This window comes from Aminobacter anthyllidis (assembly GCF_018555685.1).
GTDB classification, from domain to species: Bacteria; Pseudomonadota; Alphaproteobacteria; order Rhizobiales; family Rhizobiaceae; genus Aminobacter; species Aminobacter anthyllidis.
Genome location: NZ_JAFLWW010000005.1, coordinates 558,356 through 614,614, shown reverse-complemented (window position 1 = coordinate 614,614; position 56,259 = coordinate 558,356). Strand labels below are relative to the sequence as shown.

The window sequence follows — 56,259 nt, the reverse complement described above, 5'->3', positions numbered from 1 at the left end:
CGCTTGCCGCCGGCTATTTCATCCTGGCGCCATCCGAGCAGCAGCTCTATGCCAAGGGCGCGCTGTTTGCGTCGAGCTACGTCATCAATCTGTGGCTGTTGCGATGGTCGTTCGACTATTTCGCCACTGATACGGCCAACAACCCGTTCCTGCATTTCTGGTCGCTGTCGGTCGAGGAGCAGTTCTACCTCCTGTGGCCGGCCTTCCTGCTGCTGGTGGCGCGGTTTCGACCGGGCGAGAAAGGCCTGGCGATGATGCTGGGCGTGGCCGCGCTGGCATCGTTCGCCGCCTGCGCTTGGCTCACGGTGGAATCGCAGCCCTGGGCTTTCTATTTCTCGCCGCTGCGCGCCTGGGAATTCGCCATTGGCGGGCTCGTCTCGCTGGCGGTGGCCGAGCGCTGGGCGTCGGGCTTCCGTTTCTCGCCTGCGATGGGCTGGGCCGGCATCGGGCTGATCGCGGCCGCCTACCTGACCGTCTCGGAAACCGATCCCTTTCCCGGCCTCATTGCGCTGATGCCTGTTCTCGGCACGGCGATGCTGCTGCTTTCCGGCGCCCGCCGAAGCGCCGCCGGGCCGGCGGCGCTGTTGTCGCTGCCGCCGTTCCAATGGACCGGCAAGCTGTCTTATTCGCTGTATCTCTGGCATTGGCCGGTCATCGTCTATGCGACGATCCTTTGGCCCGACCTTTCGCTCGTCGGACGGCTGGCGTGCCTGCTGGCGACTGTTGGCCTGTCCTATCTCAGCTATCGTTTCGTCGAGAACCCGGTGCGGCTGAGCGGCTGGCTTTCGGCCGGTTCGCTGCGCTCGCTCGGGCTTGCGGCCTTGCTCACGTCGCTTGGCGTGACCTTGTCCTATGGCGCTTCGCAGCTTGCGGCACGAAGCGTCGATCCTGACCAGAAGCTGATCGCGGAAAGTGCGGCGCGGTTCTCGTCGGCGCGCCAGATCGACACCAATTGCGTCGTCAGCCTGGAGCAAACGAAGCCGCGCAGCTGCAACCTCGGGGCATCGCAACCGCGCAAGACGATCGTGCTGTTCGGCGATTCACACGCCGACCACTGGTCGACGCCGCTGGCGAAGATCGCCGAGGCAAACAACTGGCGCGTGGTGACTTACCTGAAATCGTCCTGTTCGGTCGCGGCGGTGCCAACGTGGAACGTTCGGCTGATGCGGGCCTATGCGGAATGCGACGCGTGGCGGAAAGCCGCGATGAAGGAAATCGCCGACCTGAAGCCCGATGCAGTGATCGTTGCGCAGTTTTCGTACAGCTATGTCGAGAACGACGTGAACGGCGACCCGGATCACCTGGTCACGCGCGATGTCTGGGCCGACGGCCTGAGGGGTTCGCTGGCAGCACTTAGCGAGACAAGCGCCGAGGTCGTGCTGCTCAGGGACGTTCCGGTGCACAAGTTGTATCTCGACCGCTGCGTGGCGCGCTCGTTGTGGCAGGGCAGGAGCAGCACGGTCTGCGATACGCCGCGACAGGAAGCCATCGACGAGCGGGTGTCAAAGACCGAACAAGCCGCGACATCAGGCCTGCGTGGCGTCAGATATGTCGACCTCACCGAGCTGTTCTGCAACCAAACGACATGCCCGGCGATGATCGGCGGCAAGCTGACCTTCCGCGATCGGCACCACATCGCCACACCTTATGCGGCGACGCTGGCAGGCTCGATGCAGCGCGCGATCTTCGGCAACCAGGTGGCGGCGCACTGGCAGTAGAGCCCACCGTCATGGCGTACGAGATCGCTAGATCTGGATGCCTGTCGTGCGGAGGCCACGGGTGATGCTGCCTGACGTCGGCAATAGCGGGATCAGGCAAGCTTGGAGCGCGTGATAGATGTCGGGCTTGCCGTAGAACGGGCCGGCATTGGGCTTGAGGTCGTTGTCGAGCTGGGCGTGCCAGCCGCCATTGGTCCGGTCGATGAAGCGGGTGGCGCAGAAGCTCCAGATGCGCCGGTACCACTGCTCGTAGGCATCGTCGCCGCCGATGGCGTTGAGTACGGATGCGGCCCCGATCGCTTCGCAGCACGGCCACCAGTAACGATCCTTGATGCGGGCCGAACCGTCCCATTCGAGCGTGTAGTAGAAGCCGCCCTTGGCAGGATCCCAGCCATCCGCCGTCGCCTGGCCGAACAGGTTCCTGGCGGCATCCGGCAACCAGGCGAGCTTGCGGCCGCCGAGTTCCCACAGCTGCAGCAGAAGCCGCGCCCATTCGAGCGAGTGGCCGGGGGTGGTGCCATAGGGGCGAAACATCGGATCGCCCGAATAGTCGCGGTCGAGCTTCCAGTCTGATGTGAAATGCTCGGGCAGGCGCCAGCCGGCGGCGGCAGAATGGCGGCGGATGATCAGGTCGGCGATGCGCTCGGCCATTGTCAGGTAGTTGCTGTCGCCGGTCGCCTCGAAGGCGGCCATCAGCGCTTCGGTCAGGTGCATGTTGGAGTTCTGGCCGCGATAACTGTCGAAGGATTTCCAGTCGCGGGTAAACTCTTCCGCCACCGCGCCATGCGCCTCTTCCCAGAACTTTTCGGACAGGACTGTCGAGATGTCGGTCAGCAGCCGGTCGGCGTCGGGGTGACCGGCAACCTTGGCGCTGGAGGCCGCGAGCAGAACGAAGGCGTGGCCATAGGCCTGCTTGGTGTCGTTGGTCGGGCCGTCATAGCCGACGCCCCAGAAATAGCCGCCATTGGCTGCGTCGCGGTGGCCGTTCCAGAGGAAATCCATGCCGTGGTCGACGAGTGCGTCGGCGCCGGGGCGGCCCATCAGATGTGCGATGGCGAAACAATGCACCATGCGCGTGGTGACGTGGATCTGGCGGCCGGCGAACTTGCCCGGCACGGCACCGGGCGCGAGCGGCTGGCCACGATCGTCGAGGTCATGGAAGCCGCCGAGCGGATTGAGGCTCTGGCGCTCGAAGAATGAGAACAGCGCATCCGCCTGCTGCAGCAGCCACAGGCGATGGCTTGACAGAGCGGTCCATTTGGCCGAGCCGGCGGAAATTTCCAGTGAAGCCATGGATAGACGTTCCCCTGCGGCCTTTTGGCTGCCTGACTGATGTTCACGACCTAAAACGTTATGGCGCATGCACTCAACAGGAAAACGCCATGATTTGCGTGCAGCGGTGCATAGACGCTGAATACAGCTAATATGCCACGGTGGTACCACTAGCCACGGCGCTTGCCGCGCATTATGGACAAATGGCGCGCTTGACCGAGTTGGCAGCGAGATTTCGGGGACTAAATGACGAAATTGATGTCGTCCAAGGCGGACGGCCTGCCCACAGGGTCTGCCCAGGCAGCAGATCATGCGGCCGAAAAGGCGCTCGTTCGCCGGCTTGCATCACATTGCAATCGCTTTCGCGATCCAGACGACCGCCGCGCGGCGTTCGAACTGGCGGTGACGCTGGTGCCATTCCTGGCGATGGGAGCAGCACTTGTCTGGCTCGCCGCCTATGCCGGACCGGTGCTCGGCGGCTGGCGCTGGCTCTTGCTGGCTCTTCTGGCGCCGGTATGTGCCGCGTTTCTGGTGCGGCTGTTTGCCATCCAGCACGATTGCGGCCATGGCTCGTTCACCAGTTCGCGCGAAGCCAACCGGATGATCGGCCGGGTGCTGAGCGTTTTCACCTTCACGCCTTATACGCTGTGGCAGAAGGCACATGCCGTACATCACGGCGGCTCGGGCAATCTCGACAAGCGCGGCATCGGCGACATCGATACGCGCACGGTGGCCGAATATGAGGCGATGACCACCAACCAGCGGCTGATGTACCGCATCTATCGCAACCCGATCATCCTTATCGTGATCGGCGTGCCGATCTATTTCCTGATCATGCACCGGCTGCCCTACAACGACGCCATTCCGCGCGTCGAGGCATGGCGCAGCGCCGGCGGCCTCAATGTGGCGCTGGTGCTCGTCTATGGCGGCCTCGTCCTCCTGGCTGGGTGGGCGGTAATGCTGGCTGTTCTGCCTGTGGTCGTTATGGGCGCCTGGGCCGGCGGCTGGCTGTTTTATGTCCAGCATCAGTTCGAAGAGACGCGCTGGGATGCCGGCGACGCCTGGGACCTGCACGTCGCGGCATTTGGCGGCAGCTCATGGTACGCCTTGCCCGCGGTGGCCCAGTGGACCACCGGGTCGATCGGCCTGCATCACATCCACCACCTGTGCAGCCGCGTGCCGTTCTACCGCCTGCAGGCGTGCTTTGACAGCAATGCCGAGCTTCGCGATGCCAGTCAGAGCGTCAAGCTGACTTTCTGGAAGAGCGTCGGCTGCATCAATCTCGCGCTGTGGTGCGAGGATCGCCGCCGTCTGGTGACGTTCGCCGAAGCGCGGGCTTAGCCTGGTCCGCGCTTAGCCGTTCGCCTACTGCATTGGTACCGGCGACGGCATGCCGTCCCGGATGAGCCGCGAGAAATCGGCCGTCAGCGCACGCTCGCCGATGTTGGCGCGGCTGCGCAGCTCCTGGATGGTGAGGCTGGTGTCGAGCGCGCCGCGGTCATAGGCGTATTCAGGCAGATATCCGTTGACGATCAGGCGCCAGTCGAACGGCGCCACGTCGCCCACGGCGCGCATCATCTTGAAGATGACGGTGGTGCAATTGGTGGTGATCGAATTGTAGAAGCGCGGCGTTTCGGCCAGCGTGTTGGCATCGGTGACATAGCCGAGCAGCAGCGCCCGGGCGGCGGTCGGCGAGACGTTTAGGCGATAGAGCTGGACGTCCTCGCCACGGACATTCGAGCGGACGCCGACCACGTCGCGCTCGTCGGCGGCAACGATGACCAGCGGGTTGGCCTTGAACAGGTCGGCGATCGGCGAGAAATGGCCGCCATTGCGCCTGCGCACCTCGACCGACCAGGCAAGCTGGTCACCGCCTTCGAAGCCGAAACTCATGATGACATGGGCCATCTCGGGCCCGGCCCAGTAGGACATGAACAGGTCGAGCGTTTTTAGCTTGCTCAGGTCGTAGCTGCGTGTCGTCCAGCGCTCGGTGAAATCTGTGTTGCTGCGCCACTCGAAGTCGCGGATGTTGGTCAGCGTCAGCATGTCGCCATCGCGCGTGCCGGTGACCTGGCGGGCCACGTCGGGCGCGAATTCGGCATGGCTGGACGGAACAATTGTGTTCCACCATACCAGCACCGCGGCGAAGGCCAAGACAAACAGCGCCAGAGCGTGGAGGCGCCAGGGGCTGAACAAGGCGATGGCGGTGGCGATGCCGAGCAACGCGAACAGGCCCGCGGCCAGGCCTCTGCCGATCTCGGGCGCGGGCAGGCGATACCAAAGCGCAAGTGTCGCCCAGGCGGCTGTGAGGGCTATCGCCAGGACAAGGACGATGGCCGAAACGATCAAGCCCACGCTGCGCAATGCCATCTCCGGTTCAGTTCCGTGCACAGAACCGAGATCGCAGATCGGCTGCCTGCCGGCAAGGGCGGATCGAACGGCGCGACGATCCGGCAGGCTGGAAGGCAGCATCTGCTCGGCGATCGTACGGACCTCCACGCCCTTGATCGTCAGAACGGGTTTCTGCGACGTGCGATGGAACAAGAGGGCGAAAACCGGTCTCTAATCCGACCATTTTCGCGAGATCGAAAGCAGCCTCAGGCAGCCGACTGTGACGAGCCGGCGGCCAAGTCCTGGCTGCACTTCGAGCGCTAGAACGCACGCAGTTTAGTGAGCCGCGCGATAGATCGAGAGAATGTCGTCGCGTGCCAGTTCGCGCGGGTTGTTGTCGAGCAGGCGGCGGATGGCGAAGGCGTCGTCCGCCATCGTTTCGAGATCGTTCTCGGGCACCCCCAGTTTTGACAGTCGCATCTCGATGCCGAGCGAGGCGCAATAGTCGTGTGTCGCGCCGAATACGTCCTGCATGGCATTCGCCTCGGGCAGGCCGAGCGCCGACAAGATGTGGCCGGTCTTTTCCGATGCCGCCGGCAGGTTGAAGGCGAGCACGTGCGGGAAGATCAGTGCGTTGGCTGCACCGTGAGCAATATGCCAGCGCGTGCCGAGCGGATAGGCGAGCGCATGGCCCCCGGCGGTGTTGACCGGGCCGAGGCAGAAGCCGCCATAGAGCGAGGCGAGTGACAGGCCGGCCCGGGCCTCGACATCGCTGCCATCCTTCACCGCTCGGGCGAGGTAACGACCGACCAGCTTCACGCCCTCGAGCGCGTAGAGATCGATCATCGGGTGCGCCTTCCTGTTGGTATAGGCCTCGACGCAATGGGCCATGGCATCGACGCCTGTGGCGGCGGTGACGGCAGGTGGTACGGTCATGGTCAGCGCCGGGTCGACGATTGCGATGTCGGCCAGCATCTCGATGCTTTCGACCGCGAGCTTGGCCTGTGTCTCTGGATTGGTGACCAGAGCGCGGATGCCGGCCTCGCTGCCGGTGCCCGAGGTGGTCGGCACCTGGGCCAACGCCACGCTCCGCCTTGCCGCCTTGCCGGCGCCGACAATGTCCTGCAGGCGCTGGCCGGTGCCGGTCATGACCGAGACCAGCTTGGCGAGATCCATGGCGCTGCCGCCGCCGAAGCCAACGATCAGGTCCGCTTGCGAGCGGGCGGCGAGTTCGAGCACCTTGTCCAGATTGGGCAGGTCGGGCTCAGGCCGGACCTCGCCGAAGACGACCGTTTCTATGCCGAGGCCGAGCGTGTCGATCCGGGCGGCATTGAAGGCATCGGCGACGACAAGGGCTTTGCTTATGTTACGGGCCCTGACCCAGCCGGCAAGCCGCGACACCACGCCGGGACCGAACTCGATGACCGGCGGCCGAACGATCGTGATGGGCGTGTTGAGACCGTTCATCGTCATTGCTCCCGCTGGATAAGGCCGCCGATGCGCATCATCATACCGCCCCTGAAGACAGGCGGACGTATTTGATGGCGCGGCGGAAATAGGTGAAAGCGACGTGGATCACGCCGTCCGGGGTGGCGAGGATCGACGGGTAGGAGAACTCGCGATTCAGCCCGTCCTTGGAATTGTTGGTCAGGCAGAAGCCGTCGCCGGTTTCGAGGTCGATGCGCTCGGGGAAACTCTCGCCGCCATCGGACGAGAAGGCGAGGCTAAGCGGGGCTCGCGGCACGCCCCAGACCGCCTTGCGACCAGCAGGCTCGGCACCGGCCGATGTTGTCTCTGCCTCGTCGCCCTCGATCTCGTCGTAGAGCGACAGGCGCCGGTCGTCGGACATCGAGGCGTTGGCATGATTGTAGACGATGGCGATGCGGCCATCGCCTGTGCGCACAGCCTGCACCGACGAGTTGTTGTTAGGCAGGTCGGTCGGCTCTGGTGCGCTCCAGCTGCGGCCACCGTCGGACGAGCGGCTGCGCAGCACCTGCTCGGAGAAGCGGTTGCGGTAGAGCGCGACCATCTCGTCGCCGCCGAGCGGCACGATGTTCATGTGCACGGCGCCGATGCTGTCGGCCACGTCATGCATGGTCCAGCTGGCACCGGCGTCGGTGGAGATCAGCACGGCAGCGGTGTCAACGTCGCCGCTCCAGCGTGTGCCGGGCAGGCCGATGCAGCGGAACACCGGCAGTAGCCATTCGCCGCGACCGTTGACGATGACCGGCTGGCGCACGAAGGTGCCGGGGGTGTCGCAAAGAACTGACACCTTGCCGAAGGTCTTGCCGCCGTCCTCGGAGATGCGCCGCTTGACTACCGCGCCGTCCTGATTGCCCGAGGTCTGCGACGTGAAAAGCAGCCAGACCTTGCCGTCGGGCGCGTTGAACAGCAGCGGGTTCTGTTCGGATTTCTGCGCGTCGTCCGACATCTTCTCCGGCACGGACCAGACGTCCGAACCGGGCGCCAGGCGCGACATGTAGATCGAGATGTCGCCCATGCCCTCCATGGTGCCACCAAACCAGACACAAGCGATCGTTCCGTCGGGCAGCAGCGTGAGGTTGGCGGCATGGTTCTGCACCGTCGGCGACGCCAGGAAGGCTTCGCTGCGTCCTGATGATACCGGGCGGACGATGCCGTCCATCCGGGCGGCGACTTCCGTATGGGTCATGACGTCGGCGGATGATTGTGCCGCGTTGGTGGTCATCGAACCCTCCTCACGGCAGCTGTTCGAGCTGCGGCCTGAGCGCGGCGATCTCACCTTCGCTCAACCCGACCAGCGGCGGCCGCAGCCGCTGCCATGCCTTCTCGCCGTGCTTCAGGCCGACCATCGCCTTGATGGTCGGGATCTGGGCGTAGCTGTTGGAGAGATTGCGCCAGGCATTGATGCGCGCCTGCGCCGCCTCGACCTTGGCTTCTTCGGCTGGGTTGGCGTGGTTGTCGAACACCGTGCGCAGCGAATTGGCGATGAGATTGGAGGTCGCGGTGATGCAGCCCGCGCCGCCTTCGCGCAGCAGCGGCAGCATCAGGGGATCGGCGCCGGGGAACACGGCAAAACCGGGATAGGCCTTGACCAGCGCCTGCATGTTGGCGAGGTCGCCCTTGGATTCCTTGATGCCGACAACAGTCTTGGGGAAGGCGGCGATCAGCCGGCCGACGAGCTCGACCGACAGCGCAATGCCCGATACCTGCGGGATGTGGTAGAGCACGACCTTGAGCCGGTCGTCGGCGATACCCTCGAGGATGCGCGCATAGGCGTCGAACAGGCCGTCGTCGGATACGCCCTTGTAGTAGAAGGGCGGCAGCATCACCACCTTCTCGATACCGATCGACAGCGCATGGCGGGTCAGCTCGATGGTCTCGGGAATGGCGGCGACACCCGTGCCGGGCATCAGCTTGTCGGCCCCAACGCCTGCCTTGACCACGCTTTCCAGCATCGCCTTGCGTTCGCCGAGCGAGAACGAATTGGCTTCGCCCGTGGTGCCGAGCAGGGCGATGCCATGGCAGCCCTCGTCGAGCAGCCGCCGGCAATGCCTGGCGAGCAGGCCGTGGTCGGGCGAAAGGTCGGCATTGATCGGCGTGGCGGCGGCGGAGAAGACGCCGGAGATGGCGAAACTGGTCATACGATCACCCGAGGCGTTCCGGCGAGCTTGCGCGCATAGGCGATCGCCGCATTCATGTTGACGTGGTTGGCCTTGCCGGTTCCGGCAATGTCGAAGGCGGTGCCGTGGTCGACCGAGGTGCGGTCGATGGGCAGGCCGAGCGAGATGTTGACGCCGGTGTCGAAGGCGACGAGCTTCATCGGGATGTGGCCCTGGTCGTGATACTGCGCGACGACGAGGTCGAAGGCGCCGGAATAGGCGCGGTGGAAGACTGTGTCAGGCGGAACCGGTCCGTAGGCATCGATCCCCTCGGCCTTGGCTGCGGCGACGGCGGGCGCGATGAACTCGTCATCCTCGGTGCCGAACAGGCCGTTTTCGCCGCAATGCGGGTTGAGGCCGGCGACGGCGATGCGCGGGTTTTCGACACCGATGCGGCGCAGGTGGCGAAAGCCGGTGCGGATGGTCTCCAGGATGCGCTCGGGCTTCACCCGGGCAATCGCCTCCTTCAGCGACACGTGGGTCGAGACATGGATGACCAACATGCGCTCGGCGGCGAGCAGCATCCAGGACGAGCGCGAGCCGGTGAGATGCGCCAGCATGCCGGTGTGGCCATCATAGTGGTGCCCGGCGAGGTTGAGCGCTTCCTTGTTGATCGGGGCGGTGACGATGCAGCCGATCTCGCCTGCGGTCGCCGCCTCGGCGGCGCGGGCGATGAAACGGAACGAGGCGTCGCCGGCGCGGGTATCGATCCTGCCGAAGGCGATCGGGCCGCCCTCGATGGCGACATGCTCGACCGCGACAGTCTCGGCTCCATCGTAGACTGCTGCGAATTTCAGCGGCGCCCCGACTATCCTTGCCGCGGCCTCGAGGCTGTCGCGATTGCCGAAGACGCGGATGGTGGCGCGGTCGGCGGCGCTCATCTCGGCCAGCGACTTGCAGATGATCTCGGGGCCGACGCCCGCCGGGTCCCCCATGGTGATGCCAATCGTGCGGCTAGAACTCGCCATTGCTCCCTGTCCGTCTTGTCGCAGGCAGTACCGGTCGCCGGCGCCTGCGTTCTGGAAACCTCCCGAGCGCATGCACCCCTGGGGCGCGACTGCACTTGGCTTCATGGCCGGAAACTGACCACAAGCAGGTAAGTTGTCAAGTTGCTTTTTCTTCTGGCGGATTGCCGAAGTTTTCATGATTTGGCGTATCATATTGATTTAATGAATGATTTATTGACCCATTTCACTAGATGCTAATTTTCACGTCGCGCTATCTGAAAAAATCAATTGACATGTTTACAATGTGGCGGCATTTGTTTGGTCACGGTTGCCGCTTCCGCGTCTGCTGCCATTGCATCCGACCAGAGCATCGCCGTTCATGGATTTCACGGGAGGAATGTCATGTCGAAACGGATTTCCGAGACTGCACCGCCACGCGCCGGGATGACCCGCCGCGACGCGCTCAGGCTCGGCCTGGGCGGTGCTGTCGGCTTCACCTTGCTCGGGCTCGATGCCAAGATCGTCTTTGCGCAGGAAGGCCAGGTGCTGAAGGTCGCCAATCCCGCCTTCAACCAGGACTGGTCGCCGCTGCGTGGCGGCGGCGTGCCCTATCGCTGGAACTCGGCCTGGTGGGCCTCGCCGATGTATTTCGACGGCGAAGGCAAGATCCACCCTTATGTCTTCGCCAGCTGGGAGGGCTCGGCGGACTCCAAGACCTGGACCTTCAAGCTCGACCCCAAGGCGACCTTCTCCGACGGCAGCAAGATCACCTCGGCCGACGTCGCCGGGTCGTGGAACGTGGCGGCGATGCCGGGCACCAAGAGCCAGCGCGCCGACCAGGTTCTCGCCAAGGTCGCGGGCTTTGCCGAGGTGTCCGGCGGCAGCGCCAACACCATCTCAGGCGTCGCCACACCCGACGAGGGCACCGTCGTCGTGACGCTGAACGAAGCCGACCCGATCTACTTCATGCGTGTCGCCAACCACATCGTGCCGATTACCAAGGCCTCGCAGTCGCGCGGCGAGGACGGCAACGAGATCCAGGATTGGTTCACGCCCGACGCGGGCGCGGTCTATTCCGGCCCGTTCAAGCTGACCAGCATCGACATCGACGCCGGCAAGCTGGTGTTCGAACCGAACGAGAATTTCTTCGGCCCGAAGCCCAAGCTCGCCCGCATCGAGATCACCTCGATCGAGGACAATGTGACGGCGACCTCGCTGCTCAAGTCGGGCGAGTTCAACGCCCACACCGAGCTGGTCACCTCGACCATCGTCCAGGATCTCGGCGCTGACTTCGCCGCCGGCCCGATCATCCCGACCGGCCAGCATTTCTGGTTCAATTCCAAGCGCGCGCCGATGGACGATCCCAAGGTTCGCCAAGCGCTGATCATGGCCGTCGACCGCGACGGGCTGATGAAGGCCTCGTTCCCTGATGGCCCGCACAAGAAGACCGACCAGATCCTCAACTCGGTGCCCGGCGCCGACAGTTCCGGCTTCGAGCCCTACCCCTACGATCCGGAAGGCGCCAAGAAGCTGCTCGCCGAGTCGACCTATGGTGGCCCCGAGCGCCTGCCCAAGATCCTGTTCGTCGGCATTTCCTCGCCGGCCAACGAGGCAGCGGCCCAGTTCATCGCCGAGCAGTGGCGCCAGAACCTTGGCATCACCGCAGTCGACATGAAGCCGCAGCAGGACGCCTATGCCGGTCCCGACCAGAATGCGGTGCAGATCTTCCGCGACGATGTCGGTACCCGCGTGCCGGATGCCGCGAGCTATCTCGCCGGCTCGATCGCCTCGACCTCGTCCAACGCCCAGAACAAGCTCGGCGGCTACAAGAACGACAAGGTCGACCAGTTGCTGGCCGAAGCAGCGACCAAGGCAGCGGATGATCCGCAGCGTATCGCCCTTGCCCAGGAAGCCCAGAAGGTCTTCCGTGAGGACTGGACCTTCATCCCCTGGTACGCACAGGCGATGTCGCGCTGGGCCAATGCCAATGTGAAGGGCATCGACAAGAACCTAGACTGGCAGGTTGTCGCCCCTTGGGAAATCACCGTCGGCTGATGCCTTGGTGACGCGCACGGGGGCTCGGCCCCCGTGCTATGCTCCTCGTTAGGACTAACCGTGCGGTGGGAGGCCGCCCGCCATGCTGCGCTATATTGCAACACGGCTGCTGCTGTGGATCCCGTCCGTTTTGCTGGTCATGCTGGCCGTCTATGCCATGGCCTATTTTGGCGCTGGCGACCCGATCAAGCTGATCTTCCTGCGCGCCCCGGGCGACGTCGCCTACAATCCCGAGAAGATCGAGGCGATCCGCGAAGCCGCCGGGCTGAACCGGCCGTTCCTGGCCCAGTTCGCGAGCTACATCTTCAACCTGCTGCAGGGCAATTTCGGCAACTCGCTGACCTCGGGACGTTCTGTCTGGGCGATGGTTTCGGCCGCGGCCCCGGTCTCGTTCAAGCTTGGCCTGTGCGCCGTCGTCCTGACCGCAATCGTTGCCGTTCCGCTCGGCATGATCGCGGCGATGAACCAGAACACCAAGATCGACTATGCGATCCTCGGCTCGGCGCTGTTCCTGTGGGCGATCCCGGCCTATGTCGCAGGCCCGCTTCTGATGGTGCTTTTGATTCTTTTCCTGCCCGGTGGCAGCGTTCCCTATGGCTGGGGCGGAATCTTCGACGCACGCATCATCCTGCCGCTGCTGGTTCTCTCCTTCCAGCCGATCGCGCTGATCGTGCGCCAGACGAGGGCTGCCGTCATTGAGGTTCTGTCGGAGGATTTCGTCCGCACCGCCCGCGCCAAGGGCGTGCCCGAGATGGTGGTGGCCTTCCGCCACATCCTGCGCCCCGTGCTGACCCCTGTCGTCACCCAGCTTGGCCTGATCATGATCACCATCGTCAATGGCGCGATCTTCGTCGAACTGGTGTTCGGCCTGCCCGGCCTCGGCCGCCTCACGGTCTCGGCGCTGACCAATTCCGACTATCCCGTCATCCTCGCCATCACGCTGATCGGCTCGTTCCTGGTGATGCTGTCGAACCTTCTTGTCGACGTGCTCTACCCGCTGCTTGATCCGCGCGCCAACGACACGATGAGGAGCCGCTGACATGACGATCACCCCCGTCAATCTCTCCTCGACCGTGGCCGACGACGAGCCCCCCGTCAGTCTGTGGCGCGATGCCTGGCACCGCCTGCTGCGCAACAAGCTGGCGGTCGCCGGTCTCGCTGTCGTAATCCTGCTCGCCTTCGTTGCCGTTTTCGGGCCGTGGCTGACGCCCTACGACTTCCTGACCCAGGACCTCGAGGCACGCAACCAGGCGCCGTCGCTGGCGCATCTGTTCGGCACCGACGATCTCGGCCGCGATGTGTTCTCCCGCGTCGTCTATGGCACCCGCACCGCCTTCGTGGTGGCGATCGTGGTGACCACGATCGCCGTAGCCATCGGCGTCACCCTCGGGGCCATGGCCGGCTTCTTCGGCGGCTTGTTCGACCGGATCGTCATGTGGTTCACGGACATGACCATGTCGGTGCCCAATCTGCTGCTGGTCGTCGTCATCAACGCTTCGCTGAAGACGCCGATCACCGCGTGGATGGAGGCGCGCTACCAGGCGACGCTCAACCCGTTTTACCGCGAGACCATCTGGGTCGATTTCCTGCTGGTGTTCGGGTCGATGGCGCTGATCAGCTGGCCGCCCTATGCGCGCCTGGTCCGCGCCCAGGTGCTGTCGATCCGCGGCCGGCCCTATGTCACGGCGGCGCGCGCGCTCGGCCTGACCAATCGCCTGATCCTGATGCGCTACATCGTGCCCAACGCCATCGGTCCGCTGATAGTTTCAGTCAGCGCTGGCCTGGGCACCGCGATGGTGCTGGAAAGCGCATTCTCCTTCCTTGGCGTCGGGGTCAATCCGCCAACGCCAAGCTGGGGCAACATGATCTCCGACGGCCTGCGCGTCTGGCAGCACTATCCGCACCTGCTTGCCGCACCCGCAGCCGTGCTCGGCCTCGCCACCGTCGCCTTCTCCTTCCTCGGCGACGGCCTCAACGACGCTCTCAACCCGAGGGGCAGCAAATGACCGCTCCCGAAATCCAGAAGCCGCTGCTCGACGTGCGCGGCCTGACGATCGAGATCGAAACCCGCCGTGGCCCGGCCATTATCGTCGACGGTATCAACCTCACTGTCGGCAAGGGCGAGACCGTCGGGGTCGTCGGCGAGTCCGGCTGTGGCAAGAGCCTGACCATGCTCAGCCTGGTGCGGCTGTTGCCCAACAAGATCAAGGTCAAGGGTGGCACCGCCGAGTTCGCCGGCCGCGACCTTTTGAAGATGTCGAAGTCGGAGCTGCGCCAGGTGCGCGGCGGCAAGATCGGCTTCGTCTTCCAGGATCCGATGACCTCGCTCAACCCGGTCATGCGCATCGGCGACCAGCTCTGCGAGCCATTGATCTATCATCGCAACATGAGCAAGGCCGACGCCGGCAAGCGCGCCATCGAACTGCTGAGACTGGTCGGCATCCCAGGCCCGGAGCAACGTATCACGGCCTATCCGCACGAGCTTTCCGGCGGCATGCGCCAACGCGTGATGATCGCCATGGGCCTTGCCTGCGACCCGGAACTGCTGATCGCCGACGAACCGACGACCGCGCTCGACGTCACCATCCAGGCGCAGATCGTCGACCTGGTGAAGGACCTGCGCAAGAAGCTCAATATGTCGGTGGTGTGGATCACCCACGACCTCGCACTGATCGCTGGATTGGTCGACCGCGTCGCCGTGCTCTATGCCGGAACCGTGGTCGAGGACGCGCCGGTCGGCGAACTCTTCGCCCGGCCGACACATCCCTATACGCGCGGGCTGCTCGCCTCGATCCCGAAGCTGTCCGACGAGCGCGCCAGCCGGCTGTCTTCCATCGGCGGCACGCCGCCCGAACCGGGCCGCCGTCCCAAGGGTTGCCCGTTTGCGCCACGCTGCGCCCTGGCCGAAAGCATTTGCCACGAACGGGTGCCGGTGCTCGAGCCGGTCGCTGGTCACAGCGGCCACCGCGTCGCCTGCTTCGTCGCCCAGCGCCAGTTGAAGGAGGCCGCGTGATGGCTGCCGAACCGCTGATCAAGGTCGAGAACCTCGTCAAGCATTTCGTCGTCCGCCTCGGCGCCTTCGGCGAGCGCGGCGCAACCGTCTATGCGGTGGACGACGTCAACTTCGACATCTTCGCCGGCGAAACTCTGTCGCTGGTCGGCGAATCCGGCTGCGGCAAGTCGACCACCGGCTTCACTTTGCTCAACCTGCAGAAAGCGACCTCCGGCAAGGTCATCTTCCAGGGCGAGAACATCGTCTCGCTCAACGAAAAGCGCATGCGGCCCTACCGCCGCGAGCTGCAGATCGTATTCCAGGATCCCTATTCGACGCTCAACCCGCGCATGACCATCGGCGAGGTGGTGGGCGAGCCGATCCTGTTCCACAAGCTCGCGACCAAGGCCGAACTCCCCGAAAAAGTGACGCGGCTGCTGGCCGACGTCGGCCTTCCCGCGCGCTTTGCCTCGCGCTATCCGCACGAACTGTCGGGTGGCCAGCGCCAGCGCGTCGCCATTGCCCGGGCGCTGGCCTGCCAGCCGAAGTTCATCGTCTGTGACGAGGCGATCTCGGCGCTCGACGTGTCGGTGCAGGCGCAGATCATCAATCTTCTGCTCGACCTGCAGGAAAAGTACGGGCTGACCTACCTGTTCATCGCCCACGACCTTGCTGTCGTGCGTCATATCAGCGATCGCGTCGGGGTCATGTATCTCGGCCGCCTTGCGGAACTCGCGACGCGCGAACAGCTCTTTTCCAACCCGCTGCATCCCTATACGAGGGCGCTGCTTTCGGCCGTGCCGGAGGCTGATCCCGAGCTCGAAAAGACGCGCCAGCGGCAGATCCTTGTCGGCGACGTGCCAAGCCCGCTGGCCCCGCCGGCCGGCTGCCGCTTCCACACGCGCTGCCCCATTGCCATGGACAAGTGCCGGGCCGTCGTGCCCGAATGGCGCGAGGTGGAGACAGGCCACCACGTCGCCTGCCATGCGGTCGAAATGGAAACGGCGGGATGACGCTGATGCTTGCCATCGTCGCCGACGACCTGACCGGAGCGCTTGACACGTCGGCGCCCTTCGTCGCCTCGGGTCTCAAGGTTGCGGTGGCGATGACAGTTGAAGCGACCGGCAAGGCGCTTGCCAGCGCGCCCGATGTCTTTGCGGTCAGCACGGCGTCGCGGGCGCTGCCGGCTGACGTCGCTGCAGCCAAGGTGCGCGATGTTGCCAAGCGGCTGATGCCGCATGCCCCTGGCATAGTCATGAAGAAGATCGACTCCCGACTGAAGGGCAATGTCGGCGTGGAAGCTGACGCACTGGCCGAGGCATCCGGCCGCGACGCGCTGGTCGTGGCACCCGCCGTTCCGGACCAGGGCCGCACGACGCGCGATGGCGCGGTCGTTGGCCGCGGCGTCGATGCGCCCTTGCCGGTGCTGCCTGCATTCGCGGGCTCGACAAGACGCGTCTCCGTGCGCAACGCCGCCAACGACGCAGATCTCGACCAGATTGTCGCCGATACCGACTGGAGCAAGAGCGTCGCCGTCGGGGCGAGGGGGGTGGGCCTGGCCTTCGCCCGCAATCTCCATGCCAACGGCAATTCCAGGCACTTGACCCTGCCGGTAAACGACCAGAACGTGCTGTTTGCCGTCGGCTCGCGCGATCCGATCACAGACCAGCAGATCGCCCGATTGGTCGCCGACAATCCCGATGTCCGGATCGTCGGCGCGCTCAACGGCCGTTTCGCTTTGCCTGTGGACATCACCTTGCCAGCGGTTGTCCGTTGCACCGGCGACATGGTCGAGGAGCCGGCCCGCATCGCAGCGCGTTTCGCGGAGGGAATAGCCGAAGCCGTGCATCTGATGCGCGCCTCGACGCTGGTCATGGGCGGCGGCGACACGGCACTTGCCATACTTGGCGCGCTTGGCGCCGACGTGCTATTTCCGCGGGGCGAGGTGGCGCCGGGCCTGCCCTGGTTCACCATCGCAACACGCCATGACGAGGCGCTGCGTTGTGTCGTAAAATCCGGCGGATTCGGGACGGTCGCGGTTCTCTCCGATCTCTTGCGACCGCCGAGCGGGGAACAGGCTGAACGCACATGACAACTGAATTGCAGCAGGACGGAACAGAGCCGGACGCGGCCGATCCTGGCGAAAAGCCGGGCAACGGCAGCCAAAAGGGCGTGTCCAAGGCACCGAAGCTGGTCGACAAGGTGTTCGACCAGCTTCAGGAACGTATCGTATCGGGCGAGTTCCCCTCGGGCTCCAAGCTGCCGGGCGAACATGATCTGGCGACGCTGCTCGGCGTTTCCCGGCCCGTGGTGCGCGATGCGCTTGGCCGCCTGCGCGACGTCGGCCTCGTCTATTCCCGCCAGGGCTCGGGAACCTATGTCCGCGTCTTCGACACCCAGAAGACCAATCTCGGCTTCTCCCCGGTCAAGACCATCGCCGACATCCAGCGTTGCTACGAGTTCCGCCTGACCATCGAGCCGGAGGCCGCCTATTTCGCCGCTCTTCGCCACGACGCCGCCGCGATGCAGAAGATGCGCGCGGCACTCTCCGAACTGCGTGATGCGACGCGTGACCAGACCCACCGCTCCGACGTCGACTTCCTGTTCCACCGCTCGGTGGCGGAGGCGGCCAACAACCACTACTACACCGCCTGCCTCGACGCGCTGCGCCAGCACATCGCCGTCGGCATGAACCTGCATGGCCTGTCGCTGATGGGCCCGCTGACCAAGCTCGAGCAGGTCTATGACGAGCATCGCGGCATCTGCGATGCGATTGCCGCGGGCGAAGCGGAGCTTGCGCGCGACCGCATGCGCGAACACCTCGAAGGCTCGCGCAACCGCCTGTTCGAAAACAAGGTACTCGACCTCTCGCGCTGATCTCGGGTCGGCAGAACTCCAGCCGCTCTGGCGGCACGACAGGGAAGAACGATGACAACGACGATCGTCACGGTCGGCGGCCGGATGGCCGCCGAGGGCCTTGCCATGCTCGCAAACGCCGGGATCGAGTGCATCTCGACCGAACCCTACCCGACGAAATCCGAGATGTTGGAGCTGATCGAACTGAAGCAGCCAGCAGCACTTGTGGTTCGGCTGGTGGAATTGGTCGACGCTGACATGCTTGCCGCGTCGCGAGGTCGCGGAAAACCGGCACATAACCCCTGCCATTTGGGTTCCACGCCGCCAAATATTGGCCGGTCGCCTGGGGTTTTAGACACCCTGATAGGCGAAGGCTTTGGCCCAGGCATTGCCGTGGCCGCCAGATCGTCGAAGAAATGAACAAAAATTGTCGACAAAGTAGTTGACAATCTGCGCTGGCTTTTGAATATGGAAGGCAGGGCAAATGGCGTTGCGACCTCGGTGGGAGAGGGCAGTGCCGACGGCGGTGGCATGAGCGAACACTTCGCTCCTGCCACAAGCTGGCGCAGCGGAAAATCGCAGGCGTCGGCTCGAAAAAACGACCTCCAAAATGGAGGCGCGACCTCAAGTGGGAGACTGAGGATATGCAGAAACATGTCGTCGCGACGAACGCGACCGTGGCCTTCATTGCCGGCGACCATGCCGGAATGCCTGGCGGACACGCCGCCATCATCAGTGCAATGCCCCGCTTCTCAGCGGAACTGATTCAGCCCCCGCTCATCTGACGAGGCTCCTTATGCTGGTTTTCATTATCGGCCGCATTGCTAACGCCATCATGGTCATGCTCGCGGTCGCCATGCTCGCCTTCCTCATATTCCGTCTTGCCGGCGACCCTGTCGAACTCATGGTCACCGAGCAGACGACGCAGGCCGACCGCGATGCTCTGCGTGAGCGACTGGGCCTCAATGAAAGCGTTGCGACACAGTTCGTGCGCTTCGTGGGCAACGCGGCGCAGGGCGACTTCGGCATCTCCTACCGCAACGGCCAGGACGTGCTCACTCTGATTGGCGAACGTTTCCCTGCGACGCTCGAACTGGTGCTGGTGGCGACACTGATCTCGCTGGTCGTCGGCCTGCCGCTGGGCGTGCTCACCGCCATCAAGCGAGGGCGATGGTACACGGAATCGCTGCAGTTCCTGTCGATCATTGGCGTGTCGCTGCCGAGCTTCGTCGTCGGCATCCTGCTCATCCTGGTGTTTTCGGTCATCCTCGGCTGGTCGCCGTCCTTCGGCCGGGGCGAGGTGGTGCAACTCGGCTGGTGGTCAACGGGCCTGCTGACGCCGTCGGGTCGCGCGGCGCTCATCCTGCCGGCCATTGCGCTGTCGCTCTACCAGATCACGCTGATCATGCGCCTTGTCCGTGCCGAGATGCTCGAAGTGCTGCGCTCCGACTATATCAAGTTTGCGCGCGCCCGGGGCATACCGCGCTGGCGCGTCTACTTCCGCCATGCGCTGCGCAACTGCCTCATGCCTGTCGTGACCATGACGGCAATGAATATCGGCTCGCTGATCGCCTTCGCACTGATCACCGAAACCGTCTTTCAGTGGCCGGGCATGGGCATGCTGTTCATCCAGGCGGTGACCTTCCTCGATATCCCGGTGATGGCGGCCTATCTGTGCATCATCTCCTTTATCTTCGTCGCGCTGAACACGCTGGTCGATATCACCTATGCAGTGATCGATCCGCGCCTGCGTGGCTCGCACTGACAGCGGGAGGCTAGTCGATGACGACCGACGCTACGAAACCAGGCGCCGCCGCGCGCCCAACCCTGCTGCAACGCATCCGCAACAGCGATGTCTGGTGGTCCTTCACCCACAGCAAGTCGGCGATGATCGCCGCCGCGATCCTCGCTTTGCTGGTGCTTGCGGCTGTGTTTGCCCCGCTGATCGCGCCGCAGAACCCTTATGACGCGGCCCAGCTCGACATGTGGAAAGCGGAATTGCCGCCGCTCTGGGAGCAGGGCGGCGAATGGCCCTATCTGCTCGGCACCGATACACAAGGGCGCGACATGCTGTCGGCCATCCTCTACGGCACGCGCATCTCCATTTTCATCGGCCTCGGCTCGGTGGCGCTGTCGTTGCTGATCGGCATGACCGCAGGCCTGTGTGCCGGCTTCTTCGGCGGCTTCGCCGACAATCTCCTGATGCGCTTCGGTGACATAACCTTGTCGATCCCGACCATTCTGATCGCCATCCTTGTGTCGACCGTGGCGCGGCAATTGCTGCCGGACAATCTGCGCGAGATCGGCGCCGCAGCAGTGCTGGTGCTGGCGATCTCGCTATCGGCGTGGGTGCAATATGCCCGCACTGTGCGCGCCCAGACCATCGTCGAGCGCAACAAGGAATATGTGCAGGCGGCAAGGCTGCTCAAGGTGCCACCGCGCCGTATCCTGGCATACCACATCCTGCCCAACACGCTGACGCCGGTGCTGGTCGCCGCCACGCTGAACTTCGGCATGGCGATCCTGACAGAGGCGACCTTGTCGTTCCTGGGCATCGGCATGCCGCCTGACCAGCCTTCACTCGGAACGCTGATCCGCATCGGCAACCAGTTCCTGTTCTCCGGCTCGTGGTGGATCGTGTTGTTCCCGGTGATCCAGCTCTGCCTGCTCGTCGTCGTCGTCAACATCCTCGGCGACTGGCTGCGCGACGTGCTCAATCCGAAACTGAGGTAAGCGTGCATGACTAGTCTGTTGCTCCGCAACGTTCGTCCTTATGGTGGCGCGAACTCCGACTTGTTGATCCGCGACGGCCGGATCGCCGGCATCGGCCGCTTCGAGGCGGACCCTGGCATGCCGGTCGAGGACGGCAAGGGCGCCATCGCCATTCCGGGCCTGATCGACGCGCATACCCATCTCGACAAGACCACCTGGGGCATGCCCTGGCACGAGAACAACCGCCGCGCCGTGCTGCGCGAGCGCATCGACTTCGAGCGCGACAACCGCATCGCGATTGGCATCGACCCACACCGCCAGTCGATGCGGCACACGATCGGCCTTGCGGCGCATGGCGCGACGCATATCCGCAGCCATGTCGACATTGATCCGGTCCACAAATTAGCTCTCGTCGACGGCATCATGGAGACGCGCGAGAAGCTGAAGGGCATCATCGATATCGAGATCGTGGCCTTCCCGCAGTCTGGCCTCATGGTCATGCCGGGCACGCTGGAACTGCTCGACGAAGCGCTCAGCCAGGGTTGCGAGGTTCTCGGCGGCATCGACCCCTGCGGCATCGACCGCGATCCGAAGGGACAACTCGACGCTCTCTTTGCGCTTGCATTGAAGCACCAGAAGCCGATCGACATCCACCTGCACGAGGCGGGTGATCTCGGCGCCTTCACGATGGAGCTGATGTTCGAACGCATCCGCGCCAACGGCATGCAGGGCAAGGTGGCCATCAGCCACGCGTTTGCGCTCGGCATGAACGACTATCTGCGCGTCGGCCAGCTGATCGAACAGATCGCCGAGCTCGACGTGGCGATCCTGACCACCGGCGCACCGTCGGCGACTGTGCCGTCGATCATGCGCCTCAAGCAGGCAGGCGTGCGTGTCGGTGCCGGCTGCGACGGCATCCGCGACACATGGGGGCCATGGGGTCAGCCCGACATGCTCGACCGTGCCAGGGTCGTTGGCATGAAGAACGGCCTGCGCTCCGACATTGAACTGGCGCACGTGCTGCACGTCGTCTCGCAGGGCGGCGCCGATGTCATGCGCATCGAGGGTTACGGCCTCGCCGAAGGCTGCAATGCCGATCTCACACTTTTGACGGGCGAAACACTGGCCCACGCCGTGGTCGATGTCGCGCCGCGTCCGCTGGTCATCAAGGGCGGCCGCGTCACAGCGCGCGACGGCCAGGCCACGGTGGAAATGCCATGACACGACAGGTTCTCGATACACTGGAACTCGGCAAGCGTCCCGATGGGCGCACGCTGATCACGGCTGCCTGGGTACTCGGCCATCGCGATGGCGGGCACAGGCTGATCCCGAATGGCCAGGTCGTCGTCGACGGCGGCGAGGTCGTCTATGTCGGCACCGATTTCACCGGTGAGGTCGCCCGCCGCATCGATTTCGGCAATGCGCTGGTCAGCCCCGGTTTCATCGATCTTGACGCACTGTCGGATCTCGACACCACCATTCTCGGCATCGACCATCATCCCGGTTGGGCCAAGGGCCGTGTGTGGCCGCGTCATTATGTCGAGGCCGGCCCCTACGAGATGTATTCGCAGGAAGAGCTGGCGTTCCAGAAACGCTTCGCCTTCGGCCAGCTGCTGCTGAACGGCATCACGACAGCTGCCCCCATCGCCTCGCTGTTCTATCGCGAGTGGGGCGAAACGGTTGCCGAGTTCGATGCAGCCGCCGATGCTGCCGGCGATCTTGGCGTGCGCGTCTATCTCAGCCCGGCCTATCGCGCCGGCGGCATGGTGCTCGAGGCGCCCGGCCAGATGGGTGCCGTATTCGATGAGGAGCGCGGCCTGGCCGGCCTGCGCGAGGCGGTCGACTATATCGGCCGGCAGGCGGGCCGCCACGGCGATTTGGTGCGCGGCATGCTGGTGCCCGATCGCGTCGAGACCTGCACGGAAGTGCTGCTGCGCCAGACGCAAGCCGCGGCTGCCGATCTCGGCTGCAAGATCCGCCTGCACATGGCGCAGGGCTCGATGGAGGTCGAGACCGTGCGCAAGCTGCATGGCACGACCGCGCCGGTGTGGCTGGCGCGCGCCGGACTGCTCAGCGACAGGCTGATCGCCCCTCACGCCACCAACGCCACCGAGGAAGACCTCGGGCTCTATGCCGAGAACGGAGTCTCGATCGTGCATTGCCCGCTGGTTTCGGCTCGTGGCGGCAGCACGCTCAACTCGTTCTCGAAGTGCAAGGAACGCGGCATCAACATCGCGATGGGCACGGATACGACGCCTGCCGACATGCTGATGAACCTGCTGGTTGGCCTGATCGCCTGCCGCATCAACGACGGTGCGCCTGACCGTGTACGCAGCGCCGACCTGTTCGATGCGGCAACGCTCGGCGGCGCCAAGGCACTCGGCCGCGACGATCTCGGCCGGCTGGCTCCCGGCGCCCGCGCCGACATCGCGGTGTTCGGGCTCGACGATGCGGTCATGGCGCCGTCCATCGACCCGATCACCACGCTGGTGACAGGCGGTTCGGGCAAGGTCACGCAGGCCGTTTTCGTCGACGGGCGCCTGTCGATGCGCTTTGGCGAGGTTGCCGGCATCGACATGAAGGCTGGACGGCAGCGCGCCCAGCGCCAGTTCGACGGCCTCATTGCCAAGTATCCGGAACGCAGCTGGGGTAACCCGCCGGTTTCGGAGATTTTCCCGCCAAGCTACCCGATAGAGGTCAACGACAATGGCTGAAGCCGACAAGGCAGTGCTTGAAGTACGCAACCTCAGGGTCGAGTTTCCCAGTCGCCGAGGGGTGGCGACCGCTCTTTCCGATGTGAGCCTGTCGATCCTTCCCGGCGAGATCCTGGGCGTGGTCGGCGAGTCCGGCGCCGGCAAGTCGATGACCGGACTGGCCATCCAGGGCCTGCTCGAAAGACCGGGCCGCATCGCCGAAGGTGAGGTCTGGCTCGGCGATCGCCGCATCGATCAGCTCAACGACCGCGAGATGGAGTCCATCCGCGGCCGCGAGATCGGCGCGATCTTCCAGGACCCGCTGACCTCGCTCAATCCGCTGTTCACCGTCGGGTCGCAGCTGACCGAGACCATCCGCCAACACCTCGGCATGGGCAGGGCTGAGGCGAGGGAGCGGGCGATCTCGCTGCTCAAGGACGTCGGCATTCCGTCGCCGGAAGACCGCTTCAACCAGTATCCGCACCAGTTCTCGGGCGGCATGCGCCAGCGCGTGGTCATTGCGCTTGCGCTGGCCGCCTCGCCGAAGCTGATCATCGCCGACGAGCCGACCACTGCGCTCGACGTTTCGATCCAGGCGCAGATCACCTCGCTATTGCGCAAGCTGTGCAAGGAGAAGCAGACGGCGGTGATGCTGGTCACCCACGACATGGGCGTCATTGCCGAGACCGCCGACCGCATCGCGGTGATGTATGCCGGCCGCCTTGTCGAGATCGGGCCTGTCGCCGAGGTGCTGCATGCCCCCAAGCACCCTTATACGCGCGGGCTGATGGCTTCGATCCCGGCGCTCGGCGCCCGCGTCGAACGGCTCAACCAGATTGACGGCTCGATGCCCCGGCTCGACGCGGTCCCCGATGGCTGTGCCTTCAACCCGCGCTGCAAGGACGCCGGGCCACGCTGTTCGCGCGAGCGGCCGAGCCTTTTGCCGGTGGGTACGGGAGCTAGTGCGTGCTGGATCAATGCAGGAGGGACCGCATGACCGCGATGACTGCACACAGGACCTCGGCGCTCAGCGTCGACGGGCTCGTCAAGACGTTCGACGTTTCAGCGCCATGGCTCAACCGCGTGGTCGAGCGCAAGCCGCGCCAGTATCTGCAGGCCGTCAATGACATCAGCTTCGAGGTACCGCTCGGCGGCTGCCTCAGCCTTGTCGGCGAAAGTGGTTGCGGCAAGTCGACCGTCGCGCGCCTGGTGACAGGGCTCTACAAGGCGAACAGCGGCGAGATGCGCTTCGCACCGGGCGCGGACGGCAAGCCGCTGTCGGCCCAGATGATCTTCCAGGACCCGTATGCGTCGCTCAATCCGCGCTGGCGGGTGAAGAACATCATCGCCGAGCCGATCCGCGAGCTTAAGCTCAGGAACACGGCGGCGGAGATCGACGAGCGCGTGGCGGAGCTGTTGAAGACAGTGGGCCTGTCGGCCTCGGACGGCGCCAAGTTCCCGCATGAGTTCTCCGGCGGTCAGCGCCAGCGCATCTCGATTGCACGCGCACTGGCAAGCGAGCCGCGCTTCCTTGTCTGCGACGAGCCGACTTCGGCGCTTGACGTTTCGGTCCAGGCCCAGGTGCTCAACCTGATGCGCCGCCTGCAGGACGAATTCGGCCTGACCTACCTGTTCATCAGCCATGACATGAGCGTGGTGCGGCATATGTCCGACCGCATCGCGGTGATGTATCTAGGCCGCATCGTCGAGGAGGGCGAGACCGAGGAGCTGTTCGCCAAGCCGCGCCATCCCTATACGCAGATGCTGCTGCAGACGATCCCGAACATCGAAAAGCCGCACCGGGACCGGGTCGTTGCCGCAGGCGAGGTGCCGAGCCCGCTCAAGCCGCCGTCAGGCTGCACCTTCCATCCACGCTGCCCGATGGCGACGGCGCGTTGTTCGGCCGAACTGCCGGCAGTGCGCACGTTGGCAAGCGGAACGCGCGTCGCCTGCCATCTGGTGGAGGACGAGTGACCATGGCGCCTGCGGTTTACGCCAGCGCGGCCCTCAGGTCATGGGAGATGTCGCGCACTTCCCTCAAATCGAGTTCCGCCTCGACGTGGTCAAGATGATGCGCCATCAGGGCCGCGGCTTTCTTGAAGCTGCCGCTGGCAATTTCCTCGACGATTTCGGCGTGTTCGTCCGGCCCGCAGTTGAAGCGCGCCGTGTTGCGGTAGACGGCGGTGATCAGCGAGGTGCGCGAGATCAGGTCGCGCATCATGCCGAAGAGGAAGTCGGAGCCGGAAATCTCGGCGAGGAGAAGATGGAAGCCGCCGGAAAGCTTGATGATGTCGGTGGTTGCGTCCCTGGCGCTGGCGGTCTGCTCCAGGGCGACATGGTTGCGCAGGCGCGCGACGTCGGCCTTCGAGATCGAATTGCCGATGCGTTCGACGACGCAGGCCTCGACCGAGCGGCGGACGGTAAAGACGTCCCTGGCCTCGTCGACGGATGGCTGGCACACGAAAGCGCCGCGATTGGGTATGATCGTCACCAGGCCTTCACGCTCGAGCGCCGTCAGCGCCTGGCGGATGCGGGCACGGCTGACGTCGAAGATTCCGGCCAGTTGGCCTTCCTTGAGCTGGACGCCTGGACGCAGCCGGCGCTCGGCAATCGAGAGCCATACCTTCTCGACAATCTGCTGTGTCGAAACGCTTGCTTGTTCGGTCATGAAACGATGCCTCCCACAAGGGCCGACATTCGTCAGGCACAATAAAAAGTCAACATTCCAATAAATTACCCGAATTCAGTTTTGCTGACAATCAAGTAGAAAATTGCGTACCAAAACTGTTCGGGATTGAGAGGACGTATGGAGTTCGATTTCACCAAGCTGGAGATGGACAGTCGCTATCGGCTGCTGACCAACTTCATAGGTCCGCGGCCGATCGCGCTCGTAACCACCCGCTCGGCGACGGGGCGCAGCAACGCGGCGCCCATGAGCTTCTTCAACGTCTTCTCGCATGAGCCGCCGATCGTGGTGCTCGGTATCCAGCCGCGCCAGTCGGGCGAGGACAAGGACACCGTGGTCAACATCAGGCGGACGGGCGAGTTCGCGGTCAACATGGTCGACATGGCGCTGTCGCAGCAGATGCTCGTCTGCGGCCTGGGTTTCGAGAGCGATGTCGACGAGCTCGAGATGGCCGGACTTCCCACTGCCCGCGGCGCCCAGATCGATGTCGACTATGTCACCAATGCGCCGTGCTCGTTCGAATGCCGTGTCGAGCGGCTGATCGAGTACCCGCGCCGCCTGCTGGTGCTGGGCGAGGTGGTGCACATGCATGTGCGGCGCGACTGCCTGGACGAGGCCGGGCGCTATGTGAATCCGGAAGTCTATCAGCCGATCGCCCGGCTCCACGCCGACAATTACATCACCTCCGACCGCCAGTTCGTGCTCAAGGCACCGGCGATCGCGGATGTGCTCAAGGCAAACGAACGCGGCGAATAGGACCCATCAACGTGCATATTCGCCTGATCAATCCAAATTCGACCGCCTCGATGACCAGCCAGGCGCTGGAAAGCGCGCTGCGTGTCGCAAGTGCCGGCACGCATGTCAGTGCCGTCAACCCGACGAGGACGCCTGTCAGCATCGAAGGCAGCGCCGACGAGGCACTCGCCGTGCCTGATATGCTGTCGGAAATCCGCAAGGGCGAGGAGCAAGGCGTCGACGCATATGTCATCGCCTGCTTCGACGATCCCGGCCTGCATGCCGCCCGCGAAGTCGCCAAGGGACCGGTGATCGGCATCTGCCAGGCGGCGGTGCAGGTGGCCATGACGATCAGCCGGCGCTTTTCGGTGGTCACCACGCTGCCGCGGTCGGTGCCCATCATCGAAGACATCGTCCAGGCTTATGGTGCCGGGCACCATTGCCGCGGGGTGCACGCCATCGACCTGCCGGTGCTTGGCCTCGAGGAAGATCCCGATACGGCGGAGCGCCTGCTTGTCGAGTCGATCGAGCGTGCCAAGATCTATGACCGCGCCGAGGCGATCATTCTCGGTTGTGCCGGCATGTCGAGCCTGTGCGACAGGCTGACCAAGGCAACCGGCGTGCCGGTCATCGACGGTGTCACGGCTGCCCTCAAGATCGCGGAGGCGCTTGTCGGCGCCGGTTACGTTACCTCGAAGGTCAACGCCTATGATTTCCCGCGCCAGAAGGGGCCCGCGGCCCTTGGCGCCGAAGTCCAGCTGAGGGCAGTGAACGGCTGAAGCCTGAAACAAAAAGGGGCCAATTGGCCCCTTTTCCTTTTGTAGGCGATTGCGCCGGTGGCCTGTTTCGGCAGGCATCCGGGACTGCTCAATCCTGGATGACTGGCGGTGCCGGCGGAATCACCGGCTCTTCGAAAGTGCGGTAGAGCTTGCTCCAGGCCGGGTCGTGCATATGCGCCTGCAAGCCCGCCCGCTCGACCAGGGCCTGCGCTTCCCGTTCGCCGAAATCGAGCGCCTGCTCCATGTCGGTCGTCAGCACCTTGCCGCCCTCCATCAGGATCTTGCCGTCGACGATGACGGTGTCGACGTCGCTGCCGAGGACCTGGTGTGCCAGCCGGTGGATCACCATCCAGTTGGGCGTGAGATGCGGCTGGCGCATGTTGATGATGGCGATGTCGGCCTTCTTGCCGACCTCCAGCGAGCCAATCTCGTGATCCATGCCAAGCGCTTTGGCGGCATCGATGGTGATCATCTCGAAAAGCTTGCCAGGCGGCAGCAGGTAGCGATCGTGGTTGTGCAGAAGATGCTGGGTGTACTGGGCGAGGCGGGCTGTCTGGAACATGTCGAAGTGCCGGCTTGGCGACACGCCATCGGAGGTGATGGCCACCGGCACGCCTCGGGCGATCATGTTGAGGACGGGCGTGGCGCGGCCGGGCGGGGCGTGGGTGACGAATGTGCCCGTCTCGGCAAGGATGTCGACCTCCTCATGCGAGATGCCCCAGCAGTGCTGCAAATGGACATCAGGGCCCAGCAGCGCGTTTTCCTTGTCCTGGAAAGCCATTCGGATCTGGCCGGCGAACGCGTCGGAATGAATGCGCACACCCCATTTGCGCGCAGTCTCACGCACGCGGCGGGCCTGCATGCGGTCGTTGTCGGTGAGCTTGACTGCCCGGTCGGGCGTCGACGCATTGGAAGGATCGAGCGACGGCACGATGGTGAACGGCGTGAGGAACACGTTGATGCGTCCGTCGGCGCTGCCGTTCAGTTCCTGGATGGTTGCCTCAGCACCTTCGATCATCTCTTCGAAAGAGATGTTGCGCCGTTCAGGCTTTCCGCTTTCCCAGCGGGTCACCGGATGCGGCCAAGGCAAACCTGCCGGGCCGACGCAAATGATCTCCCGCAGGCCGATCTCGCCATAGGCCTTGGCATGGTTGCTGGCAAAGACCGGGTCGTCGCTGCGCGGCATCGACGAGATGATGCTGACGCCCGTGGTGACGCCGGCGCGCAGTCGTTCGAGGCCGGACACCAGCCCATCCGCATACCAGTAGTCGCGGGTGGCGTAGTGGTAGTAGGTCGGTGTGACGATCTGCATCCACATCGAGTTGGTGTCTGCTCCGATGCTGCGGATCAGCACGTGCCCGGCGTGGCCGTGGGCATCGATGATGCCCGGAACGATCAGCTTGCCGCGGCAGTCGACAACCTTCTTGTCCTGATGCCTGGGCTCGAGGTCGCTGGCCAGGCCAATGTCGACAATCCTGTCGCCCGATATGGCAATTGCACCGTCCTCGATGATCCGCCTTCCGGCGTCCACTGTGACGATTGTTCCGTGAAGCAGTAGCAGGTCGCTCATGCGGTATTCCTCCATTTCCGCTGGCCGCCGGCCTTCTGGCGACCTCGCCGACTCACCGATGCCGCGCGGCGGCAGGGCAGTCCGACGCATTTTTGCTACCGATTCAGGCAAAATGCGTCAACAATATTGTTGACAATCTTGTCGATCACCATGATGGTAGATCGCAGGAAGCGTGAATCCTGGGAGGAAAAATGTCTCGCTTTAAGAAACTCATTCTCGGTGCGGTGGCTGCCATTGCGATGGCTGCGCCGGCCAGTGCGGAAACCCTGCGTTGGGGCGGCCGCGCCGACATCTACTCGCTTGATCCGGACTCGATCGCGTCGACGTTCAACCTGTCGTTCCTCAATCACATCTATGAGGGGCTGGTCCGCTACGACGCCAATTTCAAGATCGAGCCTGCTCTGGCGACCGAGTGGAAGCTCATCGACAACAAGGTCTGGCGCTTCACCCTGCGCAAGGGCGTGAAGTTCCATAACGGCGCGGACTTCACCGCCGACGACGTGATTGCCTCGCTCAACCGCGTCACCGATCCGGCCTCGCCGCTGCGCGGCAACATCCCGCTCTACGTCAGCAGCAAGAAGGTCGACGACTATACCGTCGATGTCGAAGTGTCGGCGCCAACGTCGCTGTTCCTCAACGACATGACGAACATCTTCATGTTCAGCGCGAAGTGGCTGAAGGACAACAACACTGAAAAGCCGACCGCCGTCGACACCAAGACGGAGGGCTACGCGACCCACAATACTAACGGCACGGGCCCGTTCAAGCTGGAGAGCCGTGTGGCCGACAGCAAGACCGTGCTGCTCGTCAACGACGTATGGTGGGACGAGAAGAAGCACAATCTCGATCGCATCGAATACATGCCGATCGCCTCGGCCGCGACGCGCGTCGCGGCCCTGCTCTCCGGTGAGGTCGATCTGGTCGATTCCGCGCCGATCCAGGATCTTCCCCGCCTCGAGAGCTCGGAAGGCCTCTCGGTCATGAAGAAGCAGGAGTTCCGCACGGTCTTCCTCGGCTTCAACCGCAAGGAGAAGCTGGAAGATGGACGCGCCAACCCGTTCAACGACGTGCGCGTTCGTGAGGCCGTGGAAGCTGCGATCGACCGCGATCTGATCAATGCCAAGGTGATGCGCGGGCTTGCCCGTCCGTCCGGCTCGTTGATCGCGCCTGAGATCGCCGGCTATGCGAAGTCGCTCGACACCTACAGCAAGGCCGATCCGGAACGCGCCAAGAAGCTGCTGGCCGAGGCTGGCCAGGAAGGGCTCAAGTTCTCCTACATGTGCTCCAACGACGAGAGCATCAATGAGGAGGACTTCTGCGCCGGCATCGCAAACATGCTGAAGCGTGCCGGTTTCGATCCGTCGATCGACATCGCGCCGCGCGCCGTCCAGTCGCCCAAGCGTACACAGGGCAAGGCCGACATGTTCAACCTGAGCTGGGCAAACGAGCCGACGCTCGACGCCTATTCCATCCTGGCCCAGGTGCTCTCCACCAAGGACGGCAAGGTTGGCGTGTCGAACTATGGCGGATGGTCCTATCCGGAGCTGGACAAGCTGGTCGCCCAGTCGGTGCAGGAATCCGACAGCGCCAAGCGCCTGCAGCTCGAGGAAGCCGCCCTCAAGATCGCCAAGGACGATACGATCCTGATCCCGCTGCATCAGCAGCCGATTGCCTGGGCAATGCAGGGCACGGTGAAGAGCGTCGATTTCCGCTCCGACAACAAGCCGCGCCACTGGCTGACGCAGATGGCCGGCAAGTAAGCCCGGCCAACAGCACTCCCAAGACCTGGGCGCTTCATCATCTGGTGAAGCGCCCTTTCTTTGACCGTGTCAGGCTGAGGCTGGCGCGGTGATTTCAGAATGGAATGACCAGTTATGACACGTCCTGAAGAGCTGACTCTCGGCCAACGGCCGGCTGGCCGCACCTTGATGACGGCTGACTGGCTGCTTGCCTATTATGGCGACGGGCATTGCCTGGTGCCGCGTGGGGAGCTGGTGATCGAAGCGGGCGAGGTCATCTTTGCCGGGCGCCGTTTTGACGGCGACGTTGCCCGCCGCATCGACTTCGGCAGCGCACTGATAAGCCCCGGACTTGTCGATCTCGACGCGCTCTCCGACATCGACACCTATGTGCTGGTCACCGACAACCAGCCAGGATGGGCCAAGGGCCGGATCTGGCCGCGTTCCTATGTCGAGCGCGGACCATACGAGATGTATTCCCCCGAAGAGCTGGCCTTCCAGAAGAAGTTCGCCTTCGGCCTGTCGCTGCTCAACGGCGTCACCTCGGCGGCGCCCATCGCGTCGCTCTATTATCGCGAGTGGGGCGAGACGGTCGCGGAGTTCGACGCTGCGGCGGATGCGGCCGGCGATCTCGGCCTGCGCGTCTTCCTCAGCCCGGCCTATCGCTCGGGCGGCATGGTGCTGGAAGCGCCGGGCAAGATCGTGCCTGACTTCGACGAGGCGAGGGGCCTTGCCGGTCTCGACGACGCGATTGCCTTCATCGAGCGCCAGCATGGCCGGCACGGCGGGCTGGTCAACGGCATGCTCGCACCCGACCGGGTCGAGAGCTGCACGCTCGCCGTCTTGCAGCGGACCATGGCTGCCGCGCGCGACCTCGATTGCCGGGTGAGGCTGCACATGGCCCAGGGCAAGCTCGAGCTCGACACGATGCACAAGCTGCATGGCGTTTCCGGGCCGCGCTGGATGGCCGATCATGATCTGCTTTGCGAGCGGCTGATTGCCCCGCACGCTACCCATGCTTCGCCGGAGGATTTGCGGCTTTATGCCGACGCCGGCGTGTCCATCGCGCATTCGCCGCTGGTGTCGGCGCGCATGGGCAGCACCCTCAATTCGTTCGCCTCATGCAGGAGGCTCGGCATCAACATCGGCATGGCGACGGACACCTCGCCGCCCGACATGCTGATGAACCTGCTGATGGGCCTCGTCGCTTGCCGCATCAGCGAGAAGGCGTCCGACGCGGTTTTCAGCAAGGACCTCTACGATGCCGCAACGCTCGGCGGCGCCAAGGCGCTGGGCCGCACCGACATCGGGCGCCTGGCCGCAGGCGCCAAGGCCGATGTATCGGTGTTCCGCCTCGACGATCCGCGTATGACGCCGACTGTCGATCCGATTACCACGCTCGTTTTGGGCGGTTCGGGAAAGGTCACGCAGGCGGTGTTCGTCGACGGGCGGCTGTCGATGCTGGATGGCAGGCTCGCCGGCTTCGACATCCGCGCGGCGCGCGAACGAGCGCAGCGACAGTTCGAAGGGCTGATCGCCAGATACCCTGACAGAAGCTGGCAGCATCCGCCGGTGTCCGAGATCTTTGCCCCGAGCTACCCTGTCCTGCCTTGAGGAGCGTGGCGCGGGGAGCGAGCCAGCTCAACTGCGTGTCCGAAAAGCCGGCAGCGGGGCCCAAAGCTGTTCTCGCGGTCTGATGAGATCAGACATTTGCTTTCTCGCAACGCCAAGCCGCGGAAAAGTCGAAGGGTTCCGAGCAGGATGCCGAGACTGTTTGCCAAGTTCGAACTTAAGCCAGGCGGATGTGTCGACAACCTTGAAGAGGGTGACCCGGAAGCTATTTTCTCAACCCGCCGCCTAGGTGGGAGTAGCGGGACTTCAACCATTGTTGACATTCCGTTTCTGCCGAAGCCAGCCGTCAAATTGTGCAGCTTTATTGTCGGCTGTAGGCTATCTGATGCCAACCGTGTTCGACAGGGAGTTCCGACCATTGAGCGTAGCATTTGCCAAGGAGGAAAGTGCTGAGGCAGCATCGGAAACCATCCTGCCGGCTCGCCCTATCTCCGATCGGATCAACCTCGTCACGGAGGCGGGCCTGAAGATGCTGCAAGATGAACTGGTCCGCGCTCAGCAGGCTCTCGAGGCCGCTAACGTGCTGGAAGACGTCAACGAAAGACGACGACAGTCGGCGGTTCCGGTTCGAGACATGCGCTATTATGCCGAGCGCGTCCGTACAGCTCAGCTTACGTCGGTGCCCACGTCTAATGAAGTGATCGCCTTCGGTCACACCGTTACCTTCAAGCGTGACGATGGCCGCACACAGACCTTCCGCATCGTCGGCGAGGACGAGGCCGACCCGTCTCAAGCTTCCGTATCGCACGGTTCGCCGGTTGCCATCGCGCTGATTGGCAAGACCGTTGGCGACGTTGTCCAGTTAGGGCAGCGCGAACTTGAGATCCTGTCCATTTCCTAGTTGCATTGGAGCGCAGCGCACTACCGTATTGCAGGCATGTCCTGCGACCTCATCACGGTCAACCACCACCGTCGCCACACGCGACATCTTGGCCTTGCACGGCGAGCAATCGCCCGGCGTACTCGCATTGGCCGGCATATCCCACTTTGAAGTGGTCCACTGCCATATGCAGATCTTTCACGGGGACGAACCTGCTGGCGCGTTCGTCTTCGTGCAGGTGCCCTCTGTCGCGTCAGAGGTTCGACACCAGCTTCATCGCCTCGCGAAACAGTATGCCTTCCTGGTCGGCAAGTGTTTGACTGATCTCGAAATGGTTCTGGCCTTGGGCGAGGATCAATTCACTTTGCTTGCCTGCTTCCAGCAGGCCGGCGTGCAGCGCCTTTGCTTGCCGGCAATATTCATCGGTTTCGACCTCGCCATAAGCAACAACAAGCGGGCAGCCGATGCGCTTGAGATGGCGCATCGGACTTAACATGTGCACCTCCTCATTGCTCAGCTTCATGTAGGCCCCACGCGCGCTCAGCATCGATCCTTCCAGATCATAGGCCCCGCTGGCACACATGGCGGCCCTCACCTTGCCGGGAGCGATCTGGCTTTCCGTTTCCGCAGTCAGGGCAGACGCGACGAGATGCGCTCCAGACGAATGACCGATAGCCAGCAGCCGCATGGCATCGCAGCCAAGCTCGGCCGCGTGATCCGACAGCCAGCCGATACCACGCTGAACCTGCCGCACCATGTCGGGCAGACTCGCGTCGGGAATGCTGGCGAAATCGAGCACTGCGAAATTCACCCCGCTGGCCACGAAAGCCTCGGCGGCAAAGGCGCTATCCAGGCGGTCGAGCGTTCGCCAGGCGCCGCCATGCACATAGACCACCAGCGGCGCGCCCGACTTGCTGGCGGAAAACAGGTCGATCCGGTCGAACGCGCCGTCACCGTAGGCGAGGCTCCGGCATCCCAGCCGCTCATGCGCGGCCAGGCTCGCCGTACGATACCAGGCAATGATCTCGCCGGCGTTGGCCGCCCAGGCGCTCTGATTGTAGTTCAGGTCGAGCCGTGCCTGATCGTAATCGAGAAAGACGTGGTCGGCGCTCTGCTTGTTCATGGCGGGCTTTCGGACTGCGGCTCTATCGGACGGCTGACGGTTCATTGTTGCCGGTAGACGATGCGCCCGTCGACGGACCTGTGCCACAGCGCCGGCGTCATCGCCGTCGAGCTCGACGCCTGCAATGTCGATCTGGCCATCGGCTGCACCTACAAGTACCTGAACTGCGGTCCCGGCTCGCCCGCCTTCATCTATGCAGCCAAGCGCCACCACGAAACGCTGCGCCAGCCGCTTTCGGGCTGGTGGGGCCATGCCGCGCCGTTTGCTTTCGAAGTTGGCTACCGCCCCGACAGCGGCGCGCGTCGCCTGCTCTGCGGCACCCAGCCGATCCTGTCGCTGCGCGCCCTCAATACCGGCCTTGCCGCCATCGAGGACGTCGCCATGGCCGACATCCGCGCCAAGAGCCTGGCAATGTCGGACCTGTTCATGGATGTGGTCGACGAGACCTGCCGCGCCCACGGCGCCACGCTGGTCACCCCGCGCGACCACGCGATCCGCGGCAGCCAGGTCTCGGTGACCTTCGCCAATGGATATGCGGTCGTGCAGGCACTGATGGCGCGCGGCATCGTTGGCGACTTCCGTGCACCCGACATGATGCGCTTCGGCTTCGCGCCCGCCTATCTCAGCTTCGCCGACGTCTACCGCGCCGCCGCCGCCGCCTTCAACGATGTGATGACCTCCGGCAGCTGGCGCGAGGAGCGCTTCAACAAGCGCCGCGCCGTCACCTGACATATCAGGTGCACCTCACGGGGCGCGCCGTTCGGATACCGGTCAAACCGGATCTTGCCGTCCAGGGGGGCGGCGCAACTTTCCGCATGCCATGGCCAGCACGGCCATGGCCGGGCGGAATATCAAGGGAGGGATATCCAATGAGCAATCTACTCAAGAACGGCCTGGCCGGAGCCATGCTGCTGGCGGCCACCGCCGGCATCAGCGCGCCTGCGCAGGCAGGCGCCACCATCGACGCCATCCGCCAGCGCGGCGAGGTCGTCTGCGGCGTTTCCACCGGCATCGGCGGCTTTTCGATCGCCGACAGCTCCGGCCAGTGGACCGGCCTGACCACCGATTTCTGCCGCGCCGTCTCGTCGGCGGTGCTTGGCGACGCCGCCAAGGAAAAGTTCGTGCCGCTCAGCCCCCAGCAGCGCTTCACCGCCCTGCAGTCGGGCGAGGTCGACATGCTCACCACCGTCGCCACCTGGACGCTGACCCGCGACGCTTCGCTCGGCCTGCTCTATGCCGGGGTCTATTTTTATGACGGCCAGGGCTTCCTGGTGTCTAAGTCGCTTGACCTCAAGGGCGCGCTCGACCTCGACGGCGCCAGCATCTGCACCGCCACTGGCACCACCAGCGAGCTCAACCTCGCCGACTACTTCCGTGCCAAGGGCAAGAAGTTCACCCCTGTCGTCTTCGAATCCCAGAACGAGGCGCGCGCCGCCTTCTTCTCCGGCCGCTGCGAGATCTTCGAACGCAATGTCGGCCCGAAGACGCCGCTGCGCATGGAGCGCAACGCCAACGCCCTGTGGACGCAGGGCGGCCAGATGTACGCCCTGCCCGTGCGATGAGCCGATGACGGGCGCCATCATCGTGCTCATGCGCGGCGGCGCGCTTGGCCTCGAATATGTGCCCACCGACCTGTGGGGTGGCCTGCCGCTGACCGTCTTCCTCGCGCTCGGCGGCATGGTCGGCGCATTCCCGCTCGCTGTCGCGCTGGCGCTTGGCCGGCGGTCGCGCTTGCGCGTCGTCAAGTCGATCTGCGTCGCCTTCATCGAGATGGTGCGCGGCGTCCCGCTGGTCACCGTGCTGTTCATGGCCTCGTTCATGATTCCGCTGTTCCTGCCCGGCAAGGTCCAGGTCGACGCCCTGTTGCGCGCGTTGGCCGCCATCACGCTGTTCAGCGCCGCCTATCTCGCGGAAGCCATTCGCGGCGGCCTTCAGGCCATTCCCGAAGGCCAGGAACAGGCAGCCGAAGCGCTCGGCCTGACCTACTGGCAAACGTCGCTCCTCGTCGTCGTGCCGCAGGCGCTGCGCCATGCCATCCCGGCCATCGCCAATCTGTTCATCGGCCTGTTCAAGGACACTTCGCTTGTCGGCATCGTCGGTCTCACCGACCTGCTGCTTGCCACCAAGCAGGCGCTGGGCGACCCGCAATGGCGCAGCTTCGCGCTTGAGGGCTACATCTTCGTCGCCCTGATCTATGTCGCCTTCTGCTTTTTCATCTCGCGCTACAGTCGCTCGCTCGAACAAAGGCTGCAGCACTACCAAAGCTAGGACTTAGAGCTCAATCGCGAAGTGAGGTCGCGCGGGACATGCGGTCGTGATCCTTCTGAAAGAAATCCGATGCGTGGAAGCAGGAATGGCTCAGCGGGCATGTGACCTTTTTGATCAGGAGGCTACTGGCCATGCCTTAAGGCCGGACGCCTGGAACGGTAAGTGCCGACCAGCCAGCCCGGTCGTTCATGGGTCGAGATCGGCCAGGGCGAGGTCGAGCGAAGGGGCAGGGTGTTGGCGCTGGCCATGGAGGAATGCTTGCGGCGCGGCAGCATGAGCGTCGCCAGGTTGTTTGCTACAGAGCCACCAGCTCGTAGCCGTCTGCCTTTTCCAGAACCGATGAGATATTCCGCTGGTGGAGCTGAGGAGGATCGAACTCCTGACCTCGTCATTGCGAACGACGCGCTCTCCCAGCTGAGCTACAGCCCCGTCCAGCGGATGGGCGCATTTATTGGCGGCGAGCGGCGTCTGTCAAGCGAGCAGTTGACGTAGGGGCGATATCGCCTGCGCCATGGCCCCACTGGTTGTGTCAGGTCGGTGATCGAAGAGGCGATGGAGCGCGGTCCGCAGGCGAAACGGGGCTGCGAGGGCCTCGAGAGAGAGATGAAACCCTGCACTGACGGGTATCCGCAAGAGCGGCCAGAATGGCGGAAGGAGCTGGTTAGGCCACGCGGGGCTTGCCGCTCAGGCGTGCAATGGCTAAATGTCGGCAATTCATTGGAGAACGGCATGCTCGCCCTCATTCAGACGATCGTTCTGGCCCTAGACCTGTACTGGTGGATCATCATCGCCTCGGCGATCTTCTCCTGGCTCTATGCCTTCAACGTGGTCAACCCGCGCAACCAGGTCGTCGGCACCATCGGCAACATGCTGTACAGGCTGACCGAGCCGGCGCTCAAGCCGATCCGCCGATTCATGCCCGATCTCGGCGGCATCGACATCTCGCCGATCGTCCTTTTGCTCATCCTGTTCTTCATCCGCCAGTTCATCGCGACCACTATCGCGCCGATGGTGCTCTGACCGGCTTGTCCGGTTGCTTCCGCCTCCGTGAGGACGGCGTCGATCTGTTCGTCAGGCTGACGCCGAAATCGTCGAAGGATGCGGTCGAAGGCGTCGAACATACGGCCGACGGACGCTGTCATTTTGCAGCGCGGGTGCGCGCCGTGCCTGAAAAGGGCGACGCTAATGCCGCGCTGGAGAAGCTGTTTGCGGACGAGCTCGGCATTCCCAGAAAATCCATAAAGGTGGTCGCCGGCGGCACGTCGCGGCTGAAGACCGTTCGTATCACCGGCAATGCCAGCGAGCTTGCCAGGCTGATGGCGGAGTTTGCCAGGCGCTGAGCCCGCGCTCTGGCTTGCGCGGCTCGGGTGCGACATACTCCGGTTGCATGCGCGCGGGATGCTGCGCGCATTGTCGGCTTGGAGGGAGGCGCGGAATGCGGAAGCATGTCTTGGCACTGGCCCTTGCCATGCCGTTGCACCAGGCCGCGGCGGAAGAAATCTCCAGCGTCTATGTCGAGACCAAGACCGAGACGGACTGCGTGATCTTCGACAAGGCCGGCACTGACGACGGCGACTATGCCAACATGGTCTGCCCGGGATATCGCGGCTACCCGGTGCTGGTGTTTTCAGCCGATCTCAGGGAATCCGTGTTCTACGGTTTTCCACCAGCGGATTTCGTCGATATTCCCTGGCAGAGCTTCGAGACGTTCAACAGAAGTGCCGGCAAGGCCGAATGGCGCATTTCGAGCCATGACGGCAAGGTGATCCCGTTCGCCACCATCCGCCGCTGGTATGTGCAGGCTGACGTCGAGGGCAAGGACAAGGAAATCGAGGTGCTGGTGGTGACAAAGGTCGGGCAGCCCGGCAAGGCCGATGGCTGCGTGGTGGCGCTGGTGATGGCGACAGGCGAGCCCAAGGCCAACGAACTGGCGCGGAAGATCGCCGACGAACAGGTTCGCGACTTCGCCTGCGGCTCGGACGAGAGGGTGGTCGTCGGCGAGCCGATGCCGGTGTTTTACTCGGAAGGCAAGACAAAGAATTAGGGCGCGGCCGGCAATGCCGAACCGCGCCCTGCAATCACTTGGAAACGCTTGAAGCTGGAAGCCTCAGGCCTTCAGGGCCTTGGCGCGGTCGATCGCCTCGACGATCATCTTTTTGGCGTAGGCCGCATCGTGCCAGCCGCCGATCTTGACCCACTTGCCGGGCTCGAGATCCTTGTAGTGACCGAAGAAGTGCTCGATCTGCTGTAGCGTGATCTCGGGCAGGTCGGTGTGGTTGAAGACGTTCTCGTAGCGGCGGGTCAGCTTGGGCGACGGCACGGCAATGACCTTCTCGTCCTGGCCGGCATTGTCTTCCATCACCAGCACGCCGATCGGGCGCACGTTGATGACGCAACCGGGGATGAGCTGGCGGGTGTTGCAGACCAGGACGTCGATCGGATCGCCATCGCCGGAGAGCGTGTGCGGCACGAAGCCGTAGTTACCCGGATAATGCATCGGGGTGTAGAGGAAGCGGTCGACGACGAGCGTGCCGGCTTCCTTGTCCATCTCGTACTTGATCGGCTGGCCGCCGACAGGCACTTCGACGATCACGTTGACGTCTTCAGGCGGATTCTTGCCGATCGAAATCGCATCGATGCGCATGGGGAAGCTCCAGAATTAAAGGTGCCTCCCGATAAACGCCTTGGGGCGCGTGTGCAATGCAATATTGATGTCTGGGGTGTGCGACGAAAGGCTTGCCTTCGCGATCATTCCCAGACGAAAGCGACTTTCTTCAGCGCCTTGTGGTCGAAAACCTCGACGCCTTCAGCGATGTCGCGGCCGCCGGCCCCGGAATAGAAGGCCAGCGCGTTGTCGTTTTCCTCGAGCGCCCAGACCACCATGCCCTTGAGGCCGTGGTCGGCGAGGCGCTGGCGGGCGGCGGCGAACAGCCGGCTGCCGAGACCGATGCCCTGGCATTCGGGGCGCAGGTAGAGTTCGTAGATCTCGCCCTGCTGCTTGAGCTCGCGGGCGCGGTTGCGGCCGAGCGTGGCGTAGCCGGCGATCTTGCCGCCGATCTCGATGACGAGGACCGTCGCGGCGCGCCGGATGGCATTGGCCCACCATTCGCCGCCGCGGCGGTTGATCATGGTGGTCAGCGCGCGATGCGGGATGATGCCGGAGTAGGCACCGCGCCAAGCCTCGTGATGAACCTCGGCGATGGCATCGGCATCGCGGGGCTCGGCTTTTCTGATGTCTATGGTCAGCGTGTTCATAGTTTTTTAACCATAAACCGCGTCGCGGCCGTTGCAAAGTGTCCGCGAACGTAGCTGCGGGCCTTTCACATGATCGGGAATGAAGATCAGGACGCAGTGTGTCCAAATGGACTCACCGGGCGATGCTTGACCTAGATTTCGACGAGGTGGTCGTCGAGTTCGTTGGCATCATGCTCGGACACGGGGAAATGCGCCGAGAGCAGGCCGCCGACCGTCGAGATGGCAGCGACGAAGCCATCGGCCAGGCGATTTTCGCCGGCATGGCGGATCAGGCCGGCAACAATGCCGTCCCATTTGTCCTGCGGCACCTTGGCGTCGATGCCGGCATCGGCGACGACTTCGGCATAACGTTCGGCCAGGGACACGAAGATCAGCACACCGGTGCGCTCCGTCGTCAGGTGGACGTTGCGGGCGTAGAACTGCCTGAGCGCGTTGTCATGCGCTGCGCGGTAGAGCAGGTTGCGCGGCACCAGCCAGATGCGCAAACCGGGCATCCACCACAGCAATGCGCAGGCAGCCGCAAGGGCGAGCAGCTGGACGATGACGAAATGCGGCAGCCTGACCGCGACCCACCAGTATTCAAGCGCGAAGGCGGCGGCGAGGCTGACCAGCAGGATGCCGAGGGTAACGGCAAAGGCAGCAGTGAAGAAATAGCCGTCGCTGCGGTGGGCAACGACGCAGTAGATCTCGCCCGATGTTTCGGCTTCGGCAGCGCGGATGGCAGTGGCGATGCGTTCGTGGTCACCTGCGTTGAGCGTGGTCTGGGTCATGTCGTCCTACCAGCTCCCCGAAGAACCGCCGCCGCCGGAGGAGCCCCCTCCACCGGAGAAGCCACCGCCGCCCGACGACCCGCCGCCTGATGACCAGCCTCCGCCACCACCCGAGGACCAGCCGCCTGATGACGAGCCCGAGCGCTGATTGTAGTTGAAGGTCATGCCGAGCCAGGTGTAGCGGCCGGGGCCAAGCTTGCGGCCGTAGATGCGCGGCAGGATCGCCATGGCGATGCCGCCGACGAACAGGACTGCCCACAGCGCGATGAAGACGAAGAAGATGATGTCGTCTTCGCTCATGCCCGAAATGCCGGTCTGCTCGTTGCGCTTGGCGCGTGCCTCAAGCTCGGCGCCTTCGCCCTCGACGACCATGACGACGTCGTCGACAGCCCTGGAGATGCCGCCGGCAAAATCGCCGGCGCGGAAGGCCGGCACCATGGTGTTTTCGATGATCAGCTTGGTGTGCAGGTCGGTGAGCACACCTTCGAGGCCGTAGCCGACCTCGATACGCATGCGCCGGTCATTGGGCGCCACGATCAGCAGCACGCCATTGTCCTCGCCGGCCTGGCCGAGCTTCCAGGCGCGGAACAGGCGGTTGGCGTAGGGCTCGATTTCTTCGCCGTCGAGGCTCGGGATGGTGGCGACGACGATCTGGTCGGAGGATTTCTGCTCGAATGCTGCAAGCTTCTGCACCAGCTCGGCTTCGGTGGCGGCGTCGATGATGCCGGCATTGTCGACGACGCGGCCGGTGAGGGCGGGCAGTTCGGCGGCAAGGGCGGCGAAGGGGACCAGCAGGAAGCAGAACAAGGTGACAATGGCATGGAGGCCGAGGCGCTTGCGCACCCCGTTCTCGCCTGACCATACGCTTGCGCTCAAGGCCATCTCTGCAACTTTACCGGGGGGGCCTGCGACGCCTGTCGTCCTCATCCGCCCTGGCTGGTGCCGAAATTCACCTTGGGCGCCTCGAGCTTGTCTTCGGCGACGGTGAAGTTCTGGAACGGCTGGTTGCGGAACCAGAGCGTGTTCCAGATCATGGCCGGGAAGGTCTTGAGCGAGGTGTTGTAGACGCGCACCGTCTCGATGTAGTCGCGGCGGGCAACGGCAATGCGGTTTTCGGTGCCTTCGAGCTGCGCCTGCAAGGCGAGGAAATTCTGGTTGGCCTTGAGGTCGGGGTAATTTTCGACAACGGCGAGCAGGCGTGACAGCGCGCTGGTGAGACCCGCCTGGTTGTCCTGGAACGCCTTGAAGGCGTTGGGATCGGTAAGTGTTTCGGGCGTCACCGTGACCTGGGTTGCCTTGGCGCGGGCCTCGACGACGCCTTCGAGCGTTTCCTTTTCATGCGAGGCATAACCCTTCACCGTCTCGACCAGGTTGGGGATGAGGTCGGCGCGGCGCTGGTACTGGTTCAGCACTTCGCTCCAGGCGGCCTTTGCCTGCTCTTCCTGGGTCGGGATGGTGTTGTAGCCACAGGCCGACAGCACCGGCATGATGATCGCCAGAAGGACGAAAGCCGGGAGCAGGCGGAAAGCAGGAAGTGCCGACGAAGCTTGCATGCGCATCTGATTGTCCTCGACAAAGCAACTGATGCGACAGCATTATCGAAAAACATGGCCGGAGAAAACCGGCGTTTGATTTGGCGCTGATGCCGGGAGAAATGTGACGATGGCGTCGCCAAGAGACAGCGACAGCGAAAAGGAATCACGCCGCATCCTCGACCGCATTGCGCGTGAGAGCGAGCCGGGCGGCGCTTCCTTCGTGTCGCGCAAGACAGACAAGATGCGTAGTCACCTCGCCGCCGCCGACGTCGACAAGGCTGACCCGATCGAGCATATCGGCACGCGCATCGGCCGCATCCTCGGCTTTGTCCTGACCGTTGGCCTGCTGCTGTGGCTGATCAATTATCTCGTTCGAGGCGGATAGTGGTGACGGGCAGTGAGGACGAGGGGCCGGCGGAGTCTCGGCGCATCCTCGAACGGCTGTCGCGTGAGAGCGACCATGGCGGCCGTTCGTTTGTCGCTCGCCACAAATATGCTTCTGAAGAAAAGGGCGAGACGGCCAATGGCCTGCTCATTCTGCTGGGCGCCGTGCTGGCCATCGCGCTTTTCTTCTGGTTCTTGTCTTACATAGCGGTGGTAAAATCCTGATGAGCATTGGACAGCCCGGCGCGCCACGCGCGGTCATCGTGGTGTCGAGCCATGTCGCGCGCGGTTCGGTCGGCAACCGTGCCGCGGTGTTTGCGCTTGAAACGCTTGGCCACCCGGTCTGGGCGGTGCCGACGGTGATGCTGCCGTGGCATCCCGGCCATGGCCGCGCAACGCGCATCGTGCCACCGACCGAACAGTTTGCTGCCTTCATGGCCGATCTCGAACGGGCGCCGTGGCTGGGCGAAGTCGCGGCGGTGCTGTCGGGTTATCTCGGCGAAGCCGGCCAGGTCGAGGCCGTTGCCTCGCTGGTCGAGGCGGTGAAGGCGAAAAACCCGAAGGCGCTTTATGTCTGCGATCCTGTGATCGGCGATTCCGGCGGACTCTATGTTGCCGAAGCTCTCGCTGCCGGCATCCGCGACCGGCTGCTGCCCTTGGCCGATATCGCCACCCCAAACCGCTTTGAGCTGGAGTGGCTGTCGGGCGCCAAGGCCGACGACATGCGCTCGACCATGGCGGCAGCACTTGGGCTCGGGCCGGCAACGATGCTGGTGACTTCGGCGCATGCGATGATGGCCAATGGCACCGGCAATCTGCTGGTTACCCAGACGCAGGCGCTGCTGGCCGAACATCGAACGGTCGAGCGGCCGCCGAACGGGCTCGGCGATCTCAGCGCCGCGGTCTTCCTGGCGCGACTGCTCGCCGGCCACACGCCGGCCAAGGCGCTGCAGTCGACCACGGCTGCGGTCTACGAGATCCTGGCGCGCACCTCCAAGCGCGGAGGCGACGAGCTTCAGCTCGAAACGGACGCACAGAGCCTGTCGCACCCGATGGCGATGGTCGAGCTGCGCACGCTCATCCATCCCTCGAGGAGCCGAAAACCCGGCCAGGAATCAGGGGCGTGACGACTGCCGGCGTCGATGGCTGCAAGGCCGGCTGGATCGCGGTGATCCGCAACGACGCCGGGACGAAAGCGCAGGTTTTCGGCAGCTTCGAAGCACTGCTGGCGGCAATGCCTGGCGACGCGGTGGTGGTGGTCGACATGCCGATCGGCCTGCCGGACTTCACAACCAAGGGCGGGCGCGGACCGGAAGCCCTGGTACGGCCATTGCTCGGGCAGCGGCAGTCGAGTGTGTTTTCGATCCCGTCACGGGCCGCGGTTCATGCCGAGACCGCTGATTTTACCGACCTCGAAACATGGTACTCGGCGCATCGCCGGTCGAGCGAGGTGGCGATGCAGACGTCGGAGCCGCCGCGCGGCGTGTCGATCCAGGCCTTCGGCATCTTTTCCAAGATCCGCGAGATCGACGCGCTGATGATGGCGCGACCCGAATTGCGCGAACGGGTGATCGAATCGCATCCCGAAGTGGCGTTCTGGCGGCTCAATGGCGGGCAAGCGATGAGCCTGCCCAAAAAGATCAAGGGTCGCGTGAATGTCGATGGCATGGAGGAGCGCAAGTCGCTGCTGGCGCGCGTCGGCCATGACCGCAGCTTCCTCGACCAGCCGCCGCCGCGCGGCGCGGCTGCAGACGATTTCCTCGACGCCTGTGCGATGATGCTGATCGCCGAACGGCACTGCCGCGGAGAAACCACGAGTTTTCCGTCGCCGCCGGGGCGCGATATCCATGGCATTCCTGTCGCGATCTGGGTTTAATGCCCCTGTCCGAGATGGAGGCGTGCGATGATGCCCATTCGTACGATGGCGGCCGCCCTGGCGCTGCTGGCGACTGTCAGCGCCGTTGCGCAGGAAAGCATCGTCGACCGCTGGTATGCGGCGTTGCTCAAGGCGGACGCTCCGGCCCTTTCGCAACTGCTGGCTGACAACGCGACGATACGGCTCGACGACATCGGCGTGACCCAGAGCAAGGCCGAGTTCATCGCCTCGATGGACGAATGGCAGGCAGCGGTGAAGGGCGCCAAGATCCGCCACAAGATCGAAGCGGAAATGGGCGACACTGTTGTGGTGCGGACCTGCTACGACTTTCCCAACAATGACATGACGACGCGCGAGACCTTCACCACCAGGAGCGGGGTCATCGTCGCCAACACGCAGATGACGATCGGCGAGAACTGCGACGGCTTCTAGGCCTGCGTCAGGCGCGTCATCAACGATGGTTCCGGCAGCCGGCGCCAGACTAGCCATGAGACGATGGCGATCAGGCCCATGATAGGGATGACGGTCGCGAGCGCGTTGACCGGGTCGCCCATCAATGCCGCCGCCGCGCCGCCGACCATGCCGGCGCCCATCTGGAAAAAGCCCATCATGGCGGATGCAGCCCCGGCATTTTCCGGGAAAGGCGCCATCGCTGCCGTCATCATCGCCGGCGAGATCATGGCGATGCCGAAGGCGTAGATGCCGACCGGAACCATGACGAGCAGGAAGCTGGGCTCATAGGTCCTGAGCAGGATGGCCATGGCGATCGAGCCGATGGCCACGAAAACCAGGCCGACCGGCACCATCCGCGTGGCGCCGTAGCGCTTCATGAAGATGCGCATGACGATGGCGCCAGCCATGAAGTTGGCGGTCTGCATCAGCATGCCGACGCCGAACTGGGTGGGCGTGAGGCCGACGCGCTCCATCAGGATGAAGGCCAGCACCGTGGCCTGGGTGTAGATCGCGCCTGTCGTGCCGGCGATGACCAGGCAGCAGAGCACGAAATAGGGGCTGCGGAACAGGGAGCCGTAGGAGGTGAGGAGTGCTGCCGGCCGGATGCGGCTGAGATCGCGCGTCACCGTTTCACGCAGGGCGAAGATCGCGACCAGCATGACCACGCCGCCGAGCAGCACCATCACGATGAAGATGGCGTGCCAGCCAAAGAACTCCATGGTCAGGCCGCCGAGAGTGGGGGCGATGGCAGGGCCGAGCGCCAGAAGGATGCCGATCATGTTCATGATGCGGGCAGAACGTTCATGCGTGAAGACGTCGCGAACGACGGCGCGCGCCACCGAAACGCCAACGGCGGCGCCGACGCCCTGGAGAAAACGCGCCACGACCAATGTTTCGATGTTCGGCGCCATCAGCGCCAGCACGCTTGCGGCAAGATAGATCGCCATGAAGGCGAGCGTGATCGGGCGGCGGCCGAAACCGTCGGAGAGCGGGCCGCAGACGAGCTGGGCGAAGGCGAAGCCGCCGAAATAGAGCGACAGCGTCATCTTGACCGCGGCTTCGGTGGTGCCGAAGGCCTGGACGATCTCGGGCATGGCAGGGGTGAACAGCGCCAGCGAGATCGGACCGATCGCGACCATCAGGCCGCCGATCAGCGACACCCGGCGTTCGCTCATGATCGGCGCGGTTTCGACGAGGTCCAGCGCCGGGTTTATGTCGGTGCGCATGTTCATGCCGCCGCGTCCTCGCCCGAAAGCGCTTCGGTGCGCGTGGCGAGCAGGTTGGCGCGGGCTGACCGCAGCGAAACGAGGAGGCGCTGCCAGTCGTCGGGATCGATGCCAAGCGCGGCCTCGCTGCGGATCGCCGCGGCGATGGGCTCGATCTGCCTGACGACGGTGGAACCTGCTTCGGTGAGGGTGACCAGCTTGGCGCGGCGATCGGCCGGATCGGGCTGGCGCTCGACGAAACCCTTGGCTTCGAGCCGGTCGACGAGACCGCTCAGTGTCATCGCCTCGACGCCCAGGCGCTCGGCCAATGCCGTCTGGCGAATGGGGCCGGTGCGGCTGACATTGAGCAGCGCGCGGCCTTCGCCGGTGGTCAGGCCGAGGCCGGCCTCCGTGGTGCGGCGGTCCATCTCGGCGCGGATGATGCGCGACAGATCGTTGACGATGAAGCCAAACGTGTCGGTCTCGGGGGTTGCAGGCATATTAGTAAGTAATCCTTATTATATGGCTTACTTAGTTTACCATGGGCGACGAGTCAATGCGGTTGCGCAGCTTCCGGTCCGGCCCTACATCGAGGCTGTCCGCACTGAATGCCAATCGAGGAAGCCATTCCATGTCCGCCAGCCAGAACATCGATCTCGCGCGCCATCCGCTGACACACTGGGCCGGGCCGCTTGGCCTGCCGGAATTCGACAAGATCGAAGACAGCGAGTTCGGTCCGGTGTTCGATGCCGCGCTTGCCGCGCATGCCGCCGAGGTCGAGGCGATTGCCGCCAATGCCGAGCAGGCGACGGTTGCCAACACGCTCGAGGCGCTGGAACTGGCGGGCCAGCCGCTCGATCGCGTATCGTCGATCTTCTGGTGTCGTGCCGGCGCCCACACGAACGATGCGATCCAGGCGATGGAGCGCGAGATTTCGCCGAAGATGGCCCGCCATTTCTCCGCGATCTCGATGAACGACAAGCTGTTTGCACGCATAAATGACCTCTACTCCCGCCGCTCTTCGCTCGGCCTCGACCCCGAGACGCTGAGGGTGCTGGAAAAGACCTGGAAAGGCTTCGTCCGTTCGGGTGCCAAGCTCGACCCCGAGGGCAAGAAACGGCTTGCGGCGATCCAGGAGGAGCTTGCCTCGCTGGGCGCGAAGTTCGGCCAGAACGTGCTTGCCGACGAAAAGGAATGGGTGCTGTTCCTCGACGAGGCTGACCTCGCCGGCCTGCCGGAATTCGTGCGCGGAGCGATGGCCCAGGCGGCCGAGACGCGCGGCCAGAAGGGCAAATACGCCGTCACGCTCTCTCGCTCGATCTACGAGCCCTTCACGACCTTCTCCGAGCGCCGCGACCTGCGCGAAAAGGCGTTCAAGGCCTTTGCCGGTCGTGGTGAAACAGGTGGCAAAACCGACAATGCCGACGTCGTGCGCGACACGCTCAGCCTCCGCGCCGAAAAGGCAAGGCTGCTCGGCTATGGCAGCTACGCGGCGCTGAAGCTCGACGACACCATGGCCAAGACGCCGAAGGCGGTGATGGAGCTGCTCGAACCGGTGTGGAACAAGGCGCGCGAAAAGGCGGCTGCCGACGAGGCGGACCTGCAGCGGCTGGCAGCAAGCGCTGGCAGCAACGACAAGCTTGCCGCCTGGGACTGGCGTTTCTACCAGGAGAAGCTGCGGGCCGAGAAATACGCCTTCGACGAAGCCGAGCTGAAGCCTTATCTCCAGCTCGAAAAGATCATCGATGCCTGTTTCGACGTCGCGACTCGTCTCTTCGGCATCACCTTCAAGGAAGTGTCCGGCATCCCTGCCTGGCATCCCGATGCCAGGGTGTTCGAGGTGTTCAACGCCGACGGCAGCAAGCGCGGGCTGTTCCTCGCCGACTATTTCGCGCGGCAATCGAAGCGCTCGGGTGCCTGGATGAGCGCGCTGCAGTCTGGCTACAAGCTCGGCGAAGGCTCGACGCCTGTCATCTACAACATCATGAACTTCGCCAAGCCGGCGGAAGGCGAGCCGGCGCTGCTGTCGCTCGACGAGGCAAAGACGCTGTTCCACGAATTCGGCCACGCCCTGCACGGCATGCTGACCGACGTCACCTGGCCGTCGGTGGCGGGAACCTCGGTCAGCCGCGACTTCGTCGAACTGCCGTCGCAGCTTTACGAGCATTGGCTGACGGTGCCGGCGGTGCTGGAAAAGCATGCGCTGCACTACAAGACCGGCAAGTCGATGCCGAAGGAACTGCTCGACAAGATGCTGGCGGCCAAGACCTTTGGCGCCGGTTTTGCGACGGTGGAGTTCACCTCGTCGGCGCTTGTCGACATGGCCTATCACGCGCGTCCCGACGCGCCTGCTGACCCGGTCGCGTTCGAAGCCAAGACGCTGGATGATCTCGGCATGCCCGAGGCAATCGTCATGCGCCATCGCACGCCGCACTTCCTGCACGTGTTTTCGGGCGAGGGCTATTCGGCCGGCTACTACTCCTACATGTGGTCGGAGGTGCTCGACGCGGATGCCTTTGCCGCCTTCGAGGAGACTGGCGACGCGTTCAACCCCGGCATGGCCGAGAAGCTGCGCAAGCACATCTATGCCGCCGGCGGATCGGCCGATCCGGAAGAGCTCTACAAGGCCTTCCGCGGCAAGATGCCGTCGCCGGAGGCGATGATGGAAAAGCGCGGGCTGAACTGACCTCCCGGCTTGGCAGGCTCTGTTGCGAACTACCCCCACCCCTATCCCCCCCCCCACAAGGGGGAGGGGGACTTGGCGGCACCGCAGGCTGGGCTCGACTTTGACGTCTGGACGGCAGAGATAACGACGGCGCGCGTCCCCTCCCCCTTGTGGGGAGGTGTAGGGGTGGGGGTACTAACGCGACCAAGGGTATTGGCTAGGAGCCGCATAGAAAATGGAACTACCGGCAGCATTGCGGGCGGCGGTCGATCGAGCGCTGGAGGGTGTGCAGCTCGCCGAGCTGCAGCGTGCGGCCGACACCTTGTCGAGTCGCTATCGCGCCGAGACGCGCGACGGAAAGCTGCATCTGTCCGACGAGATGTTCGCCAACGCCTATCTGGCGACGCGGCTGCCAGCGACGTTTGCCGCCGTGCGGGCAAGTCTGGAGAGTGCCGCCGAGCTGATGCCGGAGTTCGAGCCGAAAAGCCTGCTCGACGTCGGTGCCGGTCCCGGCACGGCGCTTTGGGCGGCTTCGGATTGCTGGCCGACGATTGCCTCGGCGACGATGCTCGAAGGCAGCCAGTCTATCCGCAAGGTTGGCGTGGAACTGTCGGCGCATTCTGCTGTCGCGCATGTCGAATGGCGCGCGGCTGATGCCGCCAAGAGTTTCGAGGCCGACAAGGCCGACCTGGTGACGCTGGCCTATGTGCTCGACGAGTTGTCGCCGGCCGAGGGGCTGGCGCTTGTCGAGCGGTTGTGGGCAGCCACAAATGGCCTGCTGGTGGTTATCGAGCCAGGCACGCCGGCTGGTTGGCGGCGGATGATGGCGGTGCGTTCGCGGCTCATAGAACTGGGTGCGTATCTAGCGGCGCCATGTCCGCATAGCCGGAGCTGTCCGATCGTCGAACCCGACTGGTGCCATTTTTCGCGGCGTGTGGCGCGTTCGCGGCTGCATCGGCTGACCAAACGCGGCGAGGTGCCGTGGGAAGACGAAAAATACATCTTCCTGGCCGCGTCGCGGATGCCGGCTGAAGCATTCCATGCGCGGGTACTGGCGCCTGCGCGCGGCGGATCGGGAAAGATTCATCTCAAGCTGTGCCAGGAAAATGGTTCGATTGACGAAAAGCTGCTAACCAAACGCGACGGCGAGCTGTTCAAGACGGCGCGCCGGGCCGACTGGGGTGACGTTTTGTAGCGTTGCCGGGATACGGAAAATCAGCCGATTTGCCCGCCCCCCTTTCGCATTTGCGAAAAAACCTGTATGAGCCCGCCCACACGAAACGCGGCGCGTCGACAGGCTGTGCCCGCAACGCTCCCGAGTAGATATATGAACCTCCGCAATATCGCGATCATCGCGCACGTCGACCATGGCAAGACCACGCTCGTCGATGCGCTCCTCAAGCAATCCGGCTCGTTCCGTGAAAATCAGCGCGTTGCAGAACGCGCGATGGATTCGAACGATCTCGAAAAGGAACGCGGCATTACCATCCTTGCCAAGGCGACTTCGGTCGACTGGAAGGAAACCCGCATCAATATCGTCGACACCCCGGGCCACGCCGATTTCGGTGGCGAGGTCGAGCGTATCCTGTCGATGGTCGACAGCGCGATCGTTCTTGTCGACGCCGCCGAAGGCCCGATGCCGCAGACCAAGTTTGTCGTCGGCAAGGCGCTCAAGGTCGGCCTGAAGCCGATCGTCGTCATCAACAAGATCGACCGTCCCGACGCCCGCCACCAGGAAGTCATCAACGAGGTGTTCGACCTGTTCGCAGCGCTCGACGCCACCGACGAACAGCTCGACTTCCCGATCCTCTACGGTTCGGGCCGCGATGGCTGGGTCTCCGAGAATCCGGAAGGCCCGAAGGACCAGGGTCTCGCACCGCTGTTCGACCTCGTGCTCAAGCATGTTCCGGCGCCGACCGTTCACCCCGGCCCGTTCCGCATGATCGGCACCATTCTCGAGGCAAACCCGTTCCTCGGCCGCATCATCACCGGCCGCATCGAATCCGGCACGCTGAAGTCCAACATGCCCGTCAAGGTGCTGCACCATGACGGCACGCTGCTCGAAACCGGCCGCATTTCGAAGATCCTGGCCTTCCGCGGTCTCGAGCGCCAGCCGATCGAAGAAGCGCAGGCAGGTGACATCGTCGCCATTGCCGGCCTTTCCAAGGGCACCGTCGCCGACACCTTCTGCGACCCGGCCGTCACCGAGCCGCTGCATGCGCAGCCGATCGACCCGCCGACCGTCACCATGTCCTTCATCGTCAATGACTCGCCGCTGGCCGGCACCGAAGGCGACAAGGTCACCAGCCGCGTCATCCGCGACCGTCTGCTCAAGGAAGCCGAAGGCAACGTCGCCCTCAAGATCGAGGAATCGGCTGACAAGGATTCGTTCTACGTTTCCGGCCGTGGCGAGCTTCAGCTGGCCGTGCTGATCGAAACGATGCGCCGCGAGGGCTTCGAGCTTGCCGTGTCGCGTCCGCGCGTCGTCATGCAGAAGGACGAGAACGGTGAACTGCAGGAGCCGGTCGAAGAGGTCGTCATCGACGTCGACGAGGAGCATGCCGGTGTCGTCGTGCAGAAGATGTCGGAGCGCAAGGCCGAGATGGTCGAGCTGCGTCCTTCGGGCGGCAACCGCCAGCGCCTGGTGTTCCATGCGCCGACGCGCGGCCTGATCGGTTACCAGTCCGAGCTTCTGACCGATACGCGCGGCACGGCGGTGATGAACCGCCTGTTCCACTCCTATCAGGCCTACAAGGGCGAGCTTCCCGGCCGCACCAACGGTGTTCTGATCTCCAACGAGCAGGGCGAGTCGGTGGCTTTCGCCATGTGGAACCTCGAAGATCGCGGCCCGATGGTCATCGACGCCGGCGTGAAGGTCTATCAGGGTATGATCATCGGCATCCACAGCCGTGACAACGACCTTGAGGTCAATGTGCTGAAGGGCAAGAAGCTGACCAACATCCGCGCCGCCGGCAAGGATGAAGCAGTGCGCCTGACGCCGCCGATCCGCATGACGCTGGAACGCGCCCTGGCCTGGATCCAGGACGACGAGCTGGTCGAGGTGACGCCGAAGACCATCCGCCTGCGCAAGCTCTATCTCGACCCGAACGAGCGCAAGCGCTTCGAGAAATCCTCGAAGACCGCTGGCGCTGCATAAGCTTCGCGGCACGAATCAAAAGGGCGTCTCCGCTGGAGGCGCCCTTTTTTGTTTGAGGCGATGGCAAACTCACATCTCGATGATCGGGGCGACCTCGACGGACCCGCCGGCGACAAGGATCGGGCAGCCCTTGGCGATGCGGGCGGCGTCGGCAGGGTCTTTGGCATCAAATACCGAATAGCCGCTGACCGGATTGGCGCCGCCGTCATTGGTGACGGCGCCGTTGGCGGCAACGGTCTGCGACTTGCCGACCGGATTGCCTCCGTCGACGACGGCTGCGCCGAGCGAAGCGAACCAGTCCATCCAGGCCTTCATCACCTTTGCGCCTTCTTCTTCAGACTGCGGCATCGCACCGCCGTGATAGACGAAGAGAAACTTGGCCATGACGTCTCCTCCATGGCGTACCGACATGCCGGCCACCCGGCATCGTGCCTGCGCGCGGGCTATTCATTCGCCGGGGACCTGTCATGGGCAAGCCGGTTTATCTCCGATCTCGCAAAGTTGAAGGCAGAGGGTCGCCATTTCGACTGCCAGTTGCAAGTTTGGCGGCATGCCGTAAGTTTCTTCGATCACCTATTCAGGGAAAGACGATGGAACCGACTTCGCTTTTGATCTTTGCCGGTGCTCTTCTTGTCGCCGCCGGCTCGCCTGGGCCGTCGATCGCCGCACTTGTGGCACGGGTCGTCACCAAGGGCTTTCGCGACGTGTTGCCGTTCCTGGCGGCGATGTGGATCGGTGAGGCAATCTGGCTGTCGCTGGCTGTGTTCGGCCTCGCCTTCGTGGCGCAGTCGTTCCACATGGCCTTCGTCGTCGTGAAATGGGCCGGTGTCGCCTACCTCGTCTACCTCGCCTGGAAGATGTGGACAGCACCTGTCGAGGCGCGTGAAGGCGAGATGCCCAGCCAGGACTCCCCGCTCAAGCTGTTTGCCGCCGGCATGGCCGTGACGCTCGGCAATCCCAAGATCATGATGTTCTACCTCGCGCTGCTGCCGACCATCATCGACCTTGCTTCGGTGTCGATCGTCGGCTGGCTCGAACTGACGCTGACAATGGCAGCGGTACTGATCGCCATCGACCTGTGCTGGGTGTTTGCAGCAGCACAGGCGCGCAAGCTTTTGCGGAGCAAGCGGGCGATGCGAATCGCGAATCGGGTCAGCGCTACGACGATGGCGGGGGCTGCCGCGGCGATTGCCGCGAGGTAAAGCCGAAATTTTTATCAGCCTGCGTGCGCAGCGTTCCTTGTGGACGCTGCGTCAGCCTGTTTCGTGGGCATTTTCTGCCTGCTGCCTAGGCGTTTTTCCCAACCTTCCGTCAAACCTTTGTCGCTAAAGGCAGGCCATCTGCTACGATAGTCGTAAAAGCATGTGACGGGACGGGAGATACTAGCGTCATGGCCGCACCAATGAAGTCGAAGGCGAAATCCGCCAAGACTGCATCCGCCTCCAAATCCTCCAACAGACCTCCCCAGCTGCTCGAATTGCTGCTTGCCCGGGCCCCGGCCGAGGATGTGGCCGATTACGAGCCAGGCATGCTGGAACGCGCGGCGCAACTGGCCGAGCAGGCGGTGCTCAAGCATCGCAAGGGCTCCTCGGTGATCGACATCGAGACCGATGCCGGTGTCGTTCGCCACGGTCGGCCGGTGACGGTCGTTACCGTCGTCAACGACAACATGCCGTTCCTGTTCGATTCGGTGCTTGGCGAGATCACCGAGGCGGCCGGCGAGCCGGTTCTGGTGACCCATCCCGTCATCATGGTGCGCCATGGCCGCACCGGCGTCGACGAGATCCTGAGCGACGGCGGCACCCATAGAGGCGAAGAGGCAGCCGACAAGGTCAGCGTCATCCATGTCCATATTCCGCCGCTCGGCAAGGACGCCGCCGAAGCGTTGCGCGAGCGGCTGAAGAAGCTGCTCGGGCAGGTTCGCGCCGCCGTGACCGACTGGAAGCCGATGCTGGCGCGGCTCGATCAGGCGATCTCAGAATTCCGCTATGCGCCGATCCCGCTCGACAAGAATGCGGTGACCGAAGCGATCGCCTTCCTCGAATGGCTGCGCGATGACAATTTCACCTTCCTCGGCATGCGCGAGTTCAAATATTCGGGCGGCGAAAAGAGCGGCATGCTGGAGCGCGCGGACAAGCCGGGCCTCGGCATCCTCGCTGATCCCGATGTGCTGGTGCTGCGCCGCGACACCATCGACGCGACATCGACGACGCCCGAAATCCGCGCCTTCCTGCACGGCCCGGACCCGCTGATCGTCACCAAGGCCAATGCCAAGTCGGTGGTGCACCGCCGCGCCTATCTCGATTACATCGGCATCAAGGCCTATGACGCCAAGGGCCAGCTCTCGGGCGAGCTGCGCATCGTCGGCCTGTTCACCTCGACCGCCTACACGCGTTCGGTGATGAAGATCCCCTATCTGCGCTCCAAGGCCGAGACGGTGGTGCACAAGTCGGGCTTCGACCCTGCCGACCATTCCGGCAAGGCGTTGATCAACGTGCTGGAATCCTACCCGCGCGACGAGCTGTTCCAGATTGCAGTGCCGACTTTGCGCAAGCATGCCGAGGCGATCCTGGGCCTTGTCGAACGGCCGCGGGTGCGTGCGCTGGTCCGCGTCGACCAGTTCGACCGCTTTGTCTCGGTGCTGATCTTCGTGCCGCGCGACCGCTACGATTCCGTGGTTCGCGAAAAGATCGGCGCCTATCTCAAGAAGGCCTTCGAAGGGCGCTTGTCTGCTTACTACCCGGCGTTCCCGGAAGGCGGGCTGGCACGCGTGCACTTCATCATCGGCCGTTCCGGCGGCAAGACGCCGAAGGTCGAGCAGACTGCGATCGAGGCGGCGCTCCGCGACATTGTCACGACCTGGGAAGACGGGTTACGCGAGGCGTCGGCCGAAGCCGGCACGTCGACTGCACTGGTGGCGGTCGCCAACCAGTTTCCCGAGGACTACCGCAACAGCTTCTCGCCGGCAGCAGCGCTGCTGGATGCCCAGCGGATTGCCACGATCAACCCGGCCAATCCGATCGTCATCGACTGCTATCGCGACACCGGCCAGGCGCCGGCGCAGGCCTCGCTGAAGATTTATCATCATGGTGCGCCGGTGGCGCTGTCGCGGCGCGTACCGCTGCTTGAGAACATGGGCTTCCGCGTCATCAGCGAACGCACTTTCGAGATTGGCGAGAAGGGCGAAAGCCAGATCTTCATTCACGACATGGAACTGGAGAACGCCTACGGCCAGCCGATCGATCTCGCCGACGGCGGAGCGCTGTTCGAAGAGGTGTTCCTGTCGGTCTGGACCGGCGACGCCGACAATGACGGCTATAATGCACTGGCCCAGACGGCCGGGCTCGGTTCCAACGAAATCGTCATCCTGCGCGCCTATGGCCGCTATTTGCAGCAAGCTGGCATTCCGCAGAGCCAGGATTTCATCGCGGCAGCACTGAACCGCTATCCCGACATCGCGCGTGGCCTGCATGCGCTTTTCCTGGCCAGGCTTGATCCGGCACAGGAAAAGGACGGGCTGGTCACCGCCAAACACCTCAAGGCCAAGATCAAGGATGCGCTCGAGGCTGTTCCGAACATCGACGACGACACCATCATCAGGCGCTATGTCAACCTGATCGAGGCGTCGCTGCGGACCAACCACTTCGTCTCAGGCAAGAAGGAGCGGGGCCAGTCGCTGGCGATCAAGCTCGACTCGCGCAATGTTGAGGGCCTGCCCGAGCCGCGGCCGTGGCGCGAGATCTTCGTATATGGTTCCGAGGTCGAGGGGCTGCATCTGCGTTTCGGCGCGGTGGCGCGTGGTGGCCTGCGCTGGTCGGACCGTGCCCAGGACTACCGCACCGAGGTGCTCGGCCTGGTCAAGGCGCAGCAGGTCAAGAACGCTGTCATCGTGCCCGTCGGCGCCAAGGGCGGCTTCTTCCCCAAGCGCCTGCCGGTTGGCGGTAGCCGCGACGCGGTGTTCGAGGCCGGCAAGGCGGCCTATGTCAACTTCGTCTCCAGCCTGCTGTCGATCACCGACAACCTCGACGGCGACAAGGTCGTGCCGCCAAAAGGCGTGGTACGCCGCGACGTCGACGATCCGTACTTTGTCGTTGCCGCCGACAAGGGCACCGCGACATTCTCCGATACGGCCAACGGGATCAGCGAGAAGCACGGCTTCTGGCTCGACGATGCTTTCGCCTCTGGCGGTTCGGCCGGCTACGACCACAAGAAGATGGGCATCACGGCGCGCGGCGCCTGGGAGGCGGTCAAGCGACACTTCCGCGAGATGAACCGCGACATCCAGACGACGCCGTTCAGCGTTGTCGGCGTCGGCGACATGTCGGGCGACGTGTTCGGCAACGGTATGCTGTTGTCGGAACAGACGCGGCTGATCGCCGCCTTCGACCAT

The 56,259-nt window shown here is 64.0% G+C and carries 55 protein-coding genes and 1 tRNA gene (2 of these 56 only partly in view); 38 read left to right on the top strand and 18 right to left on the bottom strand.

Going from position 1 to position 56,259, the window contains the following annotated elements; all coding sequences use genetic code 11:
• Positions 1-1,718, top strand: the 3' portion of a protein-coding gene (locus J1C56_RS20100) for an acyltransferase family protein (protein WP_214391801.1). The gene continues 265 nt to the left of window position 1, outside the view; the window shows 1,718 of its 1,983 coding nt (coding positions 266-1,983); its start codon lies off the left edge, out of view; its stop codon occupies positions 1,716-1,718.
• 27 nt (positions 1,719-1,745) lie between these two features.
• Here J1C56_RS20100 and J1C56_RS20095 read toward each other — a convergent pair whose 3' ends face one another.
• Positions 1,746-3,011, bottom strand: a complete 1,266-nt coding sequence (locus tag J1C56_RS20095) for an AGE family epimerase/isomerase (RefSeq protein WP_214391800.1) — start codon at positions 3,009-3,011, stop codon at positions 1,746-1,748.
• A gap of 225 nt (positions 3,012-3,236) precedes the next feature.
• On the opposite strand from J1C56_RS20095, the gene J1C56_RS20090 reads away from it, so the two are divergent.
• Positions 3,237-4,331 (top strand): fatty acid desaturase, encoded by a 1,095-nt coding sequence (locus J1C56_RS20090; protein WP_214391799.1) that lies wholly within the window; start codon positions 3,237-3,239, stop codon positions 4,329-4,331.
• A gap of 24 nt (positions 4,332-4,355) precedes the next feature.
• Here the strand turns inward: J1C56_RS20090 and J1C56_RS20085 are convergent, their stop codons facing one another.
• The 5 genes from J1C56_RS20085 to pdxA all read right to left on the bottom strand — a co-directional run bounded on the left by J1C56_RS20085 (position 4,356) and on the right by pdxA (position 9,930).
• On the bottom strand, positions 4,356-5,360 hold the full coding sequence (locus J1C56_RS20085; protein ID WP_214391857.1) for an Lnb N-terminal periplasmic domain-containing protein: 1,005 nt from the start codon (positions 5,358-5,360) through the stop codon (positions 4,356-4,358).
• A 297-nt stretch (positions 5,361-5,657) separates the two neighbouring features.
• Positions 5,658-6,788: an iron-containing alcohol dehydrogenase gene (locus J1C56_RS20080; protein WP_214391798.1), complete on the bottom strand. Its 1,131-nt coding sequence runs from the start codon at positions 6,786-6,788 to the stop codon at positions 5,658-5,660.
• Positions 6,789-6,828: 40 nt separating this feature from the next.
• A complete protein-coding gene (locus J1C56_RS20075; RefSeq protein WP_420797421.1) occupies positions 6,829-7,992 on the bottom strand; it encodes a sialidase family protein in 1,164 nt (387 codons plus the stop codon).
• Positions 7,993-8,038: 46 nt separating this feature from the next.
• On the bottom strand, positions 8,039-8,944 hold the full coding sequence (locus tag J1C56_RS20070) for a dihydrodipicolinate synthase family protein (protein WP_214391797.1): 906 nt from the start codon (positions 8,942-8,944) through the stop codon (positions 8,039-8,041).
• A complete protein-coding gene (pdxA, locus tag J1C56_RS20065; protein WP_214391796.1) occupies positions 8,941-9,930 on the bottom strand; it encodes a 4-hydroxythreonine-4-phosphate dehydrogenase PdxA in 990 nt (329 codons plus the stop codon). Before pdxA ends, J1C56_RS20070 begins: the two co-directional genes overlap by 4 nt.
• 381 nt (positions 9,931-10,311) lie before the next feature.
• On the opposite strand from pdxA, the gene J1C56_RS20060 reads away from it, so the two are divergent.
• The 15 genes from J1C56_RS20060 to J1C56_RS19990 all read left to right on the top strand — a co-directional run bounded on the left by J1C56_RS20060 (position 10,312) and on the right by J1C56_RS19990 (position 25,191).
• A complete protein-coding gene (locus J1C56_RS20060) occupies positions 10,312-11,964 on the top strand; it encodes an ABC transporter substrate-binding protein (protein ID WP_214391795.1) in 1,653 nt (550 codons plus the stop codon).
• Between the two features lie 82 nt (positions 11,965-12,046).
• On the top strand, positions 12,047-13,003 hold the full coding sequence (locus tag J1C56_RS20055) for an ABC transporter permease (protein WP_214391794.1): 957 nt from the start codon (positions 12,047-12,049) through the stop codon (positions 13,001-13,003).
• Position 13,004: 1 nt separating this feature from the next.
• A complete protein-coding gene (locus J1C56_RS20050) occupies positions 13,005-13,970 on the top strand; it encodes an ABC transporter permease (protein ID WP_246591603.1) in 966 nt (321 codons plus the stop codon).
• Positions 13,967-14,977 (top strand): ABC transporter ATP-binding protein, encoded by a 1,011-nt coding sequence (locus J1C56_RS20045; RefSeq protein ID WP_214391793.1) that lies wholly within the window; start codon positions 13,967-13,969, stop codon positions 14,975-14,977. Before J1C56_RS20050 ends, J1C56_RS20045 begins: the two co-directional genes overlap by 4 nt.
• Positions 14,977-15,969, top strand: a complete 993-nt coding sequence (locus tag J1C56_RS20040) for an ABC transporter ATP-binding protein (RefSeq protein WP_214391792.1) — start codon at positions 14,977-14,979, stop codon at positions 15,967-15,969. The genes J1C56_RS20045 and J1C56_RS20040 overlap by 1 nt, the downstream gene beginning before the upstream one ends.
• Positions 15,966-17,048, top strand: a complete 1,083-nt coding sequence (locus J1C56_RS20035; RefSeq protein ID WP_214391791.1) for a four-carbon acid sugar kinase family protein — start codon at positions 15,966-15,968, stop codon at positions 17,046-17,048. The genes J1C56_RS20040 and J1C56_RS20035 overlap by 4 nt, the downstream gene beginning before the upstream one ends.
• Positions 17,045-17,833, top strand: coding sequence for a FadR/GntR family transcriptional regulator (locus J1C56_RS20030; protein WP_246591601.1), 789 nt, complete (start codon positions 17,045-17,047; stop codon positions 17,831-17,833). Before J1C56_RS20035 ends, J1C56_RS20030 begins: the two co-directional genes overlap by 4 nt.
• Positions 17,834-17,884: 51 nt before the next feature.
• Entirely contained in the window at positions 17,885-18,232 is a 348-nt protein-coding gene (locus J1C56_RS20025; protein WP_214391790.1) for a hypothetical protein, read from the top strand.
• 224 nt (positions 18,233-18,456) lie between these two features.
• Positions 18,457-18,597 (top strand): hypothetical protein, encoded by a 141-nt coding sequence (locus tag J1C56_RS20020; protein ID WP_214391789.1) that lies wholly within the window; start codon positions 18,457-18,459, stop codon positions 18,595-18,597.
• An 11-nt stretch (positions 18,598-18,608) separates the two neighbouring features.
• A complete protein-coding gene (locus tag J1C56_RS20015) occupies positions 18,609-19,577 on the top strand; it encodes an ABC transporter permease (RefSeq protein WP_214391788.1) in 969 nt (322 codons plus the stop codon).
• 17 nt (positions 19,578-19,594) lie between these two features.
• Positions 19,595-20,545, top strand: coding sequence for an ABC transporter permease (locus tag J1C56_RS20010; protein ID WP_214391787.1), 951 nt, complete (start codon positions 19,595-19,597; stop codon positions 20,543-20,545).
• A gap of 6 nt (positions 20,546-20,551) precedes the next feature.
• Positions 20,552-21,745, top strand: a complete 1,194-nt coding sequence (locus J1C56_RS20005) for an amidohydrolase family protein (protein WP_214391786.1) — start codon at positions 20,552-20,554, stop codon at positions 21,743-21,745.
• Positions 21,742-23,238, top strand: coding sequence for an amidohydrolase family protein (locus J1C56_RS20000; protein ID WP_214391785.1), 1,497 nt, complete (start codon positions 21,742-21,744; stop codon positions 23,236-23,238). Before J1C56_RS20005 ends, J1C56_RS20000 begins: the two co-directional genes overlap by 4 nt.
• A complete protein-coding gene (locus tag J1C56_RS19995) occupies positions 23,231-24,214 on the top strand; it encodes an ABC transporter ATP-binding protein (RefSeq protein WP_214391784.1) in 984 nt (327 codons plus the stop codon). Before J1C56_RS20000 ends, J1C56_RS19995 begins: the two co-directional genes overlap by 8 nt.
• Positions 24,211-25,191, top strand: coding sequence for an ABC transporter ATP-binding protein (locus J1C56_RS19990; RefSeq protein WP_214391783.1), 981 nt, complete (start codon positions 24,211-24,213; stop codon positions 25,189-25,191). The genes J1C56_RS19995 and J1C56_RS19990 overlap by 4 nt, the downstream gene beginning before the upstream one ends.
• Before the next feature lie 16 nt (positions 25,192-25,207).
• Here the strand turns inward: J1C56_RS19990 and J1C56_RS19985 are convergent, their stop codons facing one another.
• Positions 25,208-25,885: a GntR family transcriptional regulator gene (locus J1C56_RS19985; protein WP_214391782.1), complete on the bottom strand. Its 678-nt coding sequence runs from the start codon at positions 25,883-25,885 to the stop codon at positions 25,208-25,210.
• 138 nt (positions 25,886-26,023) lie between these two features.
• Between J1C56_RS19985 and J1C56_RS19980 the strand changes: the two genes are divergently transcribed.
• Positions 26,024-26,659, top strand: a complete 636-nt coding sequence (locus tag J1C56_RS19980) for a flavin reductase family protein (RefSeq protein ID WP_214391781.1) — start codon at positions 26,024-26,026, stop codon at positions 26,657-26,659.
• Positions 26,660-26,670: 11 nt separating this feature from the next.
• Entirely contained in the window at positions 26,671-27,417 is a 747-nt protein-coding gene (locus J1C56_RS19975; RefSeq protein ID WP_214391780.1) for an aspartate/glutamate racemase family protein, read from the top strand.
• An 88-nt stretch (positions 27,418-27,505) separates the two neighbouring features.
• Here the strand turns inward: J1C56_RS19975 and J1C56_RS19970 are convergent, their stop codons facing one another.
• On the bottom strand, positions 27,506-28,987 hold the full coding sequence (locus tag J1C56_RS19970) for an amidohydrolase family protein (RefSeq protein ID WP_214391779.1): 1,482 nt from the start codon (positions 28,985-28,987) through the stop codon (positions 27,506-27,508).
• A 191-nt stretch (positions 28,988-29,178) separates the two neighbouring features.
• Between J1C56_RS19970 and J1C56_RS19965 the strand changes: the two genes are divergently transcribed.
• From J1C56_RS19965 to greA, 3 genes are all read left to right on the top strand, one after another.
• On the top strand, positions 29,179-30,747 hold the full coding sequence (locus J1C56_RS19965) for an ABC transporter substrate-binding protein (RefSeq protein WP_214391778.1): 1,569 nt from the start codon (positions 29,179-29,181) through the stop codon (positions 30,745-30,747).
• Positions 30,748-30,861: 114 nt separating this feature from the next.
• The gene (locus J1C56_RS19960; RefSeq protein ID WP_214391777.1) at positions 30,862-32,340 is read left to right on the top strand and encodes an amidohydrolase family protein; all 1,479 of its coding nucleotides are present in this window, start codon (positions 30,862-30,864) and stop codon (positions 32,338-32,340) included.
• Between the two features lie 376 nt (positions 32,341-32,716).
• Positions 32,717-33,199 carry a transcription elongation factor GreA gene (greA, locus tag J1C56_RS19955; protein WP_214391776.1) on the top strand — a complete coding sequence of 161 codons (483 nt, stop codon included), beginning with the start codon at positions 32,717-32,719 and terminating at the stop codon, positions 33,197-33,199.
• A 232-nt stretch (positions 33,200-33,431) separates the two neighbouring features.
• Here the strand turns inward: greA and J1C56_RS19950 are convergent, their stop codons facing one another.
• Complete coding sequence (locus J1C56_RS19950; RefSeq protein WP_214391775.1) at positions 33,432-34,388, bottom strand: alpha/beta hydrolase; 957 nt, start codon at positions 34,386-34,388, stop codon at positions 33,432-33,434.
• Between J1C56_RS19950 and J1C56_RS19945 the strand changes: the two genes are divergently transcribed.
• From J1C56_RS19945 to J1C56_RS19935, 3 genes are all read left to right on the top strand, one after another.
• A complete protein-coding gene (locus J1C56_RS19945; RefSeq protein ID WP_214391774.1) occupies positions 34,362-35,030 on the top strand; it encodes a kynureninase/PvdN C-terminal domain-containing protein in 669 nt (222 codons plus the stop codon). The two genes, J1C56_RS19950 and J1C56_RS19945, sit on opposite strands and share 27 nt — an antisense overlap.
• A 140-nt stretch (positions 35,031-35,170) precedes the next feature.
• Positions 35,171-35,863: a transporter substrate-binding domain-containing protein gene (locus J1C56_RS19940; RefSeq protein WP_246591599.1), complete on the top strand. Its 693-nt coding sequence runs from the start codon at positions 35,171-35,173 to the stop codon at positions 35,861-35,863.
• A 4-nt stretch (positions 35,864-35,867) separates the two neighbouring features.
• Positions 35,868-36,569 (top strand): amino acid ABC transporter permease, encoded by a 702-nt coding sequence (locus tag J1C56_RS19935; protein WP_214391773.1) that lies wholly within the window; start codon positions 35,868-35,870, stop codon positions 36,567-36,569.
• 353 nt (positions 36,570-36,922) lie between these two features.
• Here the strand turns inward: J1C56_RS19935 and J1C56_RS19930 are convergent.
• Positions 36,923-36,998: transfer RNA gene (locus tag J1C56_RS19930), tRNA-Ala, on the bottom strand.
• A gap of 300 nt (positions 36,999-37,298) precedes the next feature.
• Here J1C56_RS19930 and J1C56_RS19925 point away from each other — a divergent pair.
• From J1C56_RS19925 to J1C56_RS19915, 3 genes are all read left to right on the top strand, one after another.
• On the top strand, positions 37,299-37,589 hold the full coding sequence (locus J1C56_RS19925) for a YggT family protein (protein WP_214391772.1): 291 nt from the start codon (positions 37,299-37,301) through the stop codon (positions 37,587-37,589).
• Positions 37,590-37,594: 5 nt separating this feature from the next.
• Positions 37,595-37,909: a DUF167 family protein gene (locus J1C56_RS19920; RefSeq protein ID WP_214391771.1), complete on the top strand. Its 315-nt coding sequence runs from the start codon at positions 37,595-37,597 to the stop codon at positions 37,907-37,909.
• A 95-nt stretch (positions 37,910-38,004) separates the two neighbouring features.
• Entirely contained in the window at positions 38,005-38,613 is a 609-nt protein-coding gene (locus tag J1C56_RS19915; RefSeq protein ID WP_214391770.1) for a hypothetical protein, read from the top strand.
• 63 nt (positions 38,614-38,676) lie between these two features.
• Here J1C56_RS19915 and ppa read toward each other — a convergent pair whose 3' ends face one another.
• The 5 genes from ppa to J1C56_RS19890 all read right to left on the bottom strand — a co-directional run bounded on the left by ppa (position 38,677) and on the right by J1C56_RS19890 (position 42,153).
• Complete coding sequence (gene ppa / locus J1C56_RS19910) at positions 38,677-39,213, bottom strand: inorganic diphosphatase (RefSeq protein ID WP_115730301.1); 537 nt, start codon at positions 39,211-39,213, stop codon at positions 38,677-38,679.
• A gap of 104 nt (positions 39,214-39,317) precedes the next feature.
• The gene (locus J1C56_RS19905) at positions 39,318-39,824 is read right to left on the bottom strand and encodes a GNAT family N-acetyltransferase (RefSeq protein WP_067956474.1); all 507 of its coding nucleotides are present in this window, start codon (positions 39,822-39,824) and stop codon (positions 39,318-39,320) included.
• A 131-nt stretch (positions 39,825-39,955) separates the two neighbouring features.
• Positions 39,956-40,594, bottom strand: a complete 639-nt coding sequence (locus J1C56_RS19900) for a TPM domain-containing protein (RefSeq protein ID WP_214391769.1) — start codon at positions 40,592-40,594, stop codon at positions 39,956-39,958.
• 6 nt (positions 40,595-40,600) lie between these two features.
• Positions 40,601-41,476, bottom strand: a complete 876-nt coding sequence (locus tag J1C56_RS19895; protein WP_246591597.1) for a TPM domain-containing protein — start codon at positions 41,474-41,476, stop codon at positions 40,601-40,603.
• A 41-nt stretch (positions 41,477-41,517) separates the two neighbouring features.
• Positions 41,518-42,153 carry a LemA family protein gene (locus J1C56_RS19890; RefSeq protein ID WP_214391767.1) on the bottom strand — a complete coding sequence of 212 codons (636 nt, stop codon included), beginning with the start codon at positions 42,151-42,153 and terminating at the stop codon, positions 41,518-41,520.
• A gap of 103 nt (positions 42,154-42,256) precedes the next feature.
• Between J1C56_RS19890 and J1C56_RS19885 the strand changes: the two genes are divergently transcribed.
• The 5 genes from J1C56_RS19885 to J1C56_RS19865 are packed head-to-tail and all read left to right on the top strand — an operon-like array spanning position 42,257 to position 44,821.
• On the top strand, positions 42,257-42,514 hold the full coding sequence (locus J1C56_RS19885; protein WP_214391766.1) for a hypothetical protein: 258 nt from the start codon (positions 42,257-42,259) through the stop codon (positions 42,512-42,514).
• 2 nt (positions 42,515-42,516) lie between these two features.
• A complete protein-coding gene (locus tag J1C56_RS19880) occupies positions 42,517-42,738 on the top strand; it encodes a hypothetical protein (protein ID WP_214391765.1) in 222 nt (73 codons plus the stop codon).
• Positions 42,738-43,640, top strand: a complete 903-nt coding sequence (gene pdxY / locus J1C56_RS19875; RefSeq protein ID WP_214391764.1) for a pyridoxal kinase PdxY — start codon at positions 42,738-42,740, stop codon at positions 43,638-43,640. The genes J1C56_RS19880 and pdxY overlap by 1 nt, the downstream gene beginning before the upstream one ends.
• On the top strand, positions 43,637-44,389 hold the full coding sequence (locus J1C56_RS19870; protein ID WP_214391763.1) for a DUF429 domain-containing protein: 753 nt from the start codon (positions 43,637-43,639) through the stop codon (positions 44,387-44,389). Before pdxY ends, J1C56_RS19870 begins: the two co-directional genes overlap by 4 nt.
• 27 nt (positions 44,390-44,416) lie before the next feature.
• Entirely contained in the window at positions 44,417-44,821 is a 405-nt protein-coding gene (locus tag J1C56_RS19865; protein WP_214391762.1) for a DUF4440 domain-containing protein, read from the top strand.
• On the opposite strand, the gene J1C56_RS19860 is transcribed toward J1C56_RS19865, so the two are convergent.
• Positions 44,818-46,074, bottom strand: coding sequence for a multidrug effflux MFS transporter (locus J1C56_RS19860; RefSeq protein ID WP_214391761.1), 1,257 nt, complete (start codon positions 46,072-46,074; stop codon positions 44,818-44,820). The genes J1C56_RS19865 and J1C56_RS19860 overlap by 4 nt on opposite strands.
• Positions 46,071-46,547, bottom strand: a complete 477-nt coding sequence (locus J1C56_RS19855; protein WP_214391760.1) for a MarR family winged helix-turn-helix transcriptional regulator — start codon at positions 46,545-46,547, stop codon at positions 46,071-46,073. The genes J1C56_RS19860 and J1C56_RS19855 overlap by 4 nt, the downstream gene beginning before the upstream one ends.
• 131 nt (positions 46,548-46,678) lie before the next feature.
• On the opposite strand from J1C56_RS19855, the gene J1C56_RS19850 reads away from it, so the two are divergent.
• From J1C56_RS19850 to typA, 3 genes are all read left to right on the top strand, one after another.
• A complete protein-coding gene (locus tag J1C56_RS19850; protein WP_214391759.1) occupies positions 46,679-48,733 on the top strand; it encodes a M3 family metallopeptidase in 2,055 nt (684 codons plus the stop codon).
• 214 nt (positions 48,734-48,947) lie between these two features.
• Positions 48,948-49,907: a small ribosomal subunit Rsm22 family protein gene (locus J1C56_RS19845; RefSeq protein WP_214391758.1), complete on the top strand. Its 960-nt coding sequence runs from the start codon at positions 48,948-48,950 to the stop codon at positions 49,905-49,907.
• 132 nt (positions 49,908-50,039) lie between these two features.
• A complete protein-coding gene (typA, locus tag J1C56_RS19840) occupies positions 50,040-51,869 on the top strand; it encodes a translational GTPase TypA (RefSeq protein WP_214391757.1) in 1,830 nt (609 codons plus the stop codon).
• Between the two features lie 69 nt (positions 51,870-51,938).
• On the opposite strand, the gene J1C56_RS19835 is transcribed toward typA, so the two are convergent.
• The gene (locus tag J1C56_RS19835) at positions 51,939-52,253 is read right to left on the bottom strand and encodes a YciI family protein (protein WP_214391756.1); all 315 of its coding nucleotides are present in this window, start codon (positions 52,251-52,253) and stop codon (positions 51,939-51,941) included.
• Positions 52,254-52,459: 206 nt separating this feature from the next.
• Here J1C56_RS19835 and J1C56_RS19830 point away from each other — a divergent pair, with 206 nt between their 5' ends.
• Both J1C56_RS19830 and J1C56_RS19825 read left to right on the top strand, forming a co-directional pair.
• Positions 52,460-53,071 (top strand): LysE family translocator, encoded by a 612-nt coding sequence (locus J1C56_RS19830; RefSeq protein WP_214391755.1) that lies wholly within the window; start codon positions 52,460-52,462, stop codon positions 53,069-53,071.
• 188 nt (positions 53,072-53,259) lie between these two features.
• Positions 53,260-56,259, top strand: partial view of an NAD-glutamate dehydrogenase gene (locus tag J1C56_RS19825; RefSeq protein WP_214391754.1) — the 5' portion only. The gene runs 1,794 nt beyond the window's last position; 3,000 of the gene's 4,794 nt are visible here — the first part of the coding sequence; the start codon lies at positions 53,260-53,262; its stop codon lies off the right edge, out of view.

Bases quoted from the DNA above. Each gene is read 5' to 3' on its own strand.
- J1C56_RS20095 (WP_214391800.1), bottom strand. From the start codon at position 3,011: ATGGCTTCACTGGAAATTTCCGCCGGCTCGGCCAAATGGACCGCTCTG.
- J1C56_RS20090 (WP_214391799.1), top strand. From the start codon at position 3,237: ATGACGAAATTGATGTCGTCCAAGGCGGACGGCCTGCCCACAGGGTCT.
- J1C56_RS20085 (WP_214391857.1), bottom strand. From the start codon at position 5,360: ATGGCATTGCGCAGCGTGGGCTTGATCGTTTCGGCCATCGTCCTTGTC.
- J1C56_RS20080 (WP_214391798.1), bottom strand. From the start codon at position 6,788: ATGAACGGTCTCAACACGCCCATCACGATCGTTCGGCCGCCGGTCATC.
- J1C56_RS20075 (WP_420797421.1), bottom strand. From the start codon at position 7,992: ATGACCCATACGGAAGTCGCCGCCCGGATGGACGGCATCGTCCGCCCG.
- J1C56_RS20070 (WP_214391797.1), bottom strand. From the start codon at position 8,944: ATGACCAGTTTCGCCATCTCCGGCGTCTTCTCCGCCGCCGCCACGCCG.
- pdxA (WP_214391796.1), bottom strand. From the start codon at position 9,930: ATGGCGAGTTCTAGCCGCACGATTGGCATCACCATGGGGGACCCGGCG.
- J1C56_RS20060 (WP_214391795.1), top strand. From the start codon at position 10,312: ATGTCGAAACGGATTTCCGAGACTGCACCGCCACGCGCCGGGATGACC.
- J1C56_RS20055 (WP_214391794.1), top strand. From the start codon at position 12,047: ATGCTGCGCTATATTGCAACACGGCTGCTGCTGTGGATCCCGTCCGTT.
- J1C56_RS20050 (WP_246591603.1), top strand. From the start codon at position 13,005: ATGACGATCACCCCCGTCAATCTCTCCTCGACCGTGGCCGACGACGAG.
- J1C56_RS20045 (WP_214391793.1), top strand. From the start codon at position 13,967: ATGACCGCTCCCGAAATCCAGAAGCCGCTGCTCGACGTGCGCGGCCTG.
- J1C56_RS20040 (WP_214391792.1), top strand. From the start codon at position 14,977: ATGGCTGCCGAACCGCTGATCAAGGTCGAGAACCTCGTCAAGCATTTC.
- J1C56_RS20035 (WP_214391791.1), top strand. From the start codon at position 15,966: ATGACGCTGATGCTTGCCATCGTCGCCGACGACCTGACCGGAGCGCTT.
- J1C56_RS20030 (WP_246591601.1), top strand. From the start codon at position 17,045: ATGACAACTGAATTGCAGCAGGACGGAACAGAGCCGGACGCGGCCGAT.
- J1C56_RS20025 (WP_214391790.1), top strand. From the start codon at position 17,885: ATGACAACGACGATCGTCACGGTCGGCGGCCGGATGGCCGCCGAGGGC.
- J1C56_RS20020 (WP_214391789.1), top strand. From the start codon at position 18,457: ATGCAGAAACATGTCGTCGCGACGAACGCGACCGTGGCCTTCATTGCC.
- J1C56_RS20015 (WP_214391788.1), top strand. From the start codon at position 18,609: ATGCTGGTTTTCATTATCGGCCGCATTGCTAACGCCATCATGGTCATG.
- J1C56_RS20010 (WP_214391787.1), top strand. From the start codon at position 19,595: ATGACGACCGACGCTACGAAACCAGGCGCCGCCGCGCGCCCAACCCTG.
- J1C56_RS20005 (WP_214391786.1), top strand. From the start codon at position 20,552: ATGACTAGTCTGTTGCTCCGCAACGTTCGTCCTTATGGTGGCGCGAAC.
- J1C56_RS20000 (WP_214391785.1), top strand. From the start codon at position 21,742: ATGACACGACAGGTTCTCGATACACTGGAACTCGGCAAGCGTCCCGAT.
- J1C56_RS19995 (WP_214391784.1), top strand. From the start codon at position 23,231: ATGGCTGAAGCCGACAAGGCAGTGCTTGAAGTACGCAACCTCAGGGTC.
- J1C56_RS19990 (WP_214391783.1), top strand. From the start codon at position 24,211: ATGACCGCGATGACTGCACACAGGACCTCGGCGCTCAGCGTCGACGGG.
- J1C56_RS19985 (WP_214391782.1), bottom strand. From the start codon at position 25,885: ATGACCGAACAAGCAAGCGTTTCGACACAGCAGATTGTCGAGAAGGTA.
- J1C56_RS19980 (WP_214391781.1), top strand. From the start codon at position 26,024: ATGGAGTTCGATTTCACCAAGCTGGAGATGGACAGTCGCTATCGGCTG.
- J1C56_RS19970 (WP_214391779.1), bottom strand. From the start codon at position 28,987: ATGAGCGACCTGCTACTGCTTCACGGAACAATCGTCACAGTGGACGCC.
- J1C56_RS19965 (WP_214391778.1), top strand. From the start codon at position 29,179: ATGTCTCGCTTTAAGAAACTCATTCTCGGTGCGGTGGCTGCCATTGCG.
- J1C56_RS19960 (WP_214391777.1), top strand. From the start codon at position 30,862: ATGACACGTCCTGAAGAGCTGACTCTCGGCCAACGGCCGGCTGGCCGC.
- J1C56_RS19945 (WP_214391774.1), top strand. From the start codon at position 34,362: ATGCGCCCGTCGACGGACCTGTGCCACAGCGCCGGCGTCATCGCCGTC.
- J1C56_RS19940 (WP_246591599.1), top strand. From the start codon at position 35,171: ATGAGCAATCTACTCAAGAACGGCCTGGCCGGAGCCATGCTGCTGGCG.
- J1C56_RS19935 (WP_214391773.1), top strand. From the start codon at position 35,868: ATGACGGGCGCCATCATCGTGCTCATGCGCGGCGGCGCGCTTGGCCTC.
- J1C56_RS19925 (WP_214391772.1), top strand. From the start codon at position 37,299: ATGCTCGCCCTCATTCAGACGATCGTTCTGGCCCTAGACCTGTACTGG.
- J1C56_RS19915 (WP_214391770.1), top strand. From the start codon at position 38,005: ATGCGGAAGCATGTCTTGGCACTGGCCCTTGCCATGCCGTTGCACCAG.
- ppa (WP_115730301.1), bottom strand. From the start codon at position 39,213: ATGCGCATCGATGCGATTTCGATCGGCAAGAATCCGCCTGAAGACGTC.
- J1C56_RS19905 (WP_067956474.1), bottom strand. From the start codon at position 39,824: ATGAACACGCTGACCATAGACATCAGAAAAGCCGAGCCCCGCGATGCC.
- J1C56_RS19900 (WP_214391769.1), bottom strand. From the start codon at position 40,594: ATGACCCAGACCACGCTCAACGCAGGTGACCACGAACGCATCGCCACT.
- J1C56_RS19895 (WP_246591597.1), bottom strand. From the start codon at position 41,476: ATGGCCTTGAGCGCAAGCGTATGGTCAGGCGAGAACGGGGTGCGCAAG.
- J1C56_RS19890 (WP_214391767.1), bottom strand. From the start codon at position 42,153: ATGCGCATGCAAGCTTCGTCGGCACTTCCTGCTTTCCGCCTGCTCCCG.
- J1C56_RS19885 (WP_214391766.1), top strand. From the start codon at position 42,257: ATGGCGTCGCCAAGAGACAGCGACAGCGAAAAGGAATCACGCCGCATC.
- pdxY (WP_214391764.1), top strand. From the start codon at position 42,738: ATGAGCATTGGACAGCCCGGCGCGCCACGCGCGGTCATCGTGGTGTCG.
- J1C56_RS19865 (WP_214391762.1), top strand. From the start codon at position 44,417: ATGATGCCCATTCGTACGATGGCGGCCGCCCTGGCGCTGCTGGCGACT.
- J1C56_RS19860 (WP_214391761.1), bottom strand. From the start codon at position 46,074: ATGAACATGCGCACCGACATAAACCCGGCGCTGGACCTCGTCGAAACC.
- J1C56_RS19855 (WP_214391760.1), bottom strand. From the start codon at position 46,547: ATGCCTGCAACCCCCGAGACCGACACGTTTGGCTTCATCGTCAACGAT.
- J1C56_RS19850 (WP_214391759.1), top strand. From the start codon at position 46,679: ATGTCCGCCAGCCAGAACATCGATCTCGCGCGCCATCCGCTGACACAC.
- J1C56_RS19845 (WP_214391758.1), top strand. From the start codon at position 48,948: ATGGAACTACCGGCAGCATTGCGGGCGGCGGTCGATCGAGCGCTGGAG.
- typA (WP_214391757.1), top strand. From the start codon at position 50,040: ATGAACCTCCGCAATATCGCGATCATCGCGCACGTCGACCATGGCAAG.
- J1C56_RS19835 (WP_214391756.1), bottom strand. From the start codon at position 52,253: ATGGCCAAGTTTCTCTTCGTCTATCACGGCGGTGCGATGCCGCAGTCT.
- J1C56_RS19830 (WP_214391755.1), top strand. From the start codon at position 52,460: ATGGAACCGACTTCGCTTTTGATCTTTGCCGGTGCTCTTCTTGTCGCC.